Raw genomic sequence first — 57671 nt, forward strand, 5'->3', positions numbered from 1 at the left:
CATCATCCATACCTTTAATGTTGGTATAGGTATGATGTTTAAAATTGTGAGTTTGGCGCCAGTTATCTGCAGTACCCACAATATCCCATTCATAAGTCTGACCATTGAATTTAGGATCATTCATCCAGTCATATTGACCATGCATGACATTATGACCTAATTCCATGTTTTCCATGATTTTGGCAAAACCTAAAAGACCTGTGCCTAAAATCCATGCTGGCGGAAACCAACCTGCAAACAATAATGCACGACCTGCCATAGATGAATATCGAATAGTCGAATACACACGACGAATGTATTTCGCATCCTTTTCACCTAAGTCATCTAAAACTTCTTGCTTAATCGCGTCAAGCTCACGCGCAAGTTCATCTAATTGCGATTGGGTTAACTCACGGTTTTTAGGATTTTTAAAATATTCAATTTTTACAGGCATGTTCATATTTTTTCTACCTTATAAATCAATAACGAGATCTGACTGTGCTGAGTTCACACAAATTTTGAGTAAATTACCCGGTTCTGTATTTTGGCTACCATTGACCATATTTTTAGTCGAACCTTCAACTTTGTTGCAGGCACATTTATTACAAATGCCCATACGGCAACCGTGATTTGGTTTGATATTTTGCTGTTCAAGACTGGCTAAAATTGATTGGCCTTTTGGGATACTGACGGTTTTATTGGATTGTGTAAGCGTGACATTCACAAAGCCAATGTCGTCCGTTGCAATTGGGCTCATGCTAAATGCTTCACTCATAAAGCATTGTGCATGATCAAATAACGCTTCGGCCTGAGTGACGAAACCCGATGGACCACATGCAAACACAGTACTGTGCTCAATGTCGTCAATTTGAGCAGCGTGAGCGGCATTTAATCGTGGATCTGCAACTTCTTCCTGGGTAAAGAAAATTTGAAATTTAAAGTTTGGATATTGATTTGCCAAAGCTTCGAAGCGTAATTTGAATGCGGCATCATCGTGATACTTAACCCAGTACATTAACTGAATTGGTTGCTCCGCAATTTGCTTAGTTTTGCTCATCGCTTTCAACAAACTTAACATTGGCGTAATACCACTACCCGCAGCCAATAGTAGCAACGGCGCAGAATTTGACACCAAAGTCATATCACCAAAAGGCTGACCAAATTCTAAGATATCACCCACTTGCGCTTGTTCTACGAGCCATGTACTCACAATACCCGTATTCACTTTTTTTACGCTAAGTAATACGTGTTGATCATCCAACTGAGTCAAACTATAAGTACGTTCGTAACGGATACCATTTACGCAAGCAAAAACAGGATGATGCTGACCAGCTTCGCCAATTTTAAATAAACGGTTCACCTGTATGGTTAGGCTAACCATCTCATTTGCTGCATTTTCTTTTTGTACAATTTTGCCGAGAGCCTGATTACCAGACCATAACGGATTAAATTTCTGCAACCAGAAATTTACCGCATTGACGTCTACAACACTGTCTTTGAGTGCGTTTAAAGGCTTTTTCGCTTTTTCGAGTACATGCATAATCAAATACAACTCATGGGAGGTTTTTGATTATTATACACATGTATATATATTTGTATATACGATTGTACATTTAATCGACATTTTCACAAAAGCTATTAGCAGACGCTATAATATGTTAATGTTTTTAATCTATTAAAAAATATGACTCAGTCTGCACAGACGAATATGGTTAACATGTACCAGGAAGAATTACATTCTGAAGCTGAAACTCCACTTGCAGTTCGCACTGTAGGCCGTAAAGCAACGATTACCAAGGAAGAACTGTTTCAGGCAGCGCTTAATTTAATTGGTCCACAAAAAAGTATTTCATCACTGAGTTTGCGTGAAGTTGCACGTGAAGCTGGCATTGCTCCAAATAGTTTTTATCGTCACTTCAAAGATATTGATGAATTAGCCATTGAGTTGATTGATCGAGCTGGTGGTGTGTTACGTCAAATTTTGCATGAAGCACGCCTTCAGGCATCACGCCAAAGCAGTATTATTCGTAGTTCAGTTGAAGTATTTATTCAGCAGCTAGATGCCGATGAAGGCAACTTAAGCCTTTTACTTCGTGAAGGCTATACTGGTTCGCATTCCTATAAAAATGCAGTTGAGCGTCAACTTAACTATTTCCAACAAGAATTAAGAGAAGATTTAATCGTCCTAGAACGTTTAAATCAAAGCAAGTTGGCTCATCCTGACATCGTGGCACGTGGTATTACCCAATTGGTGTTTAACATGGGTGCAAAAGTCATTGATCTACCGACAGAACAACGCAAAGAAGTTGCCGAACAAACCATGATTATGATTCGTATGATCCTGGAAGGCGCTCGCCATTTAGACGAAGCACAGATTCGCTAAAAATTAACAGTCAAAAAAAGGAGACGTTCAGGTCTCCTTTTTTATGAGCAAAATTTATTTTTCTAATGCTGTAAGTACTGCATGACGTGTAGCGCTGTCTGTTTCGGCTGCTCAAGTGGAAACATGTGCCCACCTTCAACTACACTATAATCTATACCATAGGTTTTCTTCATTCCGTCAGGCAAACCTTGTTTATAAAAATGGCTGTTATCTGCGGTGATAAGGTGTACAGGCATTTGAGAGGCTTTCCGTGGAGTACGCCACCACCATGCAGGCACTGTACGGAAAATTTGCGCTTCCACGGCTTTTGGAATGCTGAGGGTCACGCCACCGCGTTTTTCATCAGCTTGAATGCCTTGTGCGATGTAATCTTCAAAACACTGCGCATCAAAACTTTTAAATAAACGATTATTCCGTAGTGCCGTATATGCTTCATCCAAATTTGACCAATGATCATTGCGCTTCAGTGTAATTGCTGCAGGGGTAATTTTATCGACAGCTTTGAGCTTTAATTTTTGCATGCCCTCAAAAATGGCGGACTTAGGGCCGATTACGAAAGGTGGATCCATAATAATCAGTTGTGAAAACAGGTCTGGACGTTTATAAGCCGCCATAAGGGTGACTAAAGAGCCAAAAGAATGCCCAAGCCCAATCACTTTTTGTTTTGGAAATTGGTGCTCGATATCTGCTATGACTTGATCGACCAAATATCGCCAATCTTTGGTGATCGGATAGCGCTCATCCATACCAATAAGTGGAATCACCTTCACATCAAATTGCGGTGCAAAGTAGGATAAAAACTTTCGATAACTTGCAGCAGGAATACCATTGGCATGGGTAAAATGGATCGCGCTTTTCATCTAGAACTCATCTAATCAGCTGATGATGACCCATCATAAAGAGATCTATACGATTTAAACAGGACTCTACGATTTAAACAGGACTCAATGAGTTTATCTATATGACCCCAAAGTCAGTTTGCAGATTATTTTTGTGAACCGACCATTGATTGATTCGGTAAAAATGTTGCGCCACAAGTGGTTTTATCTCCAGCAACCACAACACCTCGCCCCTTTACCGTTGTACTTTGATCTGCCGCGATCGCAGCCACAGTCGAATTACATTTCGGGCAATAATGTTTCATGCCGTTTAAATGCACCGCAATACCATTAATCACAAATGAAGGTTCACATTCTGAAACCACACCACCGTGTGACGTTTTACTACCTAAGGTAATTAAGGATTTCATATTTTTATTTTCTTCTAACGAACTGCTGAAATTTGAAGCATTTTAACGGAACTACCCACAACTCGCTAGCATCGACGTATAAATTTAACCAAGCCAAAACTTTACTTAACTAAAGCATTAAAACACGACCTTAAGGCAGTTCGTGAACAATCATTTGATTATGATGCTATCGCTATATGTCCTAATACATTTAATCATTTCACTTCCATAATTCAATTGATATCAACAACGACAGTTTATAAATCTTGTATATTGGGTATAGCAATGAGCATGAAGCGTAGCGCCCTATATTAACAATTTCATATTTAACTGAGCTACGAATCAAAAAATGTTGCATTTCTACGACATGATTAACCTTAGAACGTTCTTAGACTAAACACATTATCCAAAACCATTTTTAGAAAATTTTAGATTCCAAACGTAGCACCATTTCATTTTATAACGCAGATAAATAAAGCATAACCATTCTATTTTCAGGAGTTTTATGATTTTAATAAATGACTTTGATTTAACCCAACCGCAAAAAGTCATCGTGTTAGACCATACACTAGATGACTCAAACCTGTTAACTGAAGTACTCACCTTGTGTAGGACCACAGACCCAGAGCTGATCGTGGCGGAAAGCAAAGAGGCTGATTTAGTTCTACGCTTATTACCTGAAATACATGATTATTGTGGTGCCATTGCCTTAAAACAGCCGCTATGCAATGACATCAACTTTGATTTACTTATTGCTCATTATGCAACACGCAGCCAAGCAGACCGCTGTACGATCCAAATTCAGTTAGCAAAAAATCATCCAAAGTGTACAAAGCTCGATGGCATATTTTATATGTTGGATGAACACGAAGATTTTGATCAAGTTCTAGAGTTACTGAAAAATAGCTACTTTTTTATGCCGATGTCGACAATTTAGATTAAAAATAAACAATACAAAACTTAGATTTAGCGTAAATCTGTCGTGATTAATTTTACAGTTATAATTTTAGCCATAAAAAAAGCACCCTAAGGTGCTTTTTTAATATTCTTAGCTTATGGCTTAACCACTACCATAATTTGAATCGCTTCTGGTGTAACCGCCAGACCATCAAGCAGTGTTAAACCTTCTTTTTGCAGTTTTTGTAAACGTGCAATTTCGTCTTCACGAATACTTGGGTTGAACTGCTTCAAATAAGTCAAACGGTCAATTTCATACTGCCATTTGCTACCATAGATTTCTTTGGCTTGTTGTTTAAAGCCCGGTAATGCGCCACGTGCAATTTCCAGCGCTTGCGTATAACGCTGTTCAATGACATCACGACGTGCCTTAACCACTTGGCGGCAACTGTTACCATCAAGATGATGTAAATAAGGACGTAAAATTTCAGGTGCAATTTTTTGCGATAAATCCTGACCTTTTTCGCTCAGTAATACACGAACCAACTGTTGTGGCAAACTTGACGGCAAATTCAATGCTTTCGGTGCAACGACATCGACTTTAAACCACACTTCCATTAACACAGAACCTTGTGGTAAAGCCGCTGATTTCAATACAGCAACGTTGGTACTACCAAAGCCTTGCGTATTAATCATTTCCATCACACTTTCAGTGAATGGATGCTCAAGTGTTAGATACTGAGCATCTTCACGAATCTGTGCTTGGTCACGATAAAACGTCGCCGTCATGCCTTCTTCGTCCAAAGTTAGACCTTGAACTTGCATTTGATCCGTTGGCTTGATGATCACGGTACCATTACTTTGCTCATCAAAATCAATGTTTGTAGACGCCATGAAGCGCTTCATAAACATTGGCAAGGTTGTATTGTCGTCGTAGTCTTCAAGTGCAGTCACAATTTCTTGCGCTACAATTGGACGGCAAGAGTTGTACTCAAGTAAACGGTCACGACCTTCTTGAAGTTCAGCTTCAAGTGCTTCACGTTGTACACTCACCGCTTCGAGCAAATCTTCAAACTCTTGGCCTTTATCTGCCAACAAACAATCTTTCAGATTGACGATAAAGTTTTCTTGGAGAGTTTGCGCTGTCGGGGAGATATTACAGAAAATATTTAATGCTTCGTTATACCAACGGAACATACGCTCTTGAGCAGTACCAACCAGATAAGGCACATGAATTTGAATACGATTTTCTTGACCAATACGGTCTAAACGACCAATACGTTGTTCAAGTACATCTGGGTTTGCAGGCAAGTCAAACAAAACTAAGTCCGATGCAAACTGGAAGTTACGACCTTCAGAACCAATTTCTGAACATAGTAAAATCTGCGCACCGTATGACTCTTCAGCAAAGTAAGCTGCTGCTTGGTCACGCTCTAACAGGCTCATGCCTTCATGGAACATCGCTGTACGGATACCCGCATGCAAACGAAGTACATTTTCTAAAGACTCAACCACTGGACCACTACGTGCAATTAATAACACTTTTTTGTGTTTCAGGTCTGTACGCAGACGTTCCATCAACCACATCACACGTGGGTCAGTTTCCATCCACGAGCCATCAAGCTGCGCTTCTTCAGGCCACATTTGTTCACGTAGCTTGCCATCTTTAGACCAGTTTTCTGGTGCAGGTAATGGTGCAGGCTGACAGTCACGCCCCGGGAAGCCTTGAATCGCTTCACGAGTATTACGGAATAAAATACGGCCTGTACCATGACGGTCTAATAATTCGTGAATGGCACGGAAGCGTTGTTCTGGCTCGTCAGTAATTCGATGACCTAATAGGCTTTCAATCGCTGCCAAATGCCCTTCTTCGAGTGGTAGATCAGACATCAGCACTTCAGCAATTTTAGCTGTTTGGTGATACTGCTCTTCTTCATCCAAGAAACGATCAAGCGAACTAAAACGTTGTGGATCAAGTAAACGTAAACGCGCAAAGTGACTTTCCACACCTAATTGTTCAGGCGTTGCTGTTAATAACAAGACACCCGGCGTTTTTTCAGCAAGTTCTTCAACAAGGTCATAACGGTCATTGCCGCCTTCTTCTTCTGACCACATTAAATGATGGGCTTCATCGACCACGAGCAAATCAAAACCAGCTTCAAGGGCTTGTTCTCGCAAGTCATCATGGTCGATCATCAAATCGACACTCGCAATGATGCATTGTTCTGTTAAGAATGGGTTGAGATCTGGATCGTGTTCTTTAATCGATGCTGTACGTGTCAGATCAAATAATGAGAACTCAAGATTGAAACGACGGCGCATTTCAATCATCCATTGATATTGCAATGAATCAGGTACTAAGACCAAGATACGTTCTGAACGACCCGTTTTGAGTTGCTGATGAATAATCAGACCTGCTTCGATGGTTTTACCCAGACCAACTTCGTCAGCAAGTAATACACGTGGAGCAAAACGTTTACCAACCTCATGCGCAATATACAGTTGGTGTGGAATGAGACCCACACGTGAACCTACCAAGCCACGTAGAGGGCTAGACTTCATATTGGCTTGAAGAAGCAGTGCTTCGATACGCAGGTCATACCATTCTTTATAGTCCACTTGGCTTGCAAGCAAACGATCTAATGGTTTTGCTAACTGAATACTTGCACCAATACGTGTTTCATTTAGTGCTTTACGCTCTTCTGTGCCATCGGCAAGTTTACGTACCGCGTTATAACGAACCACGCCACCACGGTCTTCAAGAGATTCGACAATCCAAATTTGACCTTCTTGGTCTTGGACTTCGTCATTTACATTGAAAACAATACGAGATAAAGGTGCATTGTGACGGGCATAGACACGAGTTTCATCACTTTTTGGGAATAAAATGCTGACCGATCGCTCATCAACATCAATAAGAACACCTAAACCCAGTTCCGTTTCTGTATCTGATAACCAACGTTGACCAATAGCAAACTGCTGCAATTTTTCCACCTTTTTCTCAAGTTCGGTCTGAAAATATTATGCTCAAACTGTGAACGTTATTTGAGCAAAAATCTAGACCATAAAGCAATATATTTTGACATAAAGCCCACTAAATAGTGAGCAGAATTCTTAGGGATTTAAATGATTTTCCTAAAATGGGACAGGACAGTGAAATTCCACTGTTTGCTCTGTTTCAGGATGGTTAAAACTTAAACGCTCAGCATGTAAACATAAGCGCGGCATCAGCTTCTGTTGCTCAGGTGTTGCATACAAAGTATCACCAACAATAGGATGACCTAAATATTGCATATGAACACGAAGCTGATGGGATCGACCGGTAATAGGAGTTAACACTACACGTGTTACGGCTTGACCCTGAATCTCAAAATGTTCAGTGGCTTTCCAATGCGTAAGTGCAGGCTTATTATGTGCAGGATCGGCAATATGCAGTGGCGGATGTTCTGGGTCATACACTACGGGTACATCAACAGTACCTTCACCTTCGAGCGTACCCGCAACCAATGCCTGATATGTTTTTGAAGTTTGACGTTCTTGGAACTGGCGTGAAATTCGATTTTGCCCTTGACGGGTTAATGCAAAAACCAAAATACCTGAAGTATCACGATCCAAACGATGGATGAGCAAGGTATTCGGTTCAATTTTTAATAATCGATTGATAACACAGTCTTGTAAATCTGCTGTTTTTCCCGGAACTGTGAGTAAACCTGCTGGTTTATGGATCACCATAAAGTCAGTGTCACGATGTATCAGGTGTTCGGTTAGAAAATTACTCAAAGTTCAATCCAGTTCTGATCTCGAAAAACAAGGCGGCAATAATAAAAAGCTTAGCCAACAATTACAATGCACAAAGGCATATTTCCCGACGTATTTTCCGATTTAGAACAAAAATAATTCCAATTGGCTTTGTTTAGTCTGTACTGAGCAATTTTTCTAGCAATGCTTTTAGACTTGCATCATCTAAAAAGTCTTCATAACGAATGTTTGCACCATTGGCACGCCACAACCCAATTAAGCTGACCATGGCAACGGAATCGAGTCCATAACTGCGTAAATCGGTTAAGGGATCTATTTCCAATGCGTCCATATCTAACTGCTCTGCAATAGCCAATAATATGCCTTTGGCTGACAAAACGAATTCAGTTGGTGCTGACAGATTCCAAAGCCGCATCAAATTATAACTACTCATATGATGAATCCCTTGGCCTGACATGGAGTCCACCCACTGAATATGCTGTTCCTGATTATTCAGCACAATTGCGTCATCAACGATACAGATTTGCTCTGTTACGCTATATAGATGCGGCAAGATCTGTTTCAGCATAGGCGTGATTTGCCCTGCAAAGATGAGCTGCGGGTGTGTTGTTGCATATTCACCGAGCTGCTGCATGCCTTGAAGTAAATCATCGCCATATAAGTCGACAATCGGAATCTCTAAGGCTTTGGCTTTATTGGTCAGTTGGATCAAATTTTCCATCAACTGCGTATCTTGTATGCCCTGCTGCAAGCGTAAATTTTGTAAGCCAACCAGTACCAATACCGACTGTGTTGAAGACAGCTGCCATTTTGCTTGAGATGGTGAAAATTGGATTTTTTTTGGCATGGGATAAAGCATACAGACTCGGTACATAACTCAAGTTGGAACAATTGATATGCTAACGCAGAATCATATCTGAAGGTGACTTTCGGCTACTGATGATTTACTTTTTGGTCAACTTTAAACTTATATATTTTTTTAATTCTATTAAGTTTATTAGATAAACCTAAGTTTTGGTTTTATTCAAATTGGGATAAAAAATAATCTTGTAAATATTCAAGTGACTTACCCTCATACAGCAAAGAAAAATCACCATCGTGCTCTTCTAAACTTGAGCTGCCATCAATAACACCCAATACATTACTAATTGAATCAATCATTACTTGTCGTAAGATTGAAAAAAAAATTCTCTTATGTTCGTCTGGCAAATTATTAAAAAAACTTATTGCATCAATAAAATAAGGATCTTTTATTTCTGATGGTGAGTAGTCTATGAACAATCCTTTATAAATTTCTAGGTTTTCGTTAATAATTCCTTTTTTGAGCAGATGAGCTAATTCTTTTGAGTCCATAGCTTTCCATTCATTTTAATTTGTATAACGTCCATTCTTTTTTAAATGAGCATAAAAAATTTTCAAATATAGATATTTTTCTTCAAATATCATTTTTTTATTTTATGATAATTTCTTTAATATTCTTTTCATCCCCAAACAATATTCGAGATACATCAATACTCATAATTGTAAAATATATGTATCGCTGCAGCTCATCCCTAATATACGCATCAAGAATTACATTATTTAATGTAATTCCTAAATCAGTATATTACATAGCATATAAAACTAGCACTGATAGTACCCTAATAAACCCTGATACTTCAAACGACAAGATTTGCTGGACAAGTTTCTTAAATGTTAATACTGACAAGAGCAGTACTCCTGTCACCTTATCGTATTTATTTTTGTGGTTCGACGGTAGGTGCCGCCAATGGTGGTGACATCGGATGTGCCGAAGGTTCACCGCCTGCAACACGAGATAGAGGCAGCCACTGTGCAAGTATTGGATTGGTTCGGTCAAATAGTGGCGTTAACTCTAACTCAGAAGGTAACAATTCACTCAAAGAGCTCATGCTTTCAAGTTTAGCCAAAGCCTTGATGCTATCCTCAGCCGCATTACCTGTATCCACTTTGGCAGCCACGGTCACAATACTGACTTGCTTTTCATCTTGATTAAACATCAGCCAAGCACTGGACAAACCTTGCGCCTTCGCTTGCTCTCGCAAAGTCGGCCAAACCTCTTTTAGCAGCTGATCTAACTGATCATGCTGTGTCGAAAACCGCTCAAAACGAACAACATGATGCGATGTTGCTAAGGATTTAAAATCATGCGCACCAGCAACACGCCAAATATATCGCTGTACATTCAAGAAAAATGGGCGGCTCCAAAACTTTACATTCGGCTCAAATTCCAATTCTTCACTGGTGAAACGCTCATAATCTTTTACATTTTCCCAAGTATCAAATAAGTAGCGTCCACCAGTCCAAAGCGCACCACTAAAACGGTCAAAACCAAGTGGCATATATTTGTGGCGCATGCCCGGGCGCACATCCATGCTGCGACGTTCAATTTCCTGCATATTCACTAAATCATGCATCTTGATTTCACTTGCAACCGGGAAGTCTGAAGTAAACGCTGCTTCTGCCTGAATCGGGCCTGTTTCGTAGTTGAGAATCGCCATATGTATCTCCGATATTCGTTGTGGAGTTGTATAAATAATTGCTCTCAGCCAGTGCTGAATCAGCTGTTAAACCCACTTTATCGAAAATAAATTCTTGAAAAAGATCTTCAAATTTAATTTACTTATTACATCATGTAATTAATAAGCAGAAATATTATGTTGCGTCACTATGATGATCTGCAAATCGGCAGTCTTGAATTATTCTGTTTAACCGTGGAAAAGAAAAGTTTCTCTGCTGCAGCAATTGCAGCAGGCATTTCTCCTGCCGCAGTCAGTAGAGCGATATCACGCATAGAAGCAAAATTTGGGGTAAAGCTATTTGTCCGCACTACACGCCAACTTAAAATTACCGATGCTGGGCAGCATTATTATTATTTTTGCAAACAAGCCCTGAATAGCCTACTCGAAGGTGAAATGCAAATCAGCGGTGAACAGGAACACCCCATCGGCTTACTGAAAATTAGCGTACCTACAGCTTATGCACATTATCGACTGCTGCCTAAAATGGCTAAATTTGCCGAGCTGTTTCCACACATCAAGCTCGAGATTCATGTCAGCAACCATAATGTAAATTTAGTAACTGATGATTATGATATTGCGATTCGCGGTAATGAGTTAACCGACTCTGGCTTAATTGCACGAAAACTTGAAGATGCTGCATTATGCATTGTTGCTACACCTGAATATTTGAAAAGGCACCCTGCACCTATAAACATCGAAGACTTACAGCATCACGAATGTATTTTGTTTGAATTGCCGAGTTCAGGTAAGTCTGGACCGTGGTCACTCATGGATGCAGGCAAAAAAATTATGGTTGATGTGCAAGGAAAAATTACCTGTAAAGATGATTATCTCTCGACCTTAATCTTAGCTAAATCAGGTGCGGGACTGATGCAGGTCTACCGCTTTTCAGTGGAGCAAGAATTACAAAGCGGCGCGTTGGTGGAAGTTCTCAAATCTTATAGCCAAACAACTCGGCCTTTTTATTTACTCTATCCAAAGTCTAACTATCAGTCTTCTAAACTCAAAGCATTTATTAATTTCATGCTGAATGCTTCGGCTCAATCTTAGAAAATTTCGATTTAATGCTATGGGCGAAGTTCCTAGACATTTAAATCAAAATAAAAAAAAGCCCAACATATCGATTGGGCTGAATTATCTATTTCACTCAAGATCATGCTTAGTCTTACTGTGCTAAAAACTTCTCTATCGCCTGCTGTGCAATTCCTGCATCCTGAAATGACTTCACACCAGACACACCCATTGCACCCACCAATTGCCCCTCATACAAAATCGGCTCACCACCTTCCAGCATACCGTTAAACGTCTGCATAGTTAAGAAACCCATCTGTCCGCCTTTTATCAAGTCTTCAAACAATTTAGATGGGCGCTTACTGATGGCTGAACATTTGGCTTTTTCTAAGCATAGATTTGCTGTCATTGGCGATGCACCATCCATTCGTTTCATCGCTAATAAATTGCCTGTCTCATCCGTAACCGCAATGCTGACATTAAAGCCATTTTCGACTGCATAAGCATGTGCTGTGTTTAGTAAAAATTCTGCATCTGCCAAAGTTAAATAATGCTTGGTTTTCATTTAAAAATCCTTTTCTTAAAAAGCTGAACTTAAAACAACAAAAAAGCCCACAGCAGGCTGCGGGCTTTATTCTAAAGCAGAATTTACCGATTTAAATGAAAATTACTTCATTTCAGCAAAAACTTCTTTCGCCATTTCAATGGTAAATGCAATATCTTCATCGCTATGCGCGCTTGAGAAGAAACCTGCTTCAAACGCAGAAGGCGCTAAGTTTACACCGCGCTGTAACATGCCGTGGAAGAAGGTACGGAAAGCATCTACATCACATTTCAAAATTGAATCAAAACCTGTGATTTCAGTTTGATCTGTAAAGTAAATACCAAACATACCACCTACTTGCTGAGTAAAGAACGGAATGCCCGCTTCGTCTGCAGCAGCTTGTAAGCCTGCAAGCAAACCTGATAATTTTTCAGTCAAAGTTTCATAGAAGCCCGGCTGACGCAAATGTTTAAACATCTCAATACCGGCACGCATAGCCAATGGGTTACCAGACAATGTACCTGCTTGATAAACTTTGCCAAGAGGTGCAATGCATTCCATCACTTCACGCTTGCCGCCAAATGCACCCACAGGCAGGCCAGCACCAATGATCTTGCCTAAAGTAGTCAAGTCAGGCGTTACGCCATAATGCGCTTGCGCACCGCCAAGACCGACACGGAAACCTGTCATCACTTCATCAATGATGAAAACAGAACCATGCTCGTCACAGACATCACGGATCGCTTGCAAGAAACCGTCAATTGGTTTCACCAAGTTCATGTTGCCTGCAACTGGCTCGACAATCACACCTGCAATTTCTGAACCGAATTTTGCAAAGCATTCTTTCAGCATCGCAATATCGTTGTACGGCAGGGTTAAAGTGTGTTTGGCGAAATCAGCAGGAACACCTGCAGAAGTCGCTTCGCCTTCACCTTTAGTGAGTAAGCCTGAACCCGCTTTAACCAAGAGTGAATCTGAGTGACCGTGGTAGCAACCTTCAAATTTTACAATCTTGTCACGGCCGGTATAGCCACGAGCAAGACGAATGGCTGTCATAGTCGCTTCAGTCCCTGAATTAGTCATACGAACCAATTCAATAGACGGCATAATTTCGCAAATAATATCCGCCAAAGTCGTTTCATGAACGGTTGGCGCACCAAAACTTAAACCATCAACAGCCGCTTCTTGAACCGCTTTAATAATGTCGGGCTGCGCATGACCTAAAATCATTGGGCCCCAAGAGCCGACATAGTCGACATAGCGTTTTCCGTCTACGTCATAGAGATATGCGCCTTGCGCTTTTTCGATAAATACCGGTGTACCGCCTACACCATTAAATGCGCGTACAGGAGAGTTTACGCCGCCAGGAATATGCTTGCTGGCTTGTTTAAATAATTGTTCTTGCTTAGCAGATAAGCTCATAAAAATTCTCTACTTATTCAATCTAAAAAATAAAATTAAGCTTGTTCAGCAAAAAGCTCAGACCATTCATAAACACGACTGCTTACAGCAGACATTGAACGACCTAATACATCACTAATCACAGCACAAAGATCAGCACCCGCTTCAATCACTTCAGCAGAATTTTCTACAGTTAAACCACCAATTGCACAAATAGGTACATTTAGTTTCGCTTTGGCTTGTTTTAGCGTTTCTAAGCCAATATTGCCTGCTTCAGGCTTAGTTTCAGTCGCAAAAATGGCGCCAAAAGCCACATAGTGTGCACCGTCTGCAATCGCCTGCTCAGCCAGTTCTAAAGAATTATTACAGCTTCGACCGATCAAAACATTTTTAGGTAAACGTGCTACAGCTTCAGCAATTGAACCGTCATCTTGCCCTAAATGTACACCCACACCATATTGAACTGCAGTTTCTAAATCGTCATTAATAACAAAAGGCACTTTGTATTGATTACACATATTTTTCATGTATTCAATTTCATAAGCCTGATCTTCCTTTGCCACTTTTTTACGGCGATATTGCAAAACAGCAACTTCATAAGTTGCCATCGCGCCTTCGAGTTTGGCTAAAAGCAATTCGATAGGATCATCATTGGTAATGAGGTATAAACCACGCATAGTTCAATCACAACTTAAAACTTTTGAATATTATAACGATTAGGTCTATGAAATGTTGCTTGGGGCATAAAATTTTAATGCTTTGCCGCTGAGAAAGTTATATTCCTTTTCACAGGACTGCTTATATAAATGTTTAATTGAATTTTCTGTAGAAAATGGCAAAAAATACCTATTTTCAGGTATAGAACAAAACTGATACAAATTATTTAATACTGCAACAGAAGAACACAAAACGCAGCGCATAAAAACACAACACTTTATAAAAATAATAATGAGTAACCTATTAGACTTTTTGGTGCTTGGTAAGAAACGTTTTGGGGAGCGTTCAGAGCATCAAAAAGTCTAGCCTATTTTTTTTGTGAACATTTTTGTGGTTAAATCTTTCAAACAATAGACCTTTTCTAAGGCCATAAAAAAAGCCTAGAGAAGGTCACTCTAGGCTTGGAAAACTGGGGTTTATCGTCTATTTATCTTTCAGATAAACAGTGAATAAACAATATGAACATTATTAGACTAATCACTCTAAACTTACAAGTCATTTACTCAAAAAACTACACCAAAATCAATAAAAATTAAACGTTTGATTAATAAATAATTAACTATCAATCTTATCTAAATTACGGTCTTTTAAGCTTAAGTTCCCCTTCACAATATCAGAAAGCATGCGCCAATCGGAAATAAAGCTGTATAAAGGCTGCTTGAAACTTGCCGGCTTATTTTTTTCAAAGAAAAAATGTCCGACCCATGCACAGGCATAACCTGAAACCAGACCATAAGCAAAATACTTTGGTTGTTTTTTTAAAATTGCTTTCGTGAAGAAATAGAGTCCTATACTGCTGCCTGTGGCATGTAAACGTCGGCTCATGATATTTCGATGTTCAGTCAAATAAAATCGATAAAATTGCGAGTAGTCACGAATAGGTAACTGAAATTCGGGCTTTAAATCTCGATTAAACTTGGGTTGTACTTGTGAATTCATGTTGTGCTCATCCTGAACTTATTTTAACCAACATAGCTCAAAACTCGCCCATTTTAAAGGCGTAAAATTTTATTTTGCTCCCATGTAACTCGAGCAATAGTAAATTATACAATTGATGGAATATCCATCTTTTAAAACTTATCTTAGTCCAAAATCAGAGTTTTCAAATCCGTCAAGTCTTACTTCTCAACTGTTTTTCGCTACAATCGAAACGCGTTTAGCTCATAGAAAATTTACGCGCATTTTAGTTTTTCATTTTTATAAAAATTTAAAGATCGCTTCATGCCAGATCATGAAGTTGTGACATCAGGACAGAAAACCATGGTTGAAGTTGAATTAAAGTTCCAGATTCCAGAAGCACGTCGAACTGCATTATTAAAAGCACTCGATCCAAAAAAATCGGAACAAATTCAACTTAAAGCTAAATATTTTGATACCCCAGATCGAAAAATGGCACAGCAGCATGCAGCCTTGCGTCAACGTTTAGAAGGAACGCGCTGGATTCAAACCCTGAAAGCTGCAGGTAAAAGTCACATTGAACGCTTTGAACATAACTTAGATTTGGGTGAAGTTGAACAAGCTCCTGCTTTAGATTTATCGGTCTATGCCAATGAAGCTGAAGTTCAATCGGTTTTAAAAACCACTTTAGGCGATCAGCAAAATTCTCTACAACTTCAGTTTGAAACAGACATACTCAGAACTTATCGCGTCATAGAGTTTGAAGATGCCGAGATCGAAGTTAGCTTAGATGTCGGCTGTATCCGCAGAAACAGTACAGAAATAGAGGTTCATGAAGTAGAATTTGAGCTTAAAAGTGGCTCTATTCAATCGCTCCTTGCCTTTGGTTTTGAATGGGTTAAAAAGTACCATTTATGGTTGGATGTTCGCAGTAAAGCGGAAATCGGTAACTTGCTGGCATTGAATCAAACTGTGAGTCCAGCAGTTGAAGCTAAAGAATTTCAACTCAGTAAAAAAGATACTGCCGCAAAAAACTTACGACTTTTAATCGCACAGGAAATGCAGCACCTTCTGCCTAATATTGCCGCAATTTCTGCAGGCGTTGCGCAGGCAGAGCACATTATACAAGCTCAGAAAGCACTCCATCATCTACAATTAACCATTTCGCTGTTTAAAGATTGGAACAGTGATATCGTTGAAAAATGGGCTTTGCAATTGGGTGCATTTAAGCAACAGTTTGAACAATTACATCATTTTGAGCACATGCAAAATACTTTGGGAGGCTTTTTACAAAACCCAACGACTTCAGAAAACTTAACTAAAGATATTTTGTATTGCAAAGAGAAATTAGGCAATTTGGTTAAATCGACTCAAAATGTACATCATTATCTTGAGCTTTTAATGTTTAGTTTGAAATTCGATGATGCGCCGCAGCAACATGATTTTAAATGGTATGCTCAAACAACCCTGCAAAACCAATATAAAGCCCTCCAAGAGGCTTTAAATGATGCCGACATTAACAATTTTGAAAGCTTAGATGTACTTTCTCAACGCATACAAGAGCTTAAATTTAGCTTCCCAATTTTGACGTCGATTTACGATGTAAAAAATTTGCAGAAATACAGTAAAGCACTCAATGATGCACAAGTTGCGGCACAGGAATACCAAGTCCTTTCCTCTTCTGCACAGTATATTCAGCAAACAGAGCTGGAAGCTAGCGATTGGTTTGTTCTCGGTTGGTTGACGGCAAAACTAGAGGTTTATGCTGATAAGCTATTAGAAGCGACAGAACAATTCCTTGTGAGTCGAAAACTTATTAAATAAAACCTAAGGGAGATTCAATGAGTCTCCCTGTTTATTTGCATCCCACATTGTCATATAGATATTCATTTGTTGGACATTCAGATTCGAATTCGCCTAATTTCAATTCATCATTTCCTTAGTTTGACTCAGTTACATTGAAATATTTTGAGAAGCTATTATTTTTGTTTTCTGGATAAAAACTTTTAAAATAAGCTATCTGAAAAATTAGATTCAGGGTGGTTTTATGTTGAATAGTCACATACCTGTAATTCATCCCCTATTTTCATTTTCACTTATATTTATCCTTTTCCCATTACTAAGTGCTTGTAGTGAACAACATAAGCCTGTGCAAAGCACCGAATTAAGGCGCACGGCATCCTTACAAGTAGAAAAGCCGCTTTCTCCAACTCAAAACTTTGATCAGACACGACGAACCTTTAAAGTCCTGCGCAATAATAATGAGGACTATGGTGATGAGTCTTACCAAATCAAAACCGATGCTGGCACACTGAGTATTTACAGTATGAACTTGAATCCGCAGCAAGGTCAGCTACTATCCAGCGTCAAGTCTGGAGAATGTCTAACTCTATCGAGTCAAAGTGACAATTTAATTGCGGTTGATGGTTATATAAGTGTGATGGAATTGGGTGACATTAAAATTCATCCCTGCAAATAAACATCAAAATAGTATTTGCACAACAGTCATTCAAAAAAACTAAGAAAAGTACGTTAAGACTACGTTGCTATTGGGAGTTTAATTCATGATCCATACTGATTGGACCTTGTGCTAATAACCCCCATGATTTCATCGCATTACTCACCATACGCTGTAATTGCGTCAAGGCCATACCATCACGTGCTTGTATGGTCATCCCTTGCAATAAGGTCATATAAAAATCAGTCAATTGCTCTGCATGAGCCAAACTTTCAATTTCCGAATTTTGCACGCCTATAGCGAGCCGATCCATAATTTTTGTTTTAGTATAGGCACGACGTTGTTTGAGCTTTTCTTGTACGGTTTGGTTTTGCTGTGAACAATTCATTGTTGCCACCACCACCATACAACCTTTAGGTTTATTGGCTTGTACCAAATGCTGAATACTGTCATATAGGTACAATTCCATCGCAATTTTAGCCGTTTGGCCTGCTTGTAGAATTTTTTCTGCAGGCTGAACTTCGTGTTCACTATAGTATTCAATACATTTTTCAAAAAGCGCCGTTTTGTCGCCAAATGTGCCATATAGGCTAGGTGCGGTGATATTCAAAGCTTGAGTTAAATCACTGATGGACGTTCCTTCATAGCCAAATTGCCAAAACAACATCATCGCCTTTTCCAAGGCTTGCTGTTCATTAAAACATTTAGGTCGTCCACGCTTCTTGACCGAATCGGCTGGATTAGCGTGCTGATTTTCTTGCTTTGAATCATTCATCATAAGCTAACATTTATATTTTATAACGTTCACTAATAAAATAATTGACGCTCACAATTTAATCAAATAATTTATTTTTATAACAGTCACTATTAAATTAAATAATTAAGGTGTAACGCTATGAATCCGCATGCTACAGCTTTAAAACCAGATAAACAGTTGACGCAGCAGCCTGATGAATCTTCTCCCAATCAAGGGAATTGGTTTGCAATCCTCACGGTTGCCATTACAGCTTTCGCCCTTGTCGCCAGTGAGTTTTTACCCATTGGCGTGTTAAATGCCATTGCTCAAGATTTAAATATTAGTGTAGGTACCGCAGGTTGGGTGATTACCCTCCCTGGCATTATGGGTGCGATCGCAGCGCCCCTGCTTTCTGTTGCTGTGAAGCAACTTGACCGTCGTATCTTACTGATTGCCTTAACCGTGATTATGGTCATTGCTAATTTTATAACTGGCTTCGCAGAAAGCTTTGCGCTGTTGTTGTTTAGCCGTTTTCTATTGGGTATTGCTATCGGTGGATTTTGGGCAACAGCCATAGCCTTGAGTGGACGTGTCGCACCCAGTCATCTCGCCATAGCCAAAGCCACTGCGATCGTCATGGCAGGTGTTACCTTAGCGACGGTATTAGGTGTTCCATTAGGTACATGGCTAAGTGAATGGTTGGGTTGGCGTAGTGCATTTCAAATCATTGCAGCGATTGGCATCATCATTTTAGTTTTAGAAATCAAATTTCTCCCAAAACTTCCACCCACTTCGGCTATTCGATTTAGTGATTTACCTGCACTGATTCAACATGATAAAGCACGTAAAGGCCTGATTATTATTTTATTAATTGGTTTTGCTCATTTTTCTTCTTATAGCTATCTCGCCCCATTTTTTAAAAATCATGCAGGCTTTGATGCGACCACCATCAGTTCATTATTATTGATCTACGGTATAGCCGGTTTCTTTGGTAATTTATTTGCGGGTTATAGCAGTAACATCAATGTCCGCTATACCCTTGCTTTTGTTGCCTTCAGTTTTATCGTAGTATTTTTTAGCTTTCCACACTTTGCAGTTCATTTATTCGGTGCATATCTTTTAACGGCATTATGGGGATTCGCTTTTGGGGCATTTCCTACAACGGCCAATATCTGGATGTTTGTACATGCCCCTGAAGCTGTTGAAAAAGGCATGCCACTATTTATTGGTATTTTCCAACTCATGATTGCGTGTGGCTCACTGTTTGGCGGCTATATTGTCGATCATTTTAATGCCAATACCTTATTGTATTCGGTGATGATCTTTGTCGCATTTGCCATAGTGGCTATATTCACTTTAGGGCGTGGATTAAATAACCCGAAGCTTCCTTGTACAGCGAACTAAGTCCACGCTCTAAGTGATATCGTCAATACATTTGATTAACGATATTTCCCAAAGATTTTCCACGTATTGTTATCGGCTAAAGGGTCGCTATAGCTATCACTACGGGCTTTACGTGGTTTATCACGGGCATCCACCAATTTAAAGTCGTTTTCGACACTGAGAACAATCCCATTCACATAAAAACGGGTACGGGTGTATTCACTTTGTCCATGTTGAAATACATAGGTTCTGAGGTCAATAAATTCACGGTGTGCGACCAAAGCTGCCGTATCATCGCTGTCTAGCCATAGTCGCATCGCTTGAATTTGATCTGCTTCAAATTGCCCACATTTTTCAACTAAGCTGGCAATACCCCGAAAGGTTTTAGATTCTTTCGCACGTGTTTTGTTGATTCGAATACGATCCACGTGAAAATAAAAAAGCGGCAGATTCAAATGACTCGGCAAATGGACTGCATCGAGGACTTCATCTTCCATAAAGGGCTGAAATAAGTCCTGAGCACGTTCAATTAAGCCAGTCCACTGTGCATAATATTCGGCTACTTCAGATTGTGTACCATAATAAATGGGCAGCCCTTCTACATTGGCTAAGGTTGAGGGCGGCCAAACATTTTGTCGAAGTAATGCAATATCACTTTTCAGACTTTGCACTGCGATTGCATCTTGCATGGGGTATTCCACTTTACTTAGGCTATTTTTAGATTAAGTCAAAGGTTTAGTTTCTGCAAGGCTTTGCCTATAATACTGCATTAGATTTTTATGCTAGGACACATTCATGGTTCAAAAGATTGAAGCTACTGATGTAACCGAAGAAGAAGCGTTGAATGCAGCTTTCTTTGAACGTGCGGATGAATTTATTAAACAAGCCAATGAATTTTGTCGTGTTGAAAAAGGTTCTCAAGTCAAACCTGCAGAAATGCGCGGTCAAGTGAGTGCTGCCATGTTATTTGGTACTGCTCGCTTTAATACTTGGGTTGCTGCAAATGGCTTCAAAGATGGCAAAGAAATGCGTGATACCAAAGATCAAGTGATGTCTTATATTCTTCAACAATTTCAAATGATGCTTGAAGATAATTATGATGAATATTGCGAACAGTTTGAAAACTATCTTCGCTTCCGTCATAACGAAGAATTCCATGCAAATAAGCATGATCACGACCACGATCATCAGCATTAATCAAAAGCCCTTCGGGGCTTTTTTTATACAACTTCTCTTTCACAAAGCTTTGATTTAATATTTAGTCATAACGTTGTATTTTCATCATTCATGCTATTTTCAGTGCCTCGCGTATTCGAAAATACAATGAAATACGCAAGAAATGGACATGGTTTTAAGGACAAGGATAGCAATGCAGACGCTCGATTTTGCCATCGTAGATTCACATATACATCAATGGGATCCATACAATACCCCACATGCCGCTTCACTTGCCGTGAAATTATTGGGTAAACATCCCTACTTGCTCGACAAAATGATGCGCTTAGTTAAGCCGCAAGAGTTAATTGACACTGTTGGATTGACCAAACATGTGACGACACCGTATTTGCCTGAAAATTATAAGCAAGATGCAGGACATTATCAGGTCGATCAAATCGTACATGTAGAAGCGAGCTGGCATGACCATAAAGGCAAAGGGGTAGTTGGTGAAACCAAGTTCATTGAATCCTTAGACTTTAACGCTCAAAAAATTAAACTTGGCGCCATAGTCGGCACTGCAGACCCAAGTGACAGTAGTTTTAAGAAAATTCTTAAAATGCATAAACAAGCCTCCCCACATTTTCGTGGCATACGAAAAATGGCAGCTGTACATGAAGACCCGAAAGTTCATGCATGGACCAATGAACCGCATCTCTATACCAATAAAAAATTTATGAAAGGTTTTGAAGCTCTTGCTCAAATGAACTTAAGTTTTGATGCGTGGGTTTATTCAGACCAAATTCGTGATTTAACCGCTTTAGCACGTGCTTTCCCTGAAACATCTATCGTGCTGGACCATTTTGGGACACCTGTCGGTGCCTTTGGACCTGTCGGCTCACATACAGGCTTAACCCAAACTTCACGTGACAATATCTTGTTTCGTTGGAAAGATGATTTAGCTGAACTGGCAAGTTGCCCAAATGTTTATACCAAAATGTCTGGATTATTCATGCCGGTGCTGGGTCATCAATTTCATAAAGAACAACGCCTTGCATCTAAACAAGAGATTTTCGATTGCGCCTTTCCGCTTATTTCTCATGCTCTACAATGCTTTGGGAAATACCGTGTGATGTTTGGCTCTAACTTCCCGATGGATAGTGTGAGTGCATCCTTGGTGAATATTATTGACGCATTTTCAGATGCGGTCGCGAGTTATGATCCTGATGCATTGACTTTAGTCTTCCAACAAAATGCCCGTCAGTTCTACCGCCTATAAGTTCGTTAAGATAATCTTGCAATCAAGTCATACAATGTAGCTCAAAAAAAATCCTCCAGATGGAGGACTTTTTTTAAGTTTATTTTTGAGTAGATTTTACAGCTTGACCATATTGGTCAGCCATCACCTCAACCAAACGCTCAGGTTGAATATATTTTTTGATGACTGCATTAACATCCGCTTTGGTCAAACTAGCAATGCGTTGATCACGCTTTTCACGATAGTTTAAATCACGACCTTTTTCTAACTGTGGAATCAACATACTATGAATGCGACGGTCATCTTCAAGTGCAGTTAAACGCTTTTTCAAAATACTGGCTTTGGCTGCTTCTACTTCCTGTTCCGTCACGCCATTTTTCAATAAGTTTTGCAAAACTGTATGAACAGACTGAGAAACTTGTGCTGATTTACCCGCAGTGTAGTTTGCATCAATACTCAGCACACCCGAATTCACCCATTCATCAAAATTAATGTCTGCACTAAAACCATAAACCAGTGCATTCTTTTCACGTAACTCTTGAGCTAGACGTGAAGACAACTGTGAATCACCGAGTATGTGGCGTAATACTTGTAGCGCAGGAGAATCGGTATGCTCTACACCTACAGGTAGAGTCATAATGGCTTGGTAACTACCAAACTCACGCTGTTCAGACAATGCATGCACTTTCTGTGCAGGATACGCTGTAAATGTAGACTCTAAGCGTTGATATGGCTCGCTGGTTTTCCAATCTGCAAATTCTTTTTTCAGAATTTTTTCTATTTGCTTGGTATCAAAATCACCTGTTACCGCAATTTGTGCGTGCTGTGTTTTAAAGAATTTTTGATGTAACTGCTGCACTTGATCACGTGTAGCCGACTCAATTTGTTTTTTCGCAAGTTCAGGTTCGAAGTGATAACGAATATCCCCCGGCTCATAGATCTCGACAATACGCGACAGAGTCATTGCTGCAACGGTATCAGGCTCTGTATAAGGTCGATCCAAACTCGACAAACTTTGCGCTTTGATTAAATCAAATTGTGACTGTTCAAATGCTGGTGCTTTAATAACATCAATGACATATTGCAAAAATTCAGCAAATTTTTCTTTACGAGCAACCACTTGAATCATCAGGCCATTATCATTTGCACTGACCGTTGCACCGCCACCAACATCAATAATTTTATCGGCAATTTGCTGCAAACTTTGATCTTTAGATGCACGGAACATGAGGTAAGCTGTCAAATCTAGCAACTCACCTTTATTCATTAAACTTTGTGCTGTACCAAAATCCAATGCAATCGTGGCATAGGTTTTGTCATCACGGGTTTTAGTTGGAAACAATGCATACTGAATGCCGTTTTTAAATTTAGCGCGCTGAATCTGCTTTTCTTTCTGATTTAAATATTGCTTAGACTCTGCAACATATTGCTTCACTTCAGAACGATAAACACTCGCATCTTTCAACGGCTCTTCTGCAGGCGCTTGCTGATCTAAAGTTTCAGCAGGTTTCGACGCAGCCTGTTGCTGTGCTTTCTTCTGGTCTGCAGGTGTCGGTAGAATATTTCCTGTGACACGGTATTCAGGCTTTAGAAAATCCTTATACACTTGATTCACGTCGCTTACACTCAGCTTTTGTACTTTATCTAAGTCTCTGAAATATTGAGACCAGTCCCCGTTATAAGCCACAGTATAAGAACTAAGACGCTCGCCAAGTGCTGTTGCGCTATTTTTGACATTGTCAGCCATATTTCGAGTCAAGCTTTTAACACGGTTTAGCTCAACATCATTAAAGGCTTTATTCTGCTCTACACCTTGTGCCAGACTGGTTGCCACTTTGTTTGCATCATGACTTGGGCCATATATCGCCCCCATAAACACCAAATTAAAATCTTTATCTAACCATGTGGTCGATTGAACTGCGGTTGCTGTCCCTGTTTCCACCATGCTTTGATACAAATGCCCACTTGGCTGTAAGGTATACAAAGTTGGAGATACCGCCAAAGCAGTTTTAATCGGTTCGACTGCACCATTTAAATAAATATTAAATTTGCCAAAGTCACTGCCCTTATGAACTGTAAATTCGCGTTGCTTTAATTTCGTTCCATCTAATTTAGGGACTTTGGCCTGTTCAGGAATTTGGCGTGCGGCAATTGGGCTAAATTGTTGATCAATTTGTTTTAATACAGCCGCTTTATCAAACTTACCAGAAATCACCATCACTGCATTATTTGGCGCATACCAACGGCGATAGAACTGGTTTAATTCGTTCATATTGATAGATTGAAGTTCTTTCAAATCACCTATCGGTAAGCGGCCTAAAGATTGATTGCCATAGGCTTCTTTTAAAACTTGGTCGATTAACACTGAAAATGGCTGATCTAAACGAATTTCACGTTCACGCTTAACGATATCAATTTCTGTCGGTACAAATTTTTCCTGAAGTACCAATTTATCCATCCGTTCTGCTTCCAAATGCAAAACTTGATCGATTGAACTTTGTTCAGGACGAATCACATTGGTGTATTTCGTTGAAAAATAATCCGTACTGGCATTGGTCATCAGCGTGAATTGGTCTAAGCGACGCTGAAATTCATCACCTTTGACATTTTCAGTGCCTTTAAAGGCCAAATGTTCGAGCAAATGTGCCAAACCACCTTTGCCCGCTGGGTCATTTAAAGAACCCGTGAAATACACCGTATTCATAAACACTTTGCTTTCTTTATCGTTTTGCGCCAAAACCACACGAAAACCGTTATCTAATTTATATTCTTCAATGGCTTGTTCAGTTTTAACCAATACAGGTTGAGCAAAGAGGCTTGTACTTAAACCTGCAAAAAAAAGTGAAAGCGTTAAATGTTTAATACGCATGTAATTCAAGTGTCCTTTATATTTAGCATCAATCAGCGCAGTGCTGTCGATCAGATTGGTTTTGATTTTATGCTGAGCTTTTCTGGATTAATAGTTACTTTTTATTAAATACATGCTGCAGAATGAGACAGCATGTATTTGATTTATGTTCAGATATAAATGTCCGACTGCATATACAAACACGCATAGCCTGAGATTTCTATACGGTCATTTTCAAGCATTTGACAATGTAACTCACCACCACGGCTTGATGCTTGATACGCTAAGATCTGACGTCTTTGTAGACGTTCTGCCCAAATTGGCACGATTCCGGTATGAATAGAACCCGTAACAGGATCTTCATTGATGCCATTACCCGGTGCAAAATAGCGTGAAATACAGTCATATTGCTGGGCTGCCGCAGTGATTGCAACATCGGTAATCGTACCCGGCGCTGTGATGGCGGTTCGGATTTTGCCCAGTCGTTTTAAAATTTCAAAATTCGGTTGTTCATCTAAGACTTGTTGAGCCGTTTCATATTCTACGATATACGCCTGCGCATTCTGATAAACCTGCTTAAAAGGTTGACTCAACCCTAGACGTAGCTCTTCAGGATATTCGCTCACGACCTGTGCCCGACGCACAGGGAAATTCATCAGAATTTTTCCATCTTCAGCTTTATTTACGTTAAAAATACCGAGATTTTTGACATGAAATTGGATATTTTTTTCAGCCGTATAAAACTCAAAAAGCACATAACTACTGGCCAATGTCGCATGTCCACAAAAGTCCACTTCAGTGGTCGGTGTAAACCAACGAATTTCATAATTGCTGCTGTCGATTTTTTTCACAAATGCAGTTTCAGACAGATTATTTTCCAAAGCAATCTGTTGCATCAAGTGTTCATCTAACCATTCATCCAACACCAAAACCGCCGCTGGGTTGCCTTTAAATAACACTTGGGTAAATGCGTCCACTTGATACATTTTCATTGATAGAACTCCTGATTTAGTGATTTATATTAAAGGCTTTTGAAAATATTTCATGCGTTATATGCTATGTAGCAACACTTTTTAATAAAACATCTAAGTTTTAGATGAACTTAAATATAGGTACAATTTTGAAAACGCATATTCACCCTGTTCCTTTAGAAAAATCATACCGACTTTTAAATCATGGGCCGACTGTGCTCGTCTCTGCTCAGGATCAAACCCATACTGGTGTGATGACTGCTGCATGGGCATGCGCCTTAGAGTTCAACCCTGCAAAAGTGACGGTAGTACTGGATAAATCAACTAAAACACGTGAGATTATTGAAAATTCAGGTTATTTCGCCTTACAAGTACCAACACTGAAACAACTCAAACTGGTCTATGCACTTGGCATGATGAGCCAACGTGATGCGCCAGAAAAATTGCGCCAATGTGGCGTAGAATTATTTCAATTTAATCACTCAGATATTCCTGTAGTTGAAGGTTGTGCTGCTTGGCTACTGTGCAAACTTATTCCTGAGCCGCACAATCAACAAGCGCACGATCTGTTTATTGGCGAAGTCATTGCTGCCTATGCAGACGACCGCGTCTTCCGTAACGGACATTGGTATTATCATGAACTAGCAGATGAATGGAAAAGCCTACACCATGTTGCTGGCGGGCACTTTTATACCATTGGTAATCCTGTATCTGTAGATGAGACACCAGACTAAAATAGCGCTATGAACTCTGTCGTTTATTTAGGGTTGAAAATGGATAATCATACCTTTTGAGCATTTTCATGCTAACTTTAACTTAATTTAAAATATTGAATGAATGGATATGGCGTTTAAAATACATACATTGGATGTCAAAAATTCACTGCAAAATTATATTTGGCTGCTTGAGCACACCGAAAGTTATGATGTCATTGCAGTAGATCCTACTGAAGCTGCCTTGGTCGAGCGCTATTGTCAGGAACATCAGCTCAATCTTACGCAAATTTGGCTAACGCATTGGCATAAAGATCACGTCGGTGGCGTACCGGAACTTATCCAGGATAAAAACATTGCCGTTTACGGTCCCCGTGCAGAATTAAGCCGTATTCCATGGGTGAATTATCCTCTCGATCATAATGACCGTTTTGAATTTCATGGGCTTGAAGTTGAAATAACAGCAACGCCCGGCCATACCCTCGGTCATATCGTATATTTTATCGATGACATTCATACACTTTTCTGTGGCGATGTATTATTTGCTATGGGTTGTGGACGTGTATTTGAAGGCACCTTTCAACAAATGTACGATTCCTTGAACCGTATTGCCGCATTCCCTGCAGAAACTCAAGTGTATTGTACTCACGAATACACCCTATCGAATGCGCAGTTTGCGCGGCATGTTGAACCTGACAACCTTGCCATACGACAGCGGTTTGATGAGGTTGAATCACTGCGCATGCTCGGACAATGTACTTTGCCAAGCAGCATTGAATTAGAACTAGAAACCAATCCATTTTTACGCTCAGAAAGTGTTGAAGCGTTTCAGCGCTTAAGAGAACTCAAAGACAATTTTTAATTGGATTGCAAGGTATAAGCATTTTAGATTTCATCACAAATAAACTGTTTTATTTGTGATGAATGTTTCGGGCCGATTTATCATTTTATGTTTATAAAATTTGATTGGTTGCAGCAAACTCATCCAGTTCAGCTTGAGTCACAACTCGAACGGCTTGCATTTCATCGATACGTACCATCAATAAACCACCTAATGCAGGCTGATAACGTCGCGCACTGCCAAAAGGCGTATACGCCACTTTGGATTGCTCCGAAAAGACCAACCAATCTTCATGTCCAAGCATTACCGCAACAGGCGTCTGCCCCGCTTGTTGCATCTGTTCAATTTTTGCTTTTACAGCGTGCTCAATGTTCTGCATGCGTTCAATCTACTTATACCAATAGAACATAGTATAAAAGCTTTTCGATAAATCTTGATGAGAAATAGCATTGCCAGCTCACCTATCCAGCGAATTAGGCTTTGAACAAGCTGTTATTTGCAATCCACAACTGCATGCCCAAACAGCTGTGCATTCTAAGCCAAACAATCGTTTATTTTGCGCACAGCTTCTCTATAAACATAGTTCAGATTTTAAGCCAGCAGTTAAAACCCAAATTTTTAAAATACGTTATATTTACTTACATTAAGTTTAGCTTGTTATAAAACAGCGAGTTAAATAAGTTTATACCGTTTACAAGCCGATAATCTGTTTATTTATCCATCAAAATTTCATATTTTAAATAAAAGTTTTCCATTTCCCCTTTAAAAAATATTTTGACACCCCTATTTAATATTTTAATGATTGATAAGGAGTTCGCTCGTGAAAAAAGTGGTTAAAGCAAAAAATTTAGTTGCCTTCCGTCTTTGGTTAGAAAAGTTAGGATATTCTGTTCGTACACTGGCAGATAATCGTGGATTTACATTCAGTTTTAAAAAAGAATATGGTCTAGTGACTGTAGACTTGTCTGGTAATGCTTTGGCCATGCAGCTCGGTGAAGAGTTTGAAGATCATTTAAAGGCATAATCTTCATTAAAATTTATTCGAACGATTAGAAATAAATGATTTAATTCGATTGATTCGAATCCGCATTTCTAAATTTGCCCGTATATGCGGGCTTTTTTTCACCTTTGTTTTACTGACTCATTTTAACGAGATAAATATCAGACAATAAGAAAGCAAGATAAGACATCTTGCTGTATCTCTTCGTTCATCATTCTTTCATTAGATTTTTTTATTAGAATTAGTCTTCAAAAAAGACCATGTTTAAGACACTGATTTTTTCGAATTTCAAAAACAAAAAAGCAAGGTATAAAACCTTGCTTAATCTAATGGTGGGGACGGAGAGACTCGAACTCTCACACCTCGCGGCGCTGGAACCTAAATCCAGTGCGTCTACCAATTTCGCCACGTCCCCAACTCGGGTGCTGACAATGTCAGACTTTAATTTGTTTTAAAAACCTGTTTATTTGGCAACTTAATAAATTAAGTGGTGGGGACGGAGAGACTCGAACTCTCACACCTCGCGGCGCTGGAACCTAAATCCAGTGCGTCTACCAATTTCGCCACGTCCCCAACAGGGTTGCTGACAATGTCAGACTTTTTAAAACTTGGCAGAGGATCAAGGATTCGAACCTTGACGAACGGTTTTGGAGACCGTCATGCTACCATTACACCAATCCTCTGTAACTTTCACTACTAAACCAATATCTAGTAATTCAATGGTGGGGACGGAGAGACTCGAACTCTCACACCTCGCGGCGCTGGAACCTAAATCCAGTGCGTCTACCAATTTCGCCACGTCCCCGATGGCTGTGTATATTATAGAGATCACCCTTACATGACAAGCCTTTTTTATAAAAAAGCATCTTGTTTGTTTAAATAAAAAACAATAGTGCCTTTTTTGTATTTTTCTTAAGCAAATTCAGCAACTAAGTCGCTTTTTAAGCGATAAAAATCCACCAATCTGTCATTTTTTTGCTTCATCAACATGTGTTGCAATAGCTGATTAAACCCTTGATATTGCATCGGCAGATCAAGCTTTAAGCGTTGGCAATGTAAATAGGCCCAATCTTGATAGTTTTTCGCCTCTAAACGCTGTGATGTCAGCCATTCCAAGAAAATAATCCCCAGCGCATAGATATCACTGTGCAAAGATTTTGCTTGTCCATGGAAAAGTTCTGGAGCCATATAACGTGGTGTCGCAGTTAAGGCATTTTGCTGATCAAAATCTAATGGTAGCGCTTGCTCAAAGTCGATGAGTCTGCACTGCCCTTGCCAATCCACAAAATGCTCTTGTTTTAAATCTGCATGTATCCAACCGTGCAAGCTTAATCGTTCAACCACATCGAGAGCTTGCCATAGCACCTGCCTCACCTGTTCGATGCTCAAACTCGATGCAGGCTGTAAGAACCAAGGCTCAGCATTCGGCAGTATTAATAAGCGATCAATAGGCTCTTGCTGAATACTGAGATACGACTGTTTTATCACTTGAAAAGGTAGCGTGATGCTGTCTTGTATAGACGCTTGATTGAATAGCTGGTACAGCTCAATTTCTCGACCAAAACTAGCTACATGTTCAAGGCTGCTGTCACTGACTTGCGCCTTGAGCCAATAAAGTTGTTGATTGAATTGAAATTGATATAGACGACGCCCAAAAACCAAACTTTTGGATTTGGTTTTTGGTTCGCAAATGGTTTGCGCTAAATCTGTGGATTTAAACCGCAATAAATTCTGCATGTCGTTGACTGGGTTCATTTTGATAATTTAATAATTCCAAACAATGCTGAATGGTCTTACCAATGCGGGCTTGCGTTTCGATTAATGAAATTTTCGGCCATGTGGCTCTTTCACCTTCACGCTGCAATACTTTAAACAGATAAGGTCGAGGATTTTGCAACATATAACTATAGTGTCTTAAGCCATATTTCCCCACAATATTGACATCACCATAGTAACGCTGATCCACCACGCCATAACCATGATCAAGCAAACGTCTTACAGGTGGGATACTTCCTGCACGCTCACGGGCAAAATCCATCACCCCTTTACTAATCACCTTACCTTGACGACGAACGATCCGCTCAGGCCAACTCAACATACTTTTACGAAAGCGTGATGCATCATCCTGCATAAACGGCACAATATGCGGATTGACCTGACTGGCGATACTATAATTAATATTATATAGACGTGCCATTTTCTCCTGTGGGAAATCACTGCGCACACTACCATCCACCCAACGTGTAGCCGACATATATGGCGTAAATTGCCCGTCATAACGCTTACTGGTCAGTCGTACCGGTGGAAATAGAATGGGCACTGCACATGATGCCAACACTGCACTCCAAACCAACAAATCGGGTGATGTATACGCATTCATAATTCGTGCATCTTGGGATGCATCATAAGGCGCAACTGCCACATTGATATGCAGACCTGATTGCTTATATGCTTCGGCAAAAGTTAAGTCACCTAAGTTTTCAACCAAAAACTTTTTCAGATATTTTACATCTGCCAAACCGCCATTACCCTGCACTAACTCAGTCAATTTACGAAAGTGAAATGCCTCACTAAAGAAATTTTGTCCGTTTAATAAATTGGTAAATTCTGATGGTTTAGATACACCCAACATCCCGGTCATAATGGCGCCAGCACTGGAACCAGACAGAACTTTGGGCATCAGATCTTGCTCCATCAGTGCTTTACACACACCTGTATGAAACAAACCTAAAGTTGAACCGCCTGAAAACATCAAAACAGGTTGACCATAGGCTTTTTGGCTTTGTTCAAAGAATTCAATTTTTTGTGCAGCATTGAGACAAACGCATTCGTGGGATGCGATAAATGCCAAACTTTGACTCACCTCATCAACATAGTCTTCAATAATTTTTTTGGTACCGACGTAGGCTTCTGTAAACAGCAAGGGATGGGCAATATTGCCCACATCATAAGTTAAACCTTCACTTAAAATGTACATCAAATCTCGAGTACGTTTCTGAGCACGATATCGTCTCAGCAACCCTAAACGATGAGTGATAATTTCTGCATCAAAATACGGTGAACTATTATCGAGTTTCCATTCTTGTGCACCCGATTCTTCATCTATTTTAAGTGCGATATCTTTCCATTCTTCATAACATTCAGCACGGTCGAGCTGACGCTTTAATTTTTTTATCCGATATGCCTGATGTGGATTAATACTTTTTGAAAACCCTGTAAACAACATGACTATCCCTCAGCACACTTTAAACTGTTCACTCAGCTAGATTTATAACAACTTTTTGGTTATTCGAATAGCGCTGATCTTCCAGAACAATCATTTAACTTTGACATATTGAGGCGATTATAACTGCATTATTGATGTACACTGCTGTCATATACCAACCAACAACAAGACACGACAAGCTGACTTATCATGGCTACAATTGATTTACCTGACAACATCCTTCAATCGCTATCTACTGTACTCTTACAACTACAGCACAGTTTGCCTGAGCTTAAACAAGCACCCGATTTTTCGAGTATCGCTTTCAAATGGCAAGATAAGCAGCTTAAGGCCATTCAACAGCCCAAAGTCATGTATTTAGAAGACTTAAAAGGAATTGAACGTCAAAAAGAAAAAGTGATTCAAAACACTTTACAGTTTTTAAAAGGCTTACCTGCCAATGATGTTTTACTTACTGGCTCTCGTGGTACAGGTAAATCATCCATCGTCCGTGCTCTGCTCACCCATTATGCAGACCAAGGTTTACGTTTAATTGAAATTGAGCGTGATGATTTATCTGATTTGCCAGAAATTCAAAAGTTAATTGAAAATCGCCCTGAAAAATTTATCGTGTATTGTGATGATTTGGCGTTTAATGCTGAAGATGAAAACTATCGCAGCTTAAAAAGTGTTTTGGATGGTTCATTACAATCAGGTTCAAGTAATTTTATTATTTATGCTACCAGTAACCGTCGTCATTTATTGCCAGAATTCATGCATGAAAACACACCTGTAACCAAGGTAGATGTGCCTCAATATACTGAGCTCCATCCACAAGAAGCGATTGAAGAAAAAATATCTCTTTCTGACCGCTTTGGCATGTGGTTGTCGTTTTACCCAATGGATCAAAATTTATATTTAGAAATTGTTGAACATTATTTGGCTAAAGCTGCAATGCCTTGGACAGATGAAGCGCGTGCTGAGGCACTACGTTGGTGTCAAGGTCGTGGGCAACGTTCAGGGCGTGCTGCTTATCAATTTTCAAAGCATTGGATTGGGTCAGAACAACTTAAACAAGCCTAGAGCCAAAAAACTAAATAAAATAAAGAACCGCAATAGCGGTTCTTTATAATTGAATATGACAAATGATTCTTTAATTCTGACAAATAGGTGGAAGGACAGAACGAATACCTAAACCATTGGCAATTTTCTGCACTGTGTTTACCACATTAACATCATTAGCTTGATATGAAACCAATTGAATACCCATCGGCAGTCCACTTTCACTTTGAGTCATTGGAAAAGCATAACTTGGTGCATCTAAATAGTTAAATGGACGCGTGTATTCACCCACATGACTAAACTCGGTATCCGTTGAGCTTGACACAGCTGTAAGGAATGGGCTCACTGGAAACAGCAAACATTGACCATTTAAAGAAGCTTTAAATGTCTGCTGAAACTCAGTTCGCTCTGCAATCAATGACTCGTATTTTTCCTGTGAAATACTCTTACCGCGTAGCACACGCTGACGAACTAATTCCCACATCTGTGTTTCAGCATTTTCAGCTGTATCGCCATGATATAAATAACTTTCATAAGCAATAATGTCAGACGTCCGGTCCGATAAATTATGAAAATCGAAATGTGCAGGTGGTTGCCAGTTTTTAATTTCGATTCCCAATGATTCAATGCGTTTTAGCCCTTCGCGCCAAAGGGTTAATACCTCAGGCTCAAGCGGATATGGAAATGCAGATTCATCTAAAGCATAAATTACATTTTGACTTGATGCCGCTCCAACATCTACATCCATCAATACATTGACTAAAGCGCTAATATCATCTGCAAATCGTGCAAAAGGCCCTAGAGTATCTAAAGTTTTGGATAAAGGTACTGCACCCGTGTCGGCAATTTTATGGGCTGAAGGTTTAAAACCAAATATGCCATTTAATGCTGCTGGTGTACGAATCGAACCACCTGTATCACCGCCAAAGGCCATAGGACTAAGACCACTAGCCACAGCAACCGCTGAACCTGAAGATGATCCACCCGGTGCAAATTGCTGCTCTGCCCACGGGTTTTTAGGTGTGCCTTGCATTGGATTTTGACCAGACAAACCAAAAGCCAACTCGGTCATTTTAGTTTTACCTAAAATCACAAAACCTAAATCTTGCAATTGATCAACCAGTTTACAGTTCGCTTGCGCTTTTTGATCTAAATAAACCGTACCTGCATAGGTGATATGACCCGCTACATCCAGATTATCCTTTAGTAAAATTGGCACACCATGAAATGGACTCAATCGAGTGTCTTGCTGAAGCAACTCATCTAAATGTTGTGCCTGTTGCAAAGCCTCGATTTCGAATAATTCCGAAATACAATCTAGATGTTTAAATGTTTGGTTTCGATCAATATAAAATTGAACTGTCTCTACTGAAGTTATCTTTTTGCAGGCAATCTGGCGACCAAGCTCAAGTGCAGATAAATTCACAATATTCATTTTATATCTTCCAAACCTTTTCCTGCCGTTTCAGGCATTTTCATAAACGTGATTAATGTTAATAATGCGCCAACCAATACCATAAAGTAGAAATAATCTTGTTTACCAATACTTTGTAGCCAAGTTAGCACATACGGTGTTGTGCCGCCGAGTAAAGCCACCATCAAGTTGTAGGGTGCGCCAATGCCAACTGCACGAACTTCTGTCGGAAACTGTTCAGACATGACAGCTGGGCCAATGGCGGTATATAAAGCATATAAAACCAAGCCGAAAAGCTCGACCAATAAAATTGATGCAAACGTGCCATCCATCCATTTAATGATTGGATAAAAGAACACTAAATATCCCACAGCAAATACGATCAACTGTGGTTTACGCCCAATTTTGTCTGATAGCCAGCCAAATACAGGCTGACACAACATAAAGATAATTAAGCCAACAGTATTTGCAGCAAAGGCTGTTTGTGGCTCTGCGCCTAAAACTTTAATGGCATAGGTCGGGACATAGACCACAAAAATATAGAATGCAAATGTTGTTAAGATAGAAATACCCACAATACGAAGCGTTTCTTTCGGATGACGTTTAATCAGTACAATCAAAGGATTTTTTACTGATTCTTTTTTATGGGTCATTTCGCTATCAGGTACTGATTTACGAATCCACATACCCGCCAAGCCGCCAATCGCACCCAAAATAAACGGAATACGCCATCCGTATTCGCTCATTTGGGTTTCAGTTAAAGTACTTGTTAAAGCCCAAGCAAGACCTGAGGCCATCAAAATACCAATCGCTGAACTGAAAAACATAAAGCTTGAATAGAATCCGCGTTTATTTTTTGGTGCCATCTCTGAAAGATAAGTTGCCGCTGAAGCGAACTCACCACCCAAAGATAAACCCTGAAGTAATCGCGCTAATACCAAAATAATCGGCGCAAAAATACCAATTGATTCATAGGTTGGTGAAAGACCTATCATCAAAGAACCACCTGCCATCATTATGATGGTTGCGGCCAAAGCTGCTTTTCGACCATAGCGGTCAGAAAAGATACCCAATACGATTCCACCTAATGGGCGCATGAAGAAACCTACAGCAAAAATTGCGAAGGTCGCAAGCAAGGATGCAGTTGGATCATCTGAAGGGAAAAATTGTTTCGCGAAAAATACTGCAAAAGTTGCATAAATCGTCCAATCGAACCATTCAATAGCATTTCCTACAGTTCCTGCAAGAATAACTTTCTTTTGTGATACATTTCCTTGTGTGGGAATTGAGTTTTGCATTTTTGACTCATCCATAAGCGTCTCATTTAATATTTAGACATAAATACAGGTTGTATTTTATTTTCTAGACTTAAATTTAGATTATAATTAGTTTTTAGACAAGTCAATCATCATGAGTGAATCTTTTAGTTTCGACGAAATCGATACTGCATGCATCAAAGCTCTTATCTCCAATCCGAGAGGATCATGGCGAGAACTGAGCCAGATTAGTGATGTCCCTGAAAAAAAGCTGTCTCGACGTCTAGGTAGATTGCTAGATGACCAAGTTATACGAACTGCAATTGAATTAAATCCTGTGGTTGCCAATAAGGGTTACACCGTTCATGTCTGGATAAGTGTGAAATTTGGGAAGGAAAAAGAAGTTGCGCAATTTTTTGCAAACCGTCCAGAAGTACGCATTGTTTTTCTAACCACAGGACTTGCCGATATTTTCCTTGAAATTGGATTAGAAAAGGCCGCCGATCTCTCTGTTTGGATGCATGATTTTGTTACGCATATTCCGGATATTAAAACCGTAGAAACCCAAGCCGTATTAAAACCATTTACTTGGGCAAGCAAACCCAAAGCTTTAGAAGGTACAAGCGATAAAAACATCAATTTTAGAAGTTTGACTGAAATAGAGTTAAAACTGATTCATGCTCTGTCTATTGATGGGCGTTCATCTATTAAAAGTTTGGCAGAGCAAATCGAACTCAGTGAACATAAAACTCAGAAATTATTGAATGATTTATTGGAAGAAGGCATTTTCAACATTCGTGTCGATGTAGAACCCAGTTTGATGGGCTATAAGTCCGAAGCGATTATTTTGATTAAAGCTCGTCCAGATGCAGCAAATCAAATTGCCAAGACCTTGTCTGAACTTAAAAACACACGCTGCCTATTTGGCATTAGTGGAGATTCACAATTTTTCTGGCATGTCCTATGTAATGATTTAAGTGATTTATGGAAACTCATTACAGAAGATCTTGGTAATTTTGAAGGCATTCAATCTTGCAATACTAACATGGTGACATTGGCATTAAAACGTGCAGGATTTATGCGAAAAATCAGCAGCGCGCAGTTATTTTCAAATTTAGATTAAAAAAAGAACCGCAAATGCGGTTCTTTTTTTTAACGATTTTTACGCTTCGTTTGGATTACTCAATTCCGTCATCGGCCAACGCGGTGTAGTTGTAACAGACAAACCATCATGCTGACCCGCCTTAAGACGCTGATAACCTGCAAACGCAATCATTGCACCATTATCTGTACACAGCGCAGGTTCTGCATAAAACACATTTGCACGGATTTTTGCCAAGTCAGCTTCTAAGCGCTCACGTAAACGCTTGTTTGCACTTACACCACCGGCAATAACTAAACGTTTTAAACCCGTTTGTTTTAAGGCCTTCACTGATTTTTTCACCAATGTATCAACCAACGCTTCTTGGAATGATGCAGCGATATCCGCCTCACGACCTTCGCCTTCAACTTTTTTCAATTGAACTGAAACGGCAGTTTTTAAACCACTAAATGAAAAATCTAAACCTTGGTGTAGCATTGGACGTGGAAATTCAAAGGCATTGATGTCACCATTGATCGCCAATTTCGAAATATTTGGACCACCTGGGTATGGTAGACCCATCATTTTAGCGACTTTATCGAATGCCTCACCTGCTGCATCATCAATCGACTCACCCAATAATTCATATTGACCAATTCCATAAGCAGCCATCAATTGAGTATGTCCGCCAGAGACTAAAAGTGCCACAAATGGAAATTTTGGTGGAGTTTTAGACAACAGCGGCGCCAACATATGACCTTCCATATGATGTACACCAATTGCAGGTTTATTCAGTGCAAATGCCAACGTACGACCAAACAATGCGCCTGTCATTAATGCACCCATCAAGCCCGGCCCGCGAGTATATGCAATGGCATCAATTTCAGATTTATCAACTTTACTTTCTTCAAGCAGTTGTTTTAATAACGGAATTAACTTACGCACATGGTCACGTGAAGCTAATTCAGGTACCACACCACCATATTCTGCATGCAGTTTGATTTGGCTATACAATACTTGTCCGCGTAATCCTTGCTCACTATCGTAGAGTGCGAGTCCTGTTTCATCACACGAAGTTTCCAAGCCTAAAACGATCATTAAACTGCCTTTTGCCCATTTCAAAATATTGCGAAACCTATTATAGACTTGTGATATGAGATGTAAATGAGTAAAATACTGACCTTCACTTGTGATCAAGGGTAATTCGACCCGAGATCTTATCCATAACTTAATGAGGATTCTTCATGCCACAAGTTAAATTGAAAGAAGGCGAACCAGTAGACGTAGCTATCCGTCGTTTCAAACGTTCATGCGAAAAAGCGGGTGTTCTTGCTGACGTTCGTAAACGTGAATTCTACGAAAAACCAACTCAAGAACGTAAACGTAAAAAAGCTGCTGCTGTTAAACGCTACCAAAAGAAATTGGCTCGCGAATCAGTACGTACTACTCGCCTTTACTAAGATTAATTTGTGATTGATTGACTAACTTGGACAAGATAAATGACTACTTTAAAAAACCAAATAACTGAAGTTTTAAAAGCCGCTATGCGTGCTAAAGAAATGGACAAGTTAACGGTAATACGTAGTCTACAGGCAGCAATCAAGCAAATCGAAGTCGATGAGCGCATAGAGCTTGACGATAAGCAAGTTCTTGCGGTCATTGAAAAGCAAATCAAACAACGCAAAGAATCGGTTAAAGCCTTTTTAGGTGCAAACCGAGATGATTTAGCTAGTAAGGAACAAGCCGAGATTGAGGTGTTATCTCAATTTCTACCAGAAGCTATGACTGAGGAAGAACTTGATTCCATCATTGCGCAAACAATTACTGCGCAAGAAGCTACTAGCATGAAAGATATGGGTAAGGTGATGAACTCTCTACGTCCGCTCATAGCCGGACGTGCCGATCCTGCACAAGTTTCAGCTAAAATTAAAGCGAAACTCTCTTAATCTTTCATCTATATTGTTTGATTTGGTCTATTTAAGTACGCTGATGACTTAAATAACCAAATTATCCAAATTCAAAAATAATTCAAATACATACATCATTTATTTTTTCTTTATTATCTAACGATTTCATACTTACAAATATCTCGCCAACTTCCATCTACTGGATTTTGAATTGCAGCTTGTTCGATTTCAATCAATTTAAAATTTGCTCGTTCACATAGACGTCGTGCTTGTTTGTTTTCTACATCTACAAAAGCGTTTAATTGCTGAAATCCTAGATCATTCAATAATTGATCCACAAATAACTGCAAAGCTTCTGTCATCAAACCCTGCCCTTTAAATTCAACATTTCCCCAAAATCCAACGGCAGCTTGGTTTTCCATCCAATTGATTTGATGAATATCCATGACACCTAGAAAGTTATGCGACTGTTGCTCACGAATCACATAAACAAAATTTTCCTAATTTAACGCAGCCAACACTCTCGAATCACAAAATGCCAATGAAGCATCTAAATTAGGTTCTTGTAAGGACCAAGCCAAACTTGCAGGAAACATTCGTAAGGTTACTATACTTTGACAAATAGCCTCATAAAGTGCTTTTGCATCGTGGCGCTGAATCAACTGAAGCGTGATTCTGCCATGACTCATCTCAAAATCATTGAGTTTCATTTTTATTCAGTTTCTCGTGATGATTTAAAATGCTTATCAATTTATTTTTAATTTAGGGCACATTGCACATTATATTTTTTTAATAATTGCATCTCTTTTGATGCGATCACCTGCTGAATCACATCCTGCTTATTCATATTACGGTACTCACGATCTAAAAATGCACGATTTTCGTCTGCAGCACGGTATAGATCATTTACATAAGTCTGAACAATACCGCAGTATTTCACTTGCTGGTCTGCTTTAAATCCCTGTTGCTGCGGGTCTAACTGACTAAAAAATTGGCGTACATCGGTTTTATATTTTTCGTTAATATCATTCACAGCGATCACATATTGTTCTGCGCTAGCTGCTGCAATATTCGTTGCTAAGCCCAACAGACAGGCCGCCAAAATCATATTTTTCATTTGTAAGTTCTTAATCATAAACATTTTACATCCAGCTAGTTTACACTGATTAATCTAAGCCACTAAAACTACAATTTGCACTTTATAATCAACATAGATAAGTGCATCACAGTTGAAATCTTTATATTTTTAATTTCCGCTCATTTTGCATTTCGTCTACACGCTGCTTGATTTTTGCAGAAAGACTTTTCGAGTCTTTGGCGATGCGCTGCGCCTGTAGCAAAGATTTAATCGCGCGTTCTTCATCCCCGCCCCAATACTCTACTTCAGCTCGATATCGCAGCACATTGACCGAACGGAAGCTTGCATCTTTGTCTGCATCAGCCATTTGCAACATCAGTCGCCAACCACTCAAGTCACGTGGATTTGCTTGTAAAAATCGCTGTAGAATCAGTTGTGCTTGCGCATATTCTTTGTTTCGAATCAAAGCCTCTGCATATTTATAATTTATTGCACGATTTTCAGGCATGATGATTGCCGAACTTTTCACAGCGTTCACAGCATCGGCTGTTTTGTTTTGTCCCAACAACACATCGGTCTGCAAAATAGTAAAAAGTGCATGCGATGCATTTTGTTTTGCTGCTTCATTTAATAACTTTTGAGCAGCACTAAAGTCACCTTGTTTAATATGCAAGCTCACCAAAGCCAACTCAGCTGCATAATTCTTTTGCGCCACCATCGCATTTAATTGCAATTCAGTCGCCTGACCTGACAATACTCGACTATACCAGCGCAGAATTTCAAAATCTTGATCAACCAAACTAGTTTTAACTTGAGGCAACTGATTGGCACGTAAGCGCGCTTCGCTCATACGCTCCGTGGTTAAAGGATGCGTCAACCAAAAATCAGGTAGAAAGCTCACTCGACTCGTAGAGCGATGCATTACTTCAAAAAAGTCAGCCATGCTTTGCGGATTGTATCCAGCACGGTACATATACTGCATCCCAATACGGTCTGCTTCACGTTCTTGGTTTCGGCTATAGGTTAGTTGCTTATCCATCAAAGCGGCTTGTGAGCCCATCATTACAGCCGCACCGACATCACCATCTGCCTGTGAGGCCACCAAGGCACCGACCAAAATACCGGCTAGTGACAGTAAACCTTGCCCTTTAAAGGCTTCCTGCGAACGACTGTAATGACGTTGTGATACATGTGCAATTTCATGCGCCATCACCCCTGCCACTTCATCCATATTACGTGCTGAATTAATTAATCCTGCATTTAAAGCAAATAAACCACCAGGTACAGCAAAAGCATTAATTTGTGGATCATTAATTAATAACAAACCAACCGGTTGATTGAGTTGAGTTTGACTCAAAATATGCGTAAAGACAGATAAAAGACGATCTTCCATCCACGGATTTTCAGTCACAGGGAGTTGACGATGCACCTCACGATACACCTTCTCACCAATGGCACGTTCTTTTTGTTGATCCAACAAGCCGACGCCACTACCAATTTCAGGCACAGAAAATTGTGGGGATGAACTAAAATCTACGGACTGCGTCTGCGCCAATGTCGAACAAAGCCCGAGACCACATGCCAGTAAAATCTTTTTCAAAGTCTATTCTCTAAATTTCATATTCGTACTTCATCGAATATAGCATTGAATTTTGGTGAATTATGGAGAAAACTGTTGTGATTGTTTATACAAATTTTGGATTGACCACATAGCGTGGCGCGCGTTCATGTACCAAAACATCCACTAAATTTTGATAAGCCAATTCCGCCATACGTTTACGAGTTGCCGCTGTTGCTGAACCCACATGGGGTAATGTCACGACATTGGCTAATGTAAATAATGGCGATTCTTGAAGTGGCTCTTGCTCATACACATCTAAGCCTGCTGCAAAAATTTGACCACGACTTAATGCATCGATTAAAGCGGCTTCATCAATCACTGAACCGCGTGAAATATTGACCAATACCGCATGCGATTGCATCAAGGCCAACTCACGTTCACCAATTAAAGCTTTCGATTCTGCATTTAAATCCACTGCAACGACCACAAAGTCAGCACGTTGCAACAAATCATCCAAATCGCAATATTGCGCTGATAACGATTCAGCCAATTCAATTTTTTCTCGGCGATTATGATAGAGTACATTCATATTAAAGCCGTAGCGAGCACGACGCCCAATGGCTGCGCCAATATGTCCTAAGCCAATAATTCCGATGGTTTTAGCAAAGACATCCATACCAAATTGCTCAGGACCCACTGTACGCTTCCACTGCCCTTGTTTGGTCCATTGATCCAATACAGGCACTTTACGTGCTGCACTCATCAACAAGGTAAATGCTAAATCTGCTGTAGTTTCCGTCAATACATGCGGAGTATGGCTCAACCAAATATTTTTTTGATTTAAAAATGCTAGATCATAGTTGTCATAACCGACACTTACACTTGAGATGACTTTTAATTGTGATGTATGAGCTAAATTTGAGGCATTCAACAAACGTCCCGCACCAATCATGGCGTCAGCATCTTTTGAATGCTCAAGAATTTGCTGATTCACATCGCCCAATTTAGGACTAATTTGGAAAACTTTAAATTGTTGTTCTAAACGTTGAATTATTTCTTGATCTATTTGACTAAAAACCACTACTTTTTTTTGCATAAATTTTCCATTTACGTAATTTAAGTATTTTGTCCTGCCTTATTTTGCATAAATTGCCATAGGCGTTTTTTCAATAAAGGCTGTTCAATCATTTGCTGTAAAGATGCCAATGGATACACCTTCGCATGCTCTAAATGCGGAATATCGCCTAGGCAAATGACATTTTTATCCAAGCTCATCGCATCGATAAAACCCTGTACATAAGATGCTGCACCACGACCATCTTGCAAATTCACCCAACCAAAAGGCCACTGTAAGGCAAAAAAATCGGCACTGACTGCGCGCTGAATATTGCTCCACAAAACTTGCTGCTCTGCCGTTAATTCTGTGGCATCAATGACAATGACACAGTGCATTAAACAGATGGCTTCTAAGTTAAACGAAGGGATTTGAACAATTGGACGAACTTCAACAGGCTCAACAACCTTTGGTTCATCTTTAGGTGCTTCTACAGATTGATTTACAACAATATCAACGTTCTTTTTAAGCTCAGTCTGTGATGAAACAGGCGTTGGCTGAGGCTCATTTTTGAGTAGAATTTCAGAGACTATTTCAGGAGCCGCCTGATCTCGCCAAATATTTGAGCTAAATTGCTGACACGGAGCCGCCTGAGGAATCCATATATCAATTCCCATTGCCGCCATTATGCTTCGCTGATGCCCAATCATGCTTTCATTTTCACCTATTCAAGGCTTGTTATTCTAACGGGATTCATTGGTTTTTGCTGAACTTTTATAAATCAATTAGACCACTCTATTTCTCTAATGATTATGTAGACTTGCTCAGACTACTTTTGACTTAAAATTAAACAATTTATTCATAAATCAAGCCGCTATAAATAATTATACGATCATTAAACTATTTTTCTTTTGCATTAGTTCAACTATCTCAGCTGATTCAAATCCAATACGCCAATATAGTAGCTGCAAAACATCCAACTCATCTTGCGTGATAATTCGATCATTCCATAAACATATTTCAGCAACCCCAAGAATGCTTAACCGCTCACGCAGCAGCAGCCCAGAAATATCATTTAGGATTTCAGCCAAATCAATTGGCTCATCAGATATATCGCGATAGAACTCTAGTTCTTCTTTCGTTAAGATTCGATTGAGGATTTTTTCACGCACTTCGAGTTGGTTATCACTGTTAATTTGTTGCACATGCAACAAGGCATCAATCAAACGCACAATACTCGGTTTTACATCTTCTAAAGATGTAGGTGTATGTGCAGGCAACAGATTTAACTCATATTTGACTGTTTCAAGTAGTAATGCATCGAGCAAACCAATTTCACCATCTTCCTGAATAATTTTGGCCAGCTTGGTTAAGAACTGCCGTGAAATTGTTGCTGGCATGGTACCAATATTTTTACATGCCTCATGAAAAATGGAGATATGCACACGACCATCAAGATTCAATAAGGCATCCACAATCGCACGACTCACTTCAGCTTCAGTCGGAATAAACTCTCGATACTGACGAATCATTAAAATAGCAACCATCACCTCACGCGAACCCGTTGCTGTTTGCAAGGCACGTTGGATCAATTCAGGCCGCTGCCAATTTTCACGAATCTCAGGGTTCAACGGTTTAATTGCATCTCGTATCGCAAAACTAATCGGTGACAAGCGCAGTAAAGGTAATGGTTGTGGCGAGTTCCATGGTGTTGCAACATCTGGACTAGCTTCTTCTAGTGAACGGAATAAATAAAATAGCGGCTGGTTTCGCAGTTTTTTTAAATTTTCTAGTTGCAGGTCATGAATGAGCGCCGGATTTAATTCAAAAATACGCTGTTCAATACTTGGGTGAATATTCATCCAGTTTTGCGGACTGAGTGAGTTTGCAAAACACATATGAGAAATCGATTCCGCATATTCACTATGAATTTGCGAACCTGAATGATGCACATAAATCCTTAATAAGGTTTGAATATTGGCATCATTTTGAATCAGACGTTTAGTTTTCTGGTCATTACGATAGGTTCGAGAACCCAAAGAGATATATTTAATAAAGCGGGAAATCAAAACACCTAAACTACCGATCAACCAAATAACTGCGCCAATCGCTACAAAGAGCGTTTCAAACTTATTGTCCCTTGCTTGTCCATTTTTATAGAAACCACGTTTTGCAATTTTACTGCCCCACTGACTAAAGGTCGTCAAACCGCTATATAAGATTTTCAAACGGGTATTTTCAGCAGCTTCCCCCGACAAGATCTTATTAAATTCATGGCTCAGCAAACCATACATTTCCATCTCATCTAGGGTTTGTAAGGCACCCCAGGTTAAAATGATCGATGTATCTCGAGGGCTAAAACCAGCGGTGAGCGCATTCACACCCACTTCATCAGGTAAGACATAAAGTGCGGGAGTATCGATTAGAAAGGTATCTGCCAGCTGCTCAGTCATACGCAGTGCAACACTTTCTTCAGGAATACTTTCAATGAGACTCAGACGTCGCGCACCTAACTGTTTTGCAAGTGAATAACCACCTAAGCGAAAGGTGTAAAAATCATAGAGAACTGAAACCAACATAATCAGCAGTACAGTAGCCACTAAAAATGGGCTAAGGACATGCCAATAGATAGACTGAGTGGAATCATAATAATCCACAATTAAACCGACAATTACATTAATAATTGCGACGGTCAAAAACACTGCCGCCATACACATGGTGACAGGCCAAAACATATTTTTGTTTTTTATAAAATCATAACCCACACGTCTCAATGTAATACCCTTAAGCTACATTGTCTTTTGTTTGCTCATCATAAATGAAAAAAGCGGGAAATTCCCGCTTTTTCAGTGTGTTTTCAGCAGATTATTCTTCGCGAACACCTGTTAAATCCACAGAAGCTGCATCAATGTTAACATCGATATAAGCTGGCTTTTCATTTTTTGCAGAGTCATTACGTTTACGCTCTAATGCTGCCAAATATTCAGCATCAATACCGCCTGCCACATATTTACCATCAAATACCGAGCAATCAAAGTCTTGTAACTCAGGGACTTTCTTGGTGCGTACTGCAGATTTCAGATCTTCCAAGTCTTGGAAAATCAAGCGATCAGCACCAATAATTTCACGGATTTCTTCAACGCTACGTTCTGACGCAATCAGTTCAGATTTGGCTGGCATATCAATCCCGTACACGTTTGGATATTTCACCATCGGTGCTGCAGACGCAAAGAAGACTTTTTTCGCACCCGCATCACGCGCCATTTGAATGATTTCGTTACAAGTCGTACCACGAACAATCGAGTCATCAACCAATAGTACGTTTTTGCCTTGAAACTCTAGCTCTACAGGGTTAAGCTTTTGACGCACAGATTTCTTACGAAGTTGCTGACCCGGCATAATGAAGGTACGACCGATATAACGGTTCTTCATGAAGCCTTCACGGAATTTCACACCTAAGGTATTTGCAAGCTCGAGCGCCGAAGTACGTGAAGTATCAGGGATTGGGATCACGACATCGATATCGTGCTCATCACCCCATTCACGTAGAATTTTCTGAGCAAGTTTTTCGCCCATTTTCAAACGTGCTTTGTAAACTGAAATACCGTCAATGGTTGCATCTGGACGCGCAAAATATACGTATTCAAAGATACAAGGACGATATTCAGGGGCTACTGCACACTGCTTGGTCGACATCACGCCATCAGCAGTAATATAAATTGCTTCACCCGGTGCAATATCACGTTCAACCTTAAAGCCGAGCGCTGTAATTGCGACAGATTCAGACGCAATGATATATTCCATACCATTTTCAGTTTCACGCGAACCGTAGATCAATGGACGAATACCATTTGGATCACGGAAACCCACAAGGCCCTGACCGGTGATCATAGCAACAACCGCATAACCACCTTTGCAACGTTCATGCACACGTGATACCACGTGGAATACATCTTCAGCACTTGGTGTAAGTTTTGCGCGTTTTTGCAATTCGTGAGCAAATACGTTTAATAATACTTCTGAGTCTGAATCGGTGTTCATATGACGTAAGTCAGTCTTGAACAAGTCATCATGAATTTCAGCAGCATTGGTTAAGTTACCATTATGTGCAAGCGTGATGCCATAAGGTGAGTTTACATAGAATGGCTGAGCTTCAGCACTGCTTGAAGAACCAGCAGTTGGGTAACGAACATGGCCAATACCATAATTACCCTGTAATGCACGCATATGACGTGTGTGGAACACATCACGCACCATACCCGTATCTTTACGCAGGAATAAACGACCATCCTGACAAGTTACGATCCCGGCTGCATCCTGTCCACGATGTTGTAACATCGTTAACGCATCAAACAACATTTGGTTAACAGGTGATTTACCAGCTATACCAACTACTCCACACATAGCAACCTCGCAGACAAGCTAGGGTTAATAAAAAGGATTATTTGTTGACTCACCCGATCCAGAACGTCCGTGCTTGTTCTGCGACTCAGATGGGAGGTCTGAAGATTTCTGAGCATCTTCAGACTGAATATGATGAAGTGCTTGATTTGCAGCATCTTTGGACAATTCGGTTGCCCAAGGCGCATATGGCAATAATAACTGAACCATTTTAGATTGTTTCCAATGTGGTGAACTTTCTACCCAAGGACCTAGCCCCTGCATAGTGATCAGCACCACCAACAATCCTTTTAAGCTTCCAAAAACACCACCTGCCAGTCGATTTAACGGACCGAGCTTTAATGTTTTCAAAATACTGTTCAATAACCATGTCGCGACCCAAGTCATGACTACAATCAACAATACAATAAATGCGAACGCGGCAATCTTCTGTACCACTGGATCTGTACTTAAAGATGTCATCGAAGGTGCAAGGACGGTTGCATACTTTGCCGCAATGACAAGTGCAAGAATCCATCCAATGAAGTTCGCAAAGGCTTTTACAAATCCTTGACGCAAACCGTTAAGCCCTCCAATGAGCAAAATAATCAGTATAAAGATATCAATGGTATTCATGATATTTACAATGCGTCTACGCAGTCTTTTACAAGTGTCGGACCTGTATATATGAGGCCACTATACACTTGTACAAGGCTTGCTCCTGCTTTTTGTTTCGCAACAGCATCTGCGCCCGACAAAATACCACCCACACCGATCAATGGAATTTGACCGTTTAATACTTTAGCAAAAGCCGCCAAACATGCCGTACTTTTTTCAAAGACTGGCGCACCGGATAGACCACCAGCTTCATCACCAAATGGAAGGCCTTCAACACCTTCACGTGACAAAGTCGTATTGGTGACAATCAGACCATCAATTTTAAATTTTAACAATTGTTGTGCAATAAAATTAATGTCTTCTGGTTCTAGATCTGGTGCAACTTTAAGTACTAAAGGTACATAATGTTGATTTTCATCCGCCAACTCGAGTTGACGTTTCTTGAGCGTCTCTAACAGTTCAGTCAAAGCATCACCGCTTTGTAAGCTGCGAAGATTTTTTGTGTTAGGAGATGAAATATTAACGGTAATATAAGAAGCGTAGTTATAAACTTTTTCTAGACAAATCAGATAATCGTCAACTGCTTTTTCAACAGGTGTGACTGCATTTTTACCGATATTGATCCCAAGTACACCCTTAAATTTTGCAGCTTTGACATTTTCGATCAGCTGATCCACGCCATCGTTGTTAAAACCCATACGGTTAATAATGGCTTTTGCTTTCGGTAAACGAAATAAACGAGGTTCAGGGTTTCCTGATTGTGGAAGTGGTGTAATTGTACCAATTTCAATAAAGCCGAAGCCCTGGCTCGCCAGCGCATCGATATAAGCACCGTTTTTATCAAGACCGGCTGCTAAACCAACTGGATTCGGAAATTCGATTCCCATACATGTCACTGGTTTAGACGCCACGTTTTGACGCATCATTCCCATCTTGTGAGAAGATTTCAACAGCGATAATGTCAGCTCATGTGCACGCTCTGGTGCTAAAGTAAACAACAAAGGGCGGGCTAGAGAATACAACATATCTATAAAAGTCTACTGCTTTTTAAGTCGGCATATTATAGGCACAGCACAAATAAAACGCCATGCTTAGCAGATCTTTATTTTTACCGATTATTGTACACTCGCTGTTAATTTGACCTGTCCTGCTTCAGAACTTAATTCCATCTTTTCAATACTTAAGCCAATTTGAACCAATTGCGTCAAAAAATTGGCCAGAATTGCATAATTTTCATGCATCACAGCAATCTGTATTTGCTCGCCGACTTGTTGCGATGCCACTGACAAGCCCTGTTGTTGCGACACACGCTGAACTTTTTCCAACGCACTCAGTTGTGTATCACCTGCTGGTTTCATCGTGACGGCATTACTTTGCATCCAAACAACAGTATCTTTAAGTTCATTCACGCGCTTTTGTTGAAAATTTGCAGCTTTGTTCATATAAAATAGTGCCGAACCAATCGCTGCCACTACAACAAAAATCGTGGTAAAGATCACCATGACTCGTTCACGAGTAGAAAGTTGGTCTAAATAATCAGTGATGCGCTCAATTTGCCCATCTATACCTTGCTGTAGGTTTTCCATTTTTGTCATTATTGTATTTTCACCAATCCAATCGCGCCGTTGGCACTTGGTTGAATATTCCCTAATTCAACTTTAAAACCTTGTTGTTTTAATTGATTGGTTAGGGTTTGTAGTACTTCTGCCGAATTGGCTTTTAGCTCCATATTTAACATCGAGGCTTCATAGCTCACACGATTTGCAGAAATTTGGTTTTGCATCAAAACTGGCCCGACACGGCTCAGCAAGGACAGCGCCTGCGCATTGCCCGTTTGACTCTGACGCAATTGTGATTCGAACTGGCTTTTCAGCGTTTGTTCGGTCACAGGATAGCTTTGACCAAACCAATATTTAAACTGATCAATCGCTTGTGCCGCAGTGATATTGGCCACTTTTTTGTATTGATACCAGCGAACTGCATCATAACTAAACTGAGTAATTAGAGCCGCAACCAAAACCGCTGCACATGCTTTCCAATAGCCACTCACACCCGTATTGGCTTTGGCTTTCGGCAAAACATTGAGTGGATGTTGTTTCGGTTTTTTTATATTGGGTAGTTCATAATGAAACGATTCAATGTGATCATGCGTTACAGCGGCTTCAAGACTATGCGTCTGATCTGAACTTAGATTTGAAATCTTATAGTTCGGCTGACCAATTTGATAATCTAAATACAATGCCAAATCATCAACAGACTGACCGACATATTCACTATTTCGGACCAATAAATGACCGCTGACATTTGCCAAAACATGTTGCCCAGCTTCTGGGCTTGGCAAGACCAAAAAGTCAGGTAATAACGAAATGACTTTCACAGGGATTAGTGTCAAAGCATGCTGCATCGTTTCGACTGCACTATGCGCAACCCCCATGACCGTTAATTCATCTGGACTTTGAAAATGATGCAATACTTTCATTGCATCCAAAGGCAAAATGACATATTCCTCAAGTAAATATTTTACGCCGTCTGGGCCAAGTTTTTTATATTGGTTTTTTGGAAAATTTTGCTGAATGATTTGTACATCACGACTTGGAAAGAAAACAACCGCTTCCTTTCCCGCATGTGGCTGAATTTCCTGAATCAATTGTTCAAGCGTCGATGACTGCTTCCAGAAATCCCCTTCTGACCATTGCCAAACCCCATTGGCGTCGGGCATCCATAAATACAACATTAATTTTTCTGCCGTTTTAATTGGTTTTTATGTTGATGGTATAAACGTTTTAATTTGTGTTGATAACCCTGGAGCAATGACCGCTTGTTCATAAATGCGCGCTTCTGCCAAAGCATAGGGATTAAAATATTCTGAGACTAAAACACTGGCCATATGTGCCACAACGTTCATATGGCACACCACCACAATAGACTCATACGGTAAATGTGACAACCATTCCACTGCAACTTTGGCATCATCTTCCGGTTTAATGGCATTACAAATAACCACAGGCACATGTGGAAAATGTTTTTGCAAAGATGAAAGTGTTTGCTGCGCCCGCAGTAGCGGACTCACCACAAAAACGTCTGGTTGAATTATATCTTTCAAATATGCTGCAGTTTCTGCCGCTTGAGTTTGTCCGCGCGCTGTTAAAGGACGCTTTTCATCATTCCCCATTACTGGTGGAGCAGCTTCGCCATGCCTAACCAATGTCAGTTGCATAAAATTTCCTTATTCTATTCCGCACATTATATACAGCCAGTATGACAAAGCTATGTGTATTGCATATTAATCAGCAAACTTAAACTTGCTGATGTGGCAAGACAAATTCAACATCACTGCGATGGCCATTTTTCATCAGTGACAATGCAATATTCAGTGCCGGCGCACCTTCAAAAATCACTTCGTACAAGGCACTGGTAATTGGCATATACACACCGAGCTCGTCAGAGCGTGCGCGTACTTGCACAATAGTATTAATCCCTTCCGCAGTTTGTCCCAGTTCTTTGGTCGCTTGTTCTAAGCTTTTACCACTGCCGAGTGCAAAGCCGACTTGGTAATTGCGGCTGAGTGGACTACTACAAGTTGCAAATAAGTCACCGACACCAGATAAACCTAGGAATGTTAATGGGTTTGCGCCTAATTTCACTGCAAAGCGGCTCATTTCTGCCAAAGCACGTGTCAAAATCATACTCTTGGTATTTTCACCGACACCATAAGCCGCAGCTAGACCCATCGCGACTGCATAGATATTTTTCAGAGCACCGCCCAATTCCACGCCATGCACATCATCACTGGCAAATACACGGAACAAAGCACTGTGCAGCGCTTGTTGAACAGCATAACGAACCAGTTCAGATTGGCTTGCGATCACTGTTCCTGCTGGTTGTCCTGCAACAATTTCCTTCGCCAAGTTTGGCCCTGAAAGCACACCATAAGGGACTTCAGGAAGTTCTTCACGAATAATATCGCTCATAAAGCTAAAGGTATTGGCTTCAATACCTTTGGTTAAAGACACCACTGCTTGTGACGTGATAAAAGGCTTGATCTGCTTTAAAACACTACGGAAAGAATGGCTCGGAATAGCCACTAAAATAATGTCACGATTACATACTGCTTTTTCTAAATCTGAAACAGCAAGCAAACCAGCTTCTAATTGAAAATCTGGCAAGTAACGTTTATTGATATGTGTTGCATTGATATCCGCAGCCACCGCCTCATCACGAATCCATATCATGGTGTCACAGCCATTACGTACTGCGGTATTGGCCATCGCAGTACCAAAACTCCCACCACCCAACACCGTAACACGTAGTGCAGTTTTTTGATCGACTGACACAGGGCTAACAAGACTTGCAAAATCAAGTTCTGACATTGTTCTTTTATCCTAATTTCTTAACTAATCGATCTTGTTCAATCGACCTATTTTTCACTTTTATTGGTTTGCTTTATGCCAATGGCTTACAAAATCAGCAGACTGTATTTCAGCACGCGGTGGAATGGCTTTAACTGCTGTACCGATATAAATAATGCCTGAAATCAAATCATTTTCCGTTAAACCCAAGGCTTGTTTAAACAATTTAGATTCAACCACCGCCCCACTACGCCACATGGTTGAAAAGCCCTGTGCTTGTAAAGAGAGCAAAAAGTTTTGTACTGCTGCGCCTGAACTTAAAATTTGTTCGAAATGCGGAACTTTGGGATGATCTTGTAATTGAGTTAAAGCCAAAACCAATAGTGGCGCACGAAATGGATGGTGTTTCACACGTTCCAACTGCGCTTCTTCTGTTTGTCCAGTATCGGCTAAAGCATGTGAAAGCAACTCACCAAATGCTTCACGTTCAGTTTCAGAAATAATCACGAAACGCGTAGGCTTAAGACGATGATGATCTGGCGCCGTTAAAGCGGCTTGAAACGCATTTTCCAATTGCTCAGCATTCGGCGCAGGTTCAATTAAATGACCAATCGACTGACGCTGATGAATATTTTGATGAACTGTATCAACTGCTGATTTTAGAATTGACATCTATACACTGTACTTTAAAACGTTTGCTCAAGATTAGCATATTCTCAATAACTTACTCTAGAATGTTTACATCAGACTCGGTGCTTATTTGTTAAGTCAGCTTTATTCACAGATTTACTATAAAAAAACCGCATAACTTGTACAGCAGTTCCCTGTTCTATAAGAAATTTTATGTTCAAATAAATCAAATTGTTTCTAACTCGGGGCACCGCATGAAAAAATTCAAAAAAACTGTTGCCATTGTTAGCACGCTAAGCGCAACTGTGCTTTTAGCTGCATGTACATCTACGCCAACAAAATCTTTAGCGATTCAAAAACCAAATAATCAATATGAAGTGACTGCCGTAGGTAAAACCAGTTTAGCGGCAAAAAATAATGCAATTGCAGCTGCAAATAGTACCTGTGGTAAAAATGCGACCCCTGTCGTGGTGGATGAAAAGCAAGAATACAACGGAGTTTTAAAAGGCGTGGTCGATGAAAAGACAGGTCAAATGATTCAGGCGGCGGCTGGCGTACTTGGCACCATTACAGGAAATAGCGGCAGTATCAGCAAAGATGATGATTACCAAACCGTACTAACCTTTAGTTGCCGTGCAAACTAAAACGTTAGCCTGTGATTTCGTTTTGTTATTAACTCAAAACGAAGTTGTCGTTATGAAATAGTCGACATGAAATAAAAAAGCCTGCAAATCTGCAGGCTTTTTTTGAAGCAAAAATTAGCAATAACCGTCTAAACGGGTTAAAGGTAATTTTTGACCAATGGCTTTTTCAATTTCAGGCAGTGAAAAAGCATCATCTTCAGACAAGAAACTAATACTCACACCACGAGTACCCGCACGACCTGTACGACCAATACGGTGTACATAATCATCCGACTGTTCAGGAAGTGTGAAGTTCACTACATGAGAAACACCATCGACATGGATACCACGACCCGCAACGTCTGTTGCAATCATGATGTTATGTTGACCATTTTTGAACTGATCAAGCATTTTCAAACGTTTATCTTGAGCGATTTCACCTGACAACATCACCACTTTATAACCATCTTTTTTGAGGTGATCATAAAGTTTACGCACTTGATCACGACGGTTGGCAAAGATCATGACCTTTTCAATTGGTTCATCACGTAAGATGTCTTCCAATAATTTATATTTATCAGACTTCGCCACCATGTAGACACGTTGCTCTACATCTGCATTGGTTTTTTTCTCAGGTTCAATTTCAACAGTTACTGGTTCAAACAACCATTGCTGTGCCAAATTTAAAACGTCATAACTAAATGTTGCAGAGAACATCAAAGTTTGTCGTTGTTCTTTACGTGGTGAAAAGCGCACGATACGTTTCACTGAAGGAATAAAGCCCATATCTAAAAGACGGTCAGCTTCATCGATCACTAAAAATTCAATTTGATCGAGCCAAACTTCTTTTTGTTCCACAAAGTCAATTAAGCGACCTGGGGTTGCAACCATAATGTCGACAAAATTACGATTTAATAGATTTTTTTGCTTATCAAAATCTACCCCACCGAGCAAAGTCATGACATTGAGATCAGTGTATTTCACTAATTCTTTTGCATCACTTTCAATTTGCAAAGCAAGTTCGCGCGTTGGTGCAAGAATCAATGCACGCGGTTCACCACGATAACGCTGTTCTTTAATTGGATTATTCAACAAGTCATTGATCACACTGACCAAGAAAGCCGCAGTCTTCCCAGTACCAGTTTGAGCACGACCAATAGCGTCATGTCCAGCCAATGTAAATTTTAAAACCTTTTGCTGAATAGGCGTCATATCCTTAAAACCTAAAGCATCAATGGCTTTTTTAAGGTTCGGATGTAAATTTAAGGTTTCAAAACCTGATGACATATAGATGTGCCCTAATTGAATAATCACAAAATTGCTGAAGCATTATAAACAAAAAACGCCCCAATTTACATTGGAGCGTTTTTGAGTACATTCAGACGATTAGTCTAAAGGTTGTACTTCTTCAGCTTGGAAGCCTTTTTGACCTTTAACAACGCTGAATTCTACGCGTTGGCCGTCACGAAGTGAACGGTGGCCTTCGCCCATAATTGCGCGGAAATGAACGAATACGTCGTCGCCGCCGTTACGTTGAATAAAGCCAAAGCCTTTAGTGTCGTTGAACCATTTAACAACGCCTTGTTCACGAGCTGTCATAAGTTAATCCTTATCGTATTTAAAAAAGAAGGACCACCCGGTGTTGCAAACAGCAGACCAAACAAGGTTAAAAAAAATATTTTTATTTCTAAGCTTGTAATCATTCTGTAAAACTATCAACAAAATCCCGGTTACATCCAAATATATCAAGAGTTAAGAGGCTTCACAGCCAACAAAAATCTTAACAACGCAACGAGCTTAACACGGGTTTACCGCAATTAATAGATTTTTTTGATCTATTTTCCTTTTGAATATTCTTATTTTTTCACATCGTTTGAGTTATAAATCACAAAGGATTTTTACCTATTTTAGGTTGGGATTTGGCACTGTATTTGCTAATATTTCCATTGAAATGTAAACATGTTGGATCTGCTTCGTGAGTGACAGCCAAAATTCGCTTTTAACTGTAGATGCAATGGGTAAACCCTGCCCGATGCCACTATTGATGCTCAAAAAAGCTTTAAAGAAAAGTCCAGACCAATCTTTATTGTTAAAGTCATCCGATCCGCACAGCCAACAAGATGTATCACGATACTGTCAAATACATCAGTTAAACTGTGAAATGCGCAAAATTTCCGATTCTGAGTTTCATTACTTGATTGAATCTTAAAAAGATTCAGTTAAACTAAATTGCTTCATAATTGAATAAAAGTTTACATTTCTATACCCAATTTTCCATAATTTACGGAAATATTGGATTAAGATGAATCTTAGTTATTGGGCTTACCCATTTTAATTCTCAAGGAGAAAACATGAGTGACAGCAGCAATCAATTGATGCCCCTGTCATTATCGGCACCTGGGGTGAATCTTGGTGCTTATATTAGTACTGTTAATCAGATTCCAATTTTATCGGCCGAACAAGAAAAAGAGCTGGCCGAACGTTATTATTATGACCAAGATTTAGACGCAGCTAAAATGCTTGTGATGTCACATCTTCGTTTTGTTGTACATATCGCACGTAGCTATGCAGGCTACGGCTTGCCACAAGGTGACCTGATTCAAGAAGGTAACTTGGGCTTAATGAAAGCGGTAAAACGTTTTGACCCAAACATGGGCGTACGTCTCGTATCTTTTGCTGTGCATTGGATTAAAGCAGAAATTCATGAATATGTGATTCGTAACTGGCGTATTGTCAAAATTGCGACCACTAAAGCACAGCGTAAATTATTCTTTAATTTACGTAGCTTAAAAAAGTCATCTAAAAAATTAACTCTGGCTGAAGCACAGTCGATTGCCAATGACTTAAATGTAACACCCGAACAAGTCTTAGAAATGGAAGGCCGTTTAACTGCTTATGATGCTGCCTTTGAAGCTCAAGGTGATGACGACGATGAAGGTTCGACCCATGTCGCTCCTGCCCTTTATCTCGAAGATAACCGTTACGACCCTGCGCGTTTAGCGGAAGATGAAGATTACGAAGAACAAAGCACTTCAGCTTTACATGAAGCCATGGATCAGTTGGATGACCGTTCGCGTAACATCTTACAACGTCGCTGGTTAGATGACGAAAAGTCGACGCTGCATGAATTGGCGGCAGAATATAATGTATCTGCTGAACGTATTCGTCAGTTGGAAAAAAATGCGATGGAAAAAATTAAAGTCGCAATGTCTTCAAACTAAGTTGAAGGCTTTTCCCAGTCATTCTTAAAAAGAGCATTTCGATGCTCTTTTTTATGTCTGAATAGTATTGAATGACAAGCTACAACACAAAAACTTTGGGCATTTTTGCTTTAACCCTGCGTGCTAAATATGCTATGGTTATGCGCAAATTTTGTTAAGGTGAATGCACATGTGGATTGCCATTTCCGCACTTAACTTAGCTTTTGCTGTAATGCTTGGTGCCTTTGGTGCACACGGATTAAAAGCTCGCGCGACTGAAGCCCAATTGGCTTGGTGGCAAACTGCAACGGACTATTTCTTTTATCATGCACTGGGCTTACTTGCCCTCGCGATCTTATCCAAAGTCATTCCCCAACTTCCAATAAAAGCCAGTTTCCTACTTATACAAATTGGTATTTTCTTCTTCTGTGGTTCTTTATATGTGATGGCTCTAGGTTTACCACGCAGTCTCGGTGCCATTACTCCAATTGGTGGAGCGTTGATGATTGCTGGATGGCTCATATTGGCCTGGAATGCATTTAAATACGCAAAATAATTAACCACAGATTTTGGCCTTATTCAATAGGTAAGGCAGCAAGAACGGAATCCACAAATGCAAATCTATTTAAACGGCGAAGCTACACAAACCGAATGTGTCAACCTCTTGCAATTGGTTCAACAATTACAACTGGAAGGCAAACGCTTCGCTGTTGAAAAAAATGAAATGATCATCTCGAAAAGTAAATTGGAACAAACACCAATTACTGAGCAAGATCATATTGAAATTATTCATGCCGTAGGTGGCGGCTAAAATGGAGCTCCCATGGAAGATACACCCCTTATCATTGGTTCACGTACATTTAATTCACGACTTTTAGTTGGTACAGGTAAGTACAAGGACTTAACGGAAACTGACCAGGCCATTCAAGCCAGTGGTGCTGAAATTGTGACCGTTGCCATTCGCCGTGTGAATATTGGTCAACATCCAGACCAGCCGAACTTGCTTTCTGTAGTTCCACCTGAGAAATATACGATTTTGCCAAATACAGCTGGTTGTTTCGATGCGAACAGTGCGGTCCGTACTTGCATGTTGGCGCGTGAACTATTAGATGGTCACAATCTGGTTAAACTTGAGGTTTTAGGCGATGAGAAAACCTTATATCCAAATATTACCGAGACTTTAAAAGCTGCACGTACATTGATTGACGATGGTTTTGAAATCATGGTTTATACCTCAGATGACCCGATTGTGGCACAAGAACTAGAAAGCATGGGCTGTGTAGCGATTATGCCTTTAGGTAGTCTTATTGGCTCAGGTTTAGGCATTCTCAACCCACATACTATTTCGATCATTAAAGACAATGCCAAAGTGCCTGTCTTGGTCGATGCCGGTGTGGGTACTGCAAGTGATGCAGCGATAGCGATGGAATTGGGCTGTGATGGCGTATTAATGAATACGGCAATTGCAGCAGCTCAACACCCTGTTCTGATGGCTTCAGCGATGAAAAAAGCAGTTGAAGCCGGTCGTGAAGCG

61 protein-coding genes and 4 tRNA genes (2 of these 65 only partly in view) are annotated in these 57671 nt (G+C 40.0%); 21 read left to right on the plus strand and 44 right to left on the minus strand.

The window, feature by feature from the left end:
- A protein-coding gene (locus FTT92_RS04100) for an acyl-CoA desaturase (protein ID WP_078193588.1) crosses the window boundary here: on the minus strand, nucleotides 1-439 show its start. The gene continues 656 nt to the left of window position 1, outside the view; 439 of the gene's 1095 nt are visible here — the first part of the coding sequence; the start codon lies at nucleotides 437-439; the stop codon falls past the left edge of the window.
- Nucleotides 440-451: 12 nt separating this feature from the next.
- Nucleotides 452-1519, minus strand: a complete 1068-nt coding sequence (locus FTT92_RS04105) for a ferredoxin reductase (protein WP_180171506.1) — start codon at nucleotides 1517-1519, stop codon at nucleotides 452-454.
- A gap of 168 nt (nucleotides 1520-1687) precedes the next feature.
- Here FTT92_RS04105 and fabR point away from each other — a divergent pair, with 168 nt between their 5' ends.
- Nucleotides 1688-2362, plus strand: a complete 675-nt coding sequence (fabR, locus tag FTT92_RS04110) for an HTH-type transcriptional repressor FabR (RefSeq protein WP_372491111.1) — start codon at nucleotides 1688-1690, stop codon at nucleotides 2360-2362.
- Between the two features lie 62 nt (nucleotides 2363-2424).
- On the opposite strand, the gene FTT92_RS04115 is transcribed toward fabR, so the two are convergent.
- Together FTT92_RS04115 and FTT92_RS04120 are read right to left on the minus strand one after the other, a co-directional pair.
- Nucleotides 2425-3222, minus strand: coding sequence for an alpha/beta fold hydrolase (locus FTT92_RS04115; protein ID WP_180171507.1), 798 nt, complete (start codon nucleotides 3220-3222; stop codon nucleotides 2425-2427).
- Nucleotides 3223-3347: 125 nt separating this feature from the next.
- A complete protein-coding gene (locus tag FTT92_RS04120; RefSeq protein ID WP_078193592.1) occupies nucleotides 3348-3611 on the minus strand; it encodes a PAAR domain-containing protein in 264 nt (87 codons plus the stop codon).
- A 484-nt stretch (nucleotides 3612-4095) separates the two neighbouring features.
- Here FTT92_RS04120 and FTT92_RS04125 point away from each other — a divergent pair, with 484 nt between their 5' ends.
- Nucleotides 4096-4527, plus strand: coding sequence for a hypothetical protein (locus FTT92_RS04125; RefSeq protein ID WP_180171508.1), 432 nt, complete (start codon nucleotides 4096-4098; stop codon nucleotides 4525-4527).
- Nucleotides 4528-4643: 116 nt separating this feature from the next.
- On the opposite strand, the gene rapA is transcribed toward FTT92_RS04125, so the two are convergent.
- The 5 genes from rapA to FTT92_RS04150 all read right to left on the minus strand — a co-directional run bounded on the left by rapA (nucleotide 4644) and on the right by FTT92_RS04150 (nucleotide 10765).
- Entirely contained in the window at nucleotides 4644-7481 is a 2838-nt protein-coding gene (rapA, locus tag FTT92_RS04130; RefSeq protein ID WP_180023849.1) for an RNA polymerase-associated protein RapA, read from the minus strand.
- Between the two features lie 141 nt (nucleotides 7482-7622).
- Nucleotides 7623-8267 (minus strand): RluA family pseudouridine synthase, encoded by a 645-nt coding sequence (locus tag FTT92_RS04135; RefSeq protein ID WP_180034745.1) that lies wholly within the window; start codon nucleotides 8265-8267, stop codon nucleotides 7623-7625.
- 133 nt (nucleotides 8268-8400) lie between these two features.
- Nucleotides 8401-9105, minus strand: a complete 705-nt coding sequence (locus FTT92_RS04140) for a phosphopantetheine-binding protein (RefSeq protein ID WP_180171509.1) — start codon at nucleotides 9103-9105, stop codon at nucleotides 8401-8403.
- Between the two features lie 161 nt (nucleotides 9106-9266).
- Nucleotides 9267-9599: a hypothetical protein gene (locus tag FTT92_RS04145; protein ID WP_180171510.1), complete on the minus strand. Its 333-nt coding sequence runs from the start codon at nucleotides 9597-9599 to the stop codon at nucleotides 9267-9269.
- A gap of 383 nt (nucleotides 9600-9982) precedes the next feature.
- Entirely contained in the window at nucleotides 9983-10765 is a 783-nt protein-coding gene (locus FTT92_RS04150; RefSeq protein WP_180115216.1) for a hypothetical protein, read from the minus strand.
- A gap of 156 nt (nucleotides 10766-10921) precedes the next feature.
- Between FTT92_RS04150 and FTT92_RS04155 the strand changes: the two genes are divergently transcribed.
- Nucleotides 10922-11836, plus strand: a complete 915-nt coding sequence (locus tag FTT92_RS04155) for a LysR family transcriptional regulator (RefSeq protein WP_180084262.1) — start codon at nucleotides 10922-10924, stop codon at nucleotides 11834-11836.
- A gap of 115 nt (nucleotides 11837-11951) precedes the next feature.
- On the opposite strand, the gene FTT92_RS04160 is transcribed toward FTT92_RS04155, so the two are convergent.
- The 4 genes from FTT92_RS04160 to FTT92_RS04175 form a co-directional block, all read right to left on the minus strand.
- Nucleotides 11952-12362 (minus strand): heme-binding protein, encoded by a 411-nt coding sequence (locus FTT92_RS04160; protein WP_180084261.1) that lies wholly within the window; start codon nucleotides 12360-12362, stop codon nucleotides 11952-11954.
- Nucleotides 12363-12464: 102 nt separating this feature from the next.
- Nucleotides 12465-13763 (minus strand): glutamate-1-semialdehyde 2,1-aminomutase, encoded by a 1299-nt coding sequence (gene hemL / locus FTT92_RS04165; protein WP_180171511.1) that lies wholly within the window; start codon nucleotides 13761-13763, stop codon nucleotides 12465-12467.
- Between the two features lie 35 nt (nucleotides 13764-13798).
- Nucleotides 13799-14419 (minus strand): thiamine phosphate synthase, encoded by a 621-nt coding sequence (thiE, locus tag FTT92_RS04170; RefSeq protein WP_180171512.1) that lies wholly within the window; start codon nucleotides 14417-14419, stop codon nucleotides 13799-13801.
- Between the two features lie 595 nt (nucleotides 14420-15014).
- Nucleotides 15015-15398, minus strand: a complete 384-nt coding sequence (locus FTT92_RS04175) for a DUF962 domain-containing protein (protein WP_180171513.1) — start codon at nucleotides 15396-15398, stop codon at nucleotides 15015-15017.
- A 321-nt stretch (nucleotides 15399-15719) separates the two neighbouring features.
- Here FTT92_RS04175 and FTT92_RS04180 point away from each other — a divergent pair, with 321 nt between their 5' ends.
- Together FTT92_RS04180 and FTT92_RS04185 are read left to right on the plus strand one after the other, a co-directional pair.
- Nucleotides 15720-17180, plus strand: a complete 1461-nt coding sequence (locus FTT92_RS04180) for an inorganic triphosphatase (protein ID WP_180171608.1) — start codon at nucleotides 15720-15722, stop codon at nucleotides 17178-17180.
- Between the two features lie 223 nt (nucleotides 17181-17403).
- Nucleotides 17404-17835 carry a hypothetical protein gene (locus tag FTT92_RS04185; RefSeq protein ID WP_078193600.1) on the plus strand — a complete coding sequence of 144 codons (432 nt, stop codon included), beginning with the start codon at nucleotides 17404-17406 and terminating at the stop codon, nucleotides 17833-17835.
- A gap of 67 nt (nucleotides 17836-17902) precedes the next feature.
- Here the strand turns inward: FTT92_RS04185 and FTT92_RS04190 are convergent, their stop codons facing one another.
- A complete protein-coding gene (locus FTT92_RS04190; protein WP_257231580.1) occupies nucleotides 17903-18592 on the minus strand; it encodes a TetR/AcrR family transcriptional regulator in 690 nt (229 codons plus the stop codon).
- Nucleotides 18593-18709: 117 nt separating this feature from the next.
- Between FTT92_RS04190 and FTT92_RS04195 the strand changes: the two genes are divergently transcribed.
- Nucleotides 18710-19954 carry an MFS transporter gene (locus FTT92_RS04195; RefSeq protein WP_180171514.1) on the plus strand — a complete coding sequence of 415 codons (1245 nt, stop codon included), beginning with the start codon at nucleotides 18710-18712 and terminating at the stop codon, nucleotides 19952-19954.
- A 35-nt stretch (nucleotides 19955-19989) separates the two neighbouring features.
- Here FTT92_RS04195 and FTT92_RS04200 read toward each other — a convergent pair whose 3' ends face one another.
- Complete coding sequence (locus tag FTT92_RS04200) at nucleotides 19990-20622, minus strand: hypothetical protein (protein ID WP_180023861.1); 633 nt, start codon at nucleotides 20620-20622, stop codon at nucleotides 19990-19992.
- 106 nt (nucleotides 20623-20728) lie between these two features.
- Between FTT92_RS04200 and FTT92_RS04205 the strand changes: the two genes are divergently transcribed.
- Together FTT92_RS04205 and FTT92_RS04210 are read left to right on the plus strand one after the other, a co-directional pair.
- Nucleotides 20729-21130: a DUF3144 domain-containing protein gene (locus FTT92_RS04205; protein WP_180171515.1), complete on the plus strand. Its 402-nt coding sequence runs from the start codon at nucleotides 20729-20731 to the stop codon at nucleotides 21128-21130.
- A 172-nt stretch (nucleotides 21131-21302) separates the two neighbouring features.
- Complete coding sequence (locus tag FTT92_RS04210; protein ID WP_180171516.1) at nucleotides 21303-22367, plus strand: amidohydrolase; 1065 nt, start codon at nucleotides 21303-21305, stop codon at nucleotides 22365-22367.
- 79 nt (nucleotides 22368-22446) lie between these two features.
- Here the strand turns inward: FTT92_RS04210 and FTT92_RS04215 are convergent, their stop codons facing one another.
- Together FTT92_RS04215 and FTT92_RS04220 are read right to left on the minus strand one after the other, a co-directional pair.
- Nucleotides 22447-25215 carry a pitrilysin family protein gene (locus FTT92_RS04215; protein WP_180171517.1) on the minus strand — a complete coding sequence of 923 codons (2769 nt, stop codon included), beginning with the start codon at nucleotides 25213-25215 and terminating at the stop codon, nucleotides 22447-22449.
- A gap of 149 nt (nucleotides 25216-25364) precedes the next feature.
- Entirely contained in the window at nucleotides 25365-26186 is an 822-nt protein-coding gene (locus tag FTT92_RS04220) for a PhzF family phenazine biosynthesis protein (protein WP_180171518.1), read from the minus strand.
- A gap of 104 nt (nucleotides 26187-26290) precedes the next feature.
- Here FTT92_RS04220 and FTT92_RS04225 point away from each other — a divergent pair, with 104 nt between their 5' ends.
- Entirely contained in the window at nucleotides 26291-26899 is a 609-nt protein-coding gene (locus tag FTT92_RS04225; protein WP_180171519.1) for a flavin reductase family protein, read from the plus strand.
- 109 nt (nucleotides 26900-27008) lie between these two features.
- A complete protein-coding gene (gloB, locus tag FTT92_RS04230) occupies nucleotides 27009-27740 on the plus strand; it encodes a hydroxyacylglutathione hydrolase (protein WP_180171520.1) in 732 nt (243 codons plus the stop codon).
- A gap of 91 nt (nucleotides 27741-27831) precedes the next feature.
- Here the strand turns inward: gloB and FTT92_RS04235 are convergent, their stop codons facing one another.
- Nucleotides 27832-28098, minus strand: coding sequence for a hypothetical protein (locus FTT92_RS04235; protein WP_111883866.1), 267 nt, complete (start codon nucleotides 28096-28098; stop codon nucleotides 27832-27834).
- Between the two features lie 441 nt (nucleotides 28099-28539).
- Here FTT92_RS04235 and FTT92_RS04240 point away from each other — a divergent pair, with 441 nt between their 5' ends.
- Complete coding sequence (locus tag FTT92_RS04240) at nucleotides 28540-28743, plus strand: hypothetical protein (RefSeq protein WP_078188846.1); 204 nt, start codon at nucleotides 28540-28542, stop codon at nucleotides 28741-28743.
- Between the two features lie 306 nt (nucleotides 28744-29049).
- Here the strand turns inward: FTT92_RS04240 and FTT92_RS04245 are convergent.
- From FTT92_RS04245 to FTT92_RS04270, 6 genes are all read right to left on the minus strand, one after another.
- Nucleotides 29050-29134, minus strand: a tRNA-Leu gene (locus FTT92_RS04245).
- Nucleotides 29135-29207: 73 nt separating this feature from the next.
- Nucleotides 29208-29292: transfer RNA gene (locus tag FTT92_RS04250), tRNA-Leu, on the minus strand.
- Between the two features lie 36 nt (nucleotides 29293-29328).
- A tRNA-Trp gene (locus tag FTT92_RS04255) sits at nucleotides 29329-29402 on the minus strand.
- Between the two features lie 37 nt (nucleotides 29403-29439).
- Nucleotides 29440-29524, minus strand: a tRNA-Leu gene (locus FTT92_RS04260).
- A 107-nt stretch (nucleotides 29525-29631) separates the two neighbouring features.
- A complete protein-coding gene (locus FTT92_RS04265; RefSeq protein WP_180171521.1) occupies nucleotides 29632-30456 on the minus strand; it encodes a protein kinase in 825 nt (274 codons plus the stop codon).
- A complete protein-coding gene (locus FTT92_RS04270) occupies nucleotides 30434-31945 on the minus strand; it encodes a DUF3336 domain-containing protein (protein WP_078193611.1) in 1512 nt (503 codons plus the stop codon). Before FTT92_RS04270 ends, FTT92_RS04265 begins: the two co-directional genes overlap by 23 nt.
- A 189-nt stretch (nucleotides 31946-32134) precedes the next feature.
- Here FTT92_RS04270 and FTT92_RS04275 point away from each other — a divergent pair, with 189 nt between their 5' ends.
- Nucleotides 32135-33007, plus strand: coding sequence for an ATP-binding protein (locus FTT92_RS04275; RefSeq protein ID WP_078193612.1), 873 nt, complete (start codon nucleotides 32135-32137; stop codon nucleotides 33005-33007).
- Nucleotides 33008-33077: 70 nt separating this feature from the next.
- Here FTT92_RS04275 and FTT92_RS04280 read toward each other — a convergent pair whose 3' ends face one another.
- Nucleotides 33078-34421: an amidase gene (locus FTT92_RS04280; RefSeq protein WP_180171522.1), complete on the minus strand. Its 1344-nt coding sequence runs from the start codon at nucleotides 34419-34421 to the stop codon at nucleotides 33078-33080.
- Entirely contained in the window at nucleotides 34418-35713 is a 1296-nt protein-coding gene (locus tag FTT92_RS04285) for an MFS transporter (protein WP_180171523.1), read from the minus strand. The genes FTT92_RS04280 and FTT92_RS04285 overlap by 4 nt, the downstream gene beginning before the upstream one ends.
- A gap of 97 nt (nucleotides 35714-35810) precedes the next feature.
- Here FTT92_RS04285 and FTT92_RS04290 point away from each other — a divergent pair, with 97 nt between their 5' ends.
- Nucleotides 35811-36779, plus strand: coding sequence for an Lrp/AsnC family transcriptional regulator (locus FTT92_RS04290; protein WP_180171524.1), 969 nt, complete (start codon nucleotides 35811-35813; stop codon nucleotides 36777-36779).
- 39 nt (nucleotides 36780-36818) lie between these two features.
- Here FTT92_RS04290 and tsaD read toward each other — a convergent pair whose 3' ends face one another.
- Nucleotides 36819-37835, minus strand: coding sequence for a tRNA (adenosine(37)-N6)-threonylcarbamoyltransferase complex transferase subunit TsaD (gene tsaD, locus FTT92_RS04295; RefSeq protein ID WP_180171525.1), 1017 nt, complete (start codon nucleotides 37833-37835; stop codon nucleotides 36819-36821).
- 146 nt (nucleotides 37836-37981) lie between these two features.
- Between tsaD and rpsU the strand changes: the two genes are divergently transcribed.
- Together rpsU and FTT92_RS04305 are read left to right on the plus strand one after the other, a co-directional pair.
- Complete coding sequence (gene rpsU, locus FTT92_RS04300; protein ID WP_001136722.1) at nucleotides 37982-38197, plus strand: 30S ribosomal protein S21; 216 nt, start codon at nucleotides 37982-37984, stop codon at nucleotides 38195-38197.
- A gap of 39 nt (nucleotides 38198-38236) precedes the next feature.
- Nucleotides 38237-38683, plus strand: coding sequence for a GatB/YqeY domain-containing protein (locus tag FTT92_RS04305; protein WP_078193617.1), 447 nt, complete (start codon nucleotides 38237-38239; stop codon nucleotides 38681-38683).
- A gap of 113 nt (nucleotides 38684-38796) precedes the next feature.
- Here the strand turns inward: FTT92_RS04305 and FTT92_RS16685 are convergent, their stop codons facing one another.
- The 15 genes from FTT92_RS16685 to FTT92_RS04375 all read right to left on the minus strand — a co-directional run bounded on the left by FTT92_RS16685 (nucleotide 38797) and on the right by FTT92_RS04375 (nucleotide 52356).
- Nucleotides 38797-39129, minus strand: a complete 333-nt coding sequence (locus FTT92_RS16685; RefSeq protein WP_373684095.1) for a GNAT family N-acetyltransferase — start codon at nucleotides 39127-39129, stop codon at nucleotides 38797-38799.
- Between the two features lie 15 nt (nucleotides 39130-39144).
- Nucleotides 39145-39333 (minus strand): hypothetical protein, encoded by a 189-nt coding sequence (locus tag FTT92_RS16690; protein ID WP_257231582.1) that lies wholly within the window; start codon nucleotides 39331-39333, stop codon nucleotides 39145-39147.
- A 68-nt stretch (nucleotides 39334-39401) separates the two neighbouring features.
- Complete coding sequence (locus FTT92_RS04315) at nucleotides 39402-39761, minus strand: hypothetical protein (protein ID WP_111885700.1); 360 nt, start codon at nucleotides 39759-39761, stop codon at nucleotides 39402-39404.
- 121 nt (nucleotides 39762-39882) lie between these two features.
- The gene (locus tag FTT92_RS04320; RefSeq protein ID WP_180171526.1) at nucleotides 39883-41322 is read right to left on the minus strand and encodes a M48 family metalloprotease; all 1440 of its coding nucleotides are present in this window, start codon (nucleotides 41320-41322) and stop codon (nucleotides 39883-39885) included.
- 85 nt (nucleotides 41323-41407) lie between these two features.
- Nucleotides 41408-42379 carry a D-glycerate dehydrogenase gene (locus FTT92_RS04325; protein ID WP_180171527.1) on the minus strand — a complete coding sequence of 324 codons (972 nt, stop codon included), beginning with the start codon at nucleotides 42377-42379 and terminating at the stop codon, nucleotides 41408-41410.
- A 20-nt stretch (nucleotides 42380-42399) separates the two neighbouring features.
- A complete protein-coding gene (locus tag FTT92_RS04330) occupies nucleotides 42400-43047 on the minus strand; it encodes a hypothetical protein (RefSeq protein WP_180003008.1) in 648 nt (215 codons plus the stop codon).
- 174 nt (nucleotides 43048-43221) lie between these two features.
- A complete protein-coding gene (locus FTT92_RS04335; protein ID WP_180023879.1) occupies nucleotides 43222-45111 on the minus strand; it encodes a M48 family metalloprotease in 1890 nt (629 codons plus the stop codon).
- Nucleotides 45112-45202: 91 nt separating this feature from the next.
- The gene (purF, locus tag FTT92_RS04340) at nucleotides 45203-46741 is read right to left on the minus strand and encodes an amidophosphoribosyltransferase (RefSeq protein ID WP_078193623.1); all 1539 of its coding nucleotides are present in this window, start codon (nucleotides 46739-46741) and stop codon (nucleotides 45203-45205) included.
- Between the two features lie 24 nt (nucleotides 46742-46765).
- On the minus strand, nucleotides 46766-47353 hold the full coding sequence (locus FTT92_RS04345) for a CvpA family protein (protein WP_180171528.1): 588 nt from the start codon (nucleotides 47351-47353) through the stop codon (nucleotides 46766-46768).
- Between the two features lie 5 nt (nucleotides 47354-47358).
- Complete coding sequence (locus tag FTT92_RS04350; protein ID WP_078188867.1) at nucleotides 47359-48360, minus strand: quinone-dependent dihydroorotate dehydrogenase; 1002 nt, start codon at nucleotides 48358-48360, stop codon at nucleotides 47359-47361.
- Between the two features lie 90 nt (nucleotides 48361-48450).
- The gene (gene gspM, locus FTT92_RS04355) at nucleotides 48451-48930 is read right to left on the minus strand and encodes a type II secretion system protein GspM (protein ID WP_180171529.1); all 480 of its coding nucleotides are present in this window, start codon (nucleotides 48928-48930) and stop codon (nucleotides 48451-48453) included.
- The gene (gspL, locus tag FTT92_RS04360; RefSeq protein WP_180171530.1) at nucleotides 48930-50069 is read right to left on the minus strand and encodes a type II secretion system protein GspL; all 1140 of its coding nucleotides are present in this window, start codon (nucleotides 50067-50069) and stop codon (nucleotides 48930-48932) included. Before gspL ends, gspM begins: the two co-directional genes overlap by 1 nt.
- A 27-nt stretch (nucleotides 50070-50096) precedes the next feature.
- Nucleotides 50097-50552, minus strand: a complete 456-nt coding sequence (locus tag FTT92_RS04365; RefSeq protein WP_078193626.1) for a histidine phosphatase family protein — start codon at nucleotides 50550-50552, stop codon at nucleotides 50097-50099.
- Between the two features lie 79 nt (nucleotides 50553-50631).
- The gene (locus tag FTT92_RS04370; RefSeq protein ID WP_180115237.1) at nucleotides 50632-51705 is read right to left on the minus strand and encodes an NAD(P)H-dependent glycerol-3-phosphate dehydrogenase; all 1074 of its coding nucleotides are present in this window, start codon (nucleotides 51703-51705) and stop codon (nucleotides 50632-50634) included.
- A gap of 60 nt (nucleotides 51706-51765) precedes the next feature.
- Nucleotides 51766-52356, minus strand: a complete 591-nt coding sequence (locus tag FTT92_RS04375) for a nitroreductase family protein (protein WP_218948321.1) — start codon at nucleotides 52354-52356, stop codon at nucleotides 51766-51768.
- 212 nt (nucleotides 52357-52568) lie between these two features.
- Here FTT92_RS04375 and FTT92_RS04380 point away from each other — a divergent pair, with 212 nt between their 5' ends.
- A complete protein-coding gene (locus FTT92_RS04380) occupies nucleotides 52569-52958 on the plus strand; it encodes a hypothetical protein (protein ID WP_180115238.1) in 390 nt (129 codons plus the stop codon).
- 114 nt (nucleotides 52959-53072) lie between these two features.
- Here the strand turns inward: FTT92_RS04380 and rhlB are convergent, their stop codons facing one another.
- Nucleotides 53073-54224, minus strand: coding sequence for an ATP-dependent RNA helicase RhlB (rhlB, locus tag FTT92_RS04385; RefSeq protein WP_180003018.1), 1152 nt, complete (start codon nucleotides 54222-54224; stop codon nucleotides 53073-53075).
- Between the two features lie 99 nt (nucleotides 54225-54323).
- Nucleotides 54324-54536: a cold-shock protein gene (locus tag FTT92_RS04390; RefSeq protein ID WP_005014923.1), complete on the minus strand. Its 213-nt coding sequence runs from the start codon at nucleotides 54534-54536 to the stop codon at nucleotides 54324-54326.
- A gap of 415 nt (nucleotides 54537-54951) precedes the next feature.
- Between FTT92_RS04390 and FTT92_RS04395 the strand changes: the two genes are divergently transcribed.
- The 5 genes from FTT92_RS04395 to FTT92_RS04415 form a co-directional block, all read left to right on the plus strand.
- Nucleotides 54952-55146 (plus strand): sulfurtransferase TusA family protein, encoded by a 195-nt coding sequence (locus FTT92_RS04395; RefSeq protein WP_078189214.1) that lies wholly within the window; start codon nucleotides 54952-54954, stop codon nucleotides 55144-55146.
- Nucleotides 55147-55288: 142 nt separating this feature from the next.
- Nucleotides 55289-56158, plus strand: coding sequence for an RNA polymerase sigma factor RpoH (gene rpoH, locus FTT92_RS04400; protein WP_078188879.1), 870 nt, complete (start codon nucleotides 55289-55291; stop codon nucleotides 56156-56158).
- Between the two features lie 169 nt (nucleotides 56159-56327).
- Nucleotides 56328-56693 carry a DUF423 domain-containing protein gene (locus tag FTT92_RS04405; RefSeq protein ID WP_111885687.1) on the plus strand — a complete coding sequence of 122 codons (366 nt, stop codon included), beginning with the start codon at nucleotides 56328-56330 and terminating at the stop codon, nucleotides 56691-56693.
- 57 nt (nucleotides 56694-56750) lie between these two features.
- The gene (thiS, locus tag FTT92_RS04410) at nucleotides 56751-56948 is read left to right on the plus strand and encodes a sulfur carrier protein ThiS (RefSeq protein WP_180007313.1); all 198 of its coding nucleotides are present in this window, start codon (nucleotides 56751-56753) and stop codon (nucleotides 56946-56948) included.
- 12 nt (nucleotides 56949-56960) lie between these two features.
- Nucleotides 56961-57671: the 5' portion of a thiazole synthase gene (locus FTT92_RS04415; protein ID WP_078193631.1), read on the plus strand. Its footprint extends 75 nt past the window's final position; the window shows 711 of its 786 coding nt (coding positions 1-711); its start codon is at nucleotides 56961-56963; its stop codon lies off the right edge, out of view.

The sequence above is a fragment of the Acinetobacter sp. YH12023 genome, assembly GCF_013420135.1.
GTDB classification, from domain to species: Bacteria; Pseudomonadota; Gammaproteobacteria; order Pseudomonadales; family Moraxellaceae; genus Acinetobacter; species Acinetobacter amyesii.

Excerpts from the sequence above, each read along its gene's own strand:
- FTT92_RS04390 (WP_005014923.1), bottom strand. The coding sequence starts at position 54,536 with ATGACAGCTCGTGAACAAGGCGTTGTTAAATGGTTCAACGACACTAAA.
- FTT92_RS04275 (WP_078193612.1), top strand. The coding sequence starts at position 32,135 with ATGGCTACAATTGATTTACCTGACAACATCCTTCAATCGCTATCTACT.
- FTT92_RS04205 (WP_180171515.1), top strand. The coding sequence starts at position 20,729 with ATGGTTCAAAAGATTGAAGCTACTGATGTAACCGAAGAAGAAGCGTTG.
- FTT92_RS04120 (WP_078193592.1), bottom strand. The coding sequence starts at position 3,611 with ATGAAATCCTTAATTACCTTAGGTAGTAAAACGTCACACGGTGGTGTG.
- FTT92_RS04380 (WP_180115238.1), top strand. The coding sequence starts at position 52,569 with ATGAAAAAATTCAAAAAAACTGTTGCCATTGTTAGCACGCTAAGCGCA.
- FTT92_RS04220 (WP_180171518.1), bottom strand. The coding sequence starts at position 26,186 with ATGAAAATGTATCAAGTGGACGCATTTACCCAAGTGTTATTTAAAGGC.
- FTT92_RS04215 (WP_180171517.1), bottom strand. The coding sequence starts at position 25,215 with ATGCGTATTAAACATTTAACGCTTTCACTTTTTTTTGCAGGTTTAAGT.
- FTT92_RS04365 (WP_078193626.1), bottom strand. The coding sequence starts at position 50,552 with ATGCAACTGACATTGGTTAGGCATGGCGAAGCTGCTCCACCAGTAATG.
- FTT92_RS04235 (WP_111883866.1), bottom strand. The coding sequence starts at position 28,098 with ATGCAGAACATTGAGCACGCTGTAAAAGCAAAAATTGAACAGATGCAA.
- FTT92_RS04315 (WP_111885700.1), bottom strand. The coding sequence starts at position 39,761 with ATGAAAAATATGATTTTGGCGGCCTGTCTGTTGGGCTTAGCAACGAAT.
- FTT92_RS04160 (WP_180084261.1), bottom strand. The coding sequence starts at position 12,362 with ATGAAAACCAAGCATTATTTAACTTTGGCAGATGCAGAATTTTTACTA.
- gspL (WP_180171530.1), bottom strand. The coding sequence starts at position 50,069 with ATGTTGTATTTATGGATGCCCGACGCCAATGGGGTTTGGCAATGGTCA.
- FTT92_RS04280 (WP_180171522.1), bottom strand. The coding sequence starts at position 34,421 with ATGAATATTGTGAATTTATCTGCACTTGAGCTTGGTCGCCAGATTGCC.
- FTT92_RS04105 (WP_180171506.1), bottom strand. The coding sequence starts at position 1,519 with ATGCATGTACTCGAAAAAGCGAAAAAGCCTTTAAACGCACTCAAAGAC.
- FTT92_RS04140 (WP_180171509.1), bottom strand. The coding sequence starts at position 9,105 with ATGCTTTATCCCATGCCAAAAAAAATCCAATTTTCACCATCTCAAGCA.
- FTT92_RS04210 (WP_180171516.1), top strand. The coding sequence starts at position 21,303 with ATGCAGACGCTCGATTTTGCCATCGTAGATTCACATATACATCAATGG.
- rpoH (WP_078188879.1), top strand. The coding sequence starts at position 55,289 with ATGAGTGACAGCAGCAATCAATTGATGCCCCTGTCATTATCGGCACCT.
- rpsU (WP_001136722.1), top strand. The coding sequence starts at position 37,982 with ATGCCACAAGTTAAATTGAAAGAAGGCGAACCAGTAGACGTAGCTATC.
- FTT92_RS04290 (WP_180171524.1), top strand. The coding sequence starts at position 35,811 with ATGAGTGAATCTTTTAGTTTCGACGAAATCGATACTGCATGCATCAAA.
- FTT92_RS04150 (WP_180115216.1), bottom strand. The coding sequence starts at position 10,765 with ATGGCGATTCTCAACTACGAAACAGGCCCGATTCAGGCAGAAGCAGCG.
- FTT92_RS04270 (WP_078193611.1), bottom strand. The coding sequence starts at position 31,945 with ATGTTGTTTACAGGGTTTTCAAAAAGTATTAATCCACATCAGGCATAT.
- FTT92_RS04325 (WP_180171527.1), bottom strand. The coding sequence starts at position 42,379 with ATGCAAAAAAAAGTAGTGGTTTTTAGTCAAATAGATCAAGAAATAATT.
- FTT92_RS04175 (WP_180171513.1), bottom strand. The coding sequence starts at position 15,398 with ATGAATTCACAAGTACAACCCAAGTTTAATCGAGATTTAAAGCCCGAA.
- hemL (WP_180171511.1), bottom strand. The coding sequence starts at position 13,763 with ATGAGCTTATCTGCTAAGCAAGAACAATTATTTAAACAAGCCAGCAAG.
- FTT92_RS04405 (WP_111885687.1), top strand. The coding sequence starts at position 56,328 with ATGTGGATTGCCATTTCCGCACTTAACTTAGCTTTTGCTGTAATGCTT.
- FTT92_RS04125 (WP_180171508.1), top strand. The coding sequence starts at position 4,096 with ATGATTTTAATAAATGACTTTGATTTAACCCAACCGCAAAAAGTCATC.
- gloB (WP_180171520.1), top strand. The coding sequence starts at position 27,009 with ATGGCGTTTAAAATACATACATTGGATGTCAAAAATTCACTGCAAAAT.
- FTT92_RS04345 (WP_180171528.1), bottom strand. The coding sequence starts at position 47,353 with ATGAATACCATTGATATCTTTATACTGATTATTTTGCTCATTGGAGGG.
- FTT92_RS04305 (WP_078193617.1), top strand. The coding sequence starts at position 38,237 with ATGACTACTTTAAAAAACCAAATAACTGAAGTTTTAAAAGCCGCTATG.
- FTT92_RS04185 (WP_078193600.1), top strand. The coding sequence starts at position 17,404 with ATGTTGAATAGTCACATACCTGTAATTCATCCCCTATTTTCATTTTCA.
- FTT92_RS04225 (WP_180171519.1), top strand. The coding sequence starts at position 26,291 with ATGAACTTAAATATAGGTACAATTTTGAAAACGCATATTCACCCTGTT.
- FTT92_RS04190 (WP_257231580.1), bottom strand. The coding sequence starts at position 18,592 with ATGATGAATGATTCAAAGCAAGAAAATCAGCACGCTAATCCAGCCGAT.
- FTT92_RS04115 (WP_180171507.1), bottom strand. The coding sequence starts at position 3,222 with ATGAAAAGCGCGATCCATTTTACCCATGCCAATGGTATTCCTGCTGCA.
- FTT92_RS04370 (WP_180115237.1), bottom strand. The coding sequence starts at position 51,705 with ATGTCAGAACTTGATTTTGCAAGTCTTGTTAGCCCTGTGTCAGTCGAT.
- FTT92_RS04200 (WP_180023861.1), bottom strand. The coding sequence starts at position 20,622 with ATGCAAGATGCAATCGCAGTGCAAAGTCTGAAAAGTGATATTGCATTA.
- rhlB (WP_180003018.1), bottom strand. The coding sequence starts at position 54,224 with ATGTCATCAGGTTTTGAAACCTTAAATTTACATCCGAACCTTAAAAAA.
- FTT92_RS04180 (WP_180171608.1), top strand. The coding sequence starts at position 15,720 with ATGGTTGAAGTTGAATTAAAGTTCCAGATTCCAGAAGCACGTCGAACT.
- FTT92_RS04330 (WP_180003008.1), bottom strand. The coding sequence starts at position 43,047 with ATGATTGGGCATCAGCGAAGCATAATGGCGGCAATGGGAATTGATATA.
- FTT92_RS04195 (WP_180171514.1), top strand. The coding sequence starts at position 18,710 with ATGAATCCGCATGCTACAGCTTTAAAACCAGATAAACAGTTGACGCAG.
- FTT92_RS16690 (WP_257231582.1), bottom strand. The coding sequence starts at position 39,333 with ATGAGTCATGGCAGAATCACGCTTCAGTTGATTCAGCGCCACGATGCA.
- FTT92_RS04155 (WP_180084262.1), top strand. The coding sequence starts at position 10,922 with ATGTTGCGTCACTATGATGATCTGCAAATCGGCAGTCTTGAATTATTC.
- FTT92_RS04375 (WP_218948321.1), bottom strand. The coding sequence starts at position 52,356 with ATGTCAATTCTAAAATCAGCAGTTGATACAGTTCATCAAAATATTCAT.
- FTT92_RS04265 (WP_180171521.1), bottom strand. The coding sequence starts at position 30,456 with ATGCAGAATTTATTGCGGTTTAAATCCACAGATTTAGCGCAAACCATT.
- FTT92_RS04285 (WP_180171523.1), bottom strand. The coding sequence starts at position 35,713 with ATGGATGAGTCAAAAATGCAAAACTCAATTCCCACACAAGGAAATGTA.
- gspM (WP_180171529.1), bottom strand. The coding sequence starts at position 48,930 with ATGACAAAAATGGAAAACCTACAGCAAGGTATAGATGGGCAAATTGAG.
- thiS (WP_180007313.1), top strand. The coding sequence starts at position 56,751 with ATGCAAATCTATTTAAACGGCGAAGCTACACAAACCGAATGTGTCAAC.
- FTT92_RS04395 (WP_078189214.1), top strand. The coding sequence starts at position 54,952 with ATGGGTAAACCCTGCCCGATGCCACTATTGATGCTCAAAAAAGCTTTA.
- FTT92_RS04145 (WP_180171510.1), bottom strand. The coding sequence starts at position 9,599 with ATGGACTCAAAAGAATTAGCTCATCTGCTCAAAAAAGGAATTATTAAC.
- tsaD (WP_180171525.1), bottom strand. The coding sequence starts at position 37,835 with ATGATCGTTTTAGGCTTGGAAACTTCGTGTGATGAAACAGGACTCGCA.
- fabR (WP_372491111.1), top strand. The coding sequence starts at position 1,688 with ATGGTTAACATGTACCAGGAAGAATTACATTCTGAAGCTGAAACTCCA.
- purF (WP_078193623.1), bottom strand. The coding sequence starts at position 46,741 with ATGTGTGGAGTAGTTGGTATAGCTGGTAAATCACCTGTTAACCAAATG.
- thiE (WP_180171512.1), bottom strand. The coding sequence starts at position 14,419 with ATGCGTGGTTTATACCTCATTACCAATGATGATCCTATCGAATTGCTT.
- FTT92_RS04350 (WP_078188867.1), bottom strand. The coding sequence starts at position 48,360 with ATGTTGTATTCTCTAGCCCGCCCTTTGTTGTTTACTTTAGCACCAGAG.